Raw genomic sequence first — 49,656 nt, 5'->3', positions numbered from 1 at the left:
TGAATTTCTAGTTAGCACCTATTAAGACTTCAAAATTAAAATAGTTTTAAACAAGTCTATCAACAAGTGCCCACACAGATTGTCTGATACATTGTTAAAGAGCAAAAAATAACGACGCACTGTAAAACTAAATTTCTTCACAACAGCGCGTCGTTGTGTGCGGCGTATTATAGGCATTTTTTAACACCACGCAAGTGGTTTTTGTAAAAATTTTGAAAAAAATGAGCTTTTGATTAAAAGTATAGCGGATCGCGTAAAATTTATCGGGATTTTGACGATTTATCCAACGCATTAATACCACTAATACGTTGTGCAAACTGCTTAACTTTTTCCCAATCGGTATATTCGATCTCTTTTGTTGTATCTGTCTCACCACCGGTGATTTTCATAATAAATTGGATCATCAGCCGATCAAACCATTTATAACGTGGGTATAATAATGCGCCTGCAAATACGGCAGCGAATTCGGGTTGCCATGTTGTGCGTTGCAAAAATTTGCGTACATACACATTGGTTTCCGGATTATCTTTTCCGGCTTTGCGTGCAGTTAAATTAACACCAAAAAACGCTGATTTTTTGTGTGTCAAACGAACAAGGTTACGCACGATAAAACGATCAAGCGTTTTATTAAAATGACCATAGCGTATAGAAGCACCTATAATCACTCGCTCAAAGGGTTGAATATCATAGTCTTCTCGTAATTCATCAACCACGACCTCACCCTCTAAAAGTGCGGTCAAAAATTCAGAGATTTTTTTAGTTTGCCCATCATGGCTCGAATAAAGAATTAATGTTTTCATTAAGCCTTCCAAAATGCAGGGGTAAATAAAGCTAATAGGGTAAAAATTTCCAGACGTCCACATACCATTGCAATCGTCAAAATCCATTTCGCGCTATCAGGAATCGCTATCATATTACTGCTCACAGAGCCCAATGCCGGTCCGAGATTATTCAAGCAGGCAAGTACCGCATTGAATGCATCAAAGGGGGCTACGCCACAAGCAATTACACCGAGTAAACAAACGAGAAAAACCAAAAGATAGGCAGAAAAAAATGCCCAAATACCGCCTATAACGCGTTCATCCAATACGTTTTTTCCCCATTTTATGGGATAGACCAGATTAGGGTGAACAACACGCTTTAGTTCCCGCTTTCCTTGTAAATAAAGCACCAATACCCGTGCTACACGCAAACCGCCCCCCACAGAACCTGCGCAACCGCCCATAAAAGAGGCGAGGATCAATAATACCGGTACAAAAGAGGGCCAAACGGTAAAATCGGACGTCGTGTATCCCGTTGTGGTAGAAATTGAAACAGCCTGAAACAGGACTTGTTCAAAATCTCGCCAAGAGGATGAAAAATAACTGTGGCTCCACATCACGAAAGTGCATAGTGCCACTAAAATAATTTGCGTACTGATAAAAAAGCGGAATTCGGGATCCCGCAAATAAATTTTGACAAAATTTTCACGTCCAATCGTTGAAAATGCACGGAAATGTAAGCCGAAATTACAGGCAGAGATCAATAAAAACAAGATGGTAATGCCATTAATCAACGGACTATTGAAATAGCCCATACTGGCATCGTGAGTTGAAAAGCCCCCAATGGATACCGTGGAAAAACTGTGTGTCAATGCGTCAAAAGGATCCATTCCTGCCAGCCAATACGCTAACGTGCAAGAAATTGTTAATGAAAGATAAATCACCCATAACATTTTGGCGGTTTCTGCAATCCTTGGTCGGATTTTTTGTTCTTTCATCGGCCCGGACATTTCTGCCCGATAAAGCTGCATCCCCCCAATCCCTAAGAGTGGAATAATGGCGATCGCCAAAACAATAATTCCCATCCCCCCCAACCATTGTAAAAATTGGCGATAAAATAAAATCGCTTTAGGCAAATTATCCAATCCTGTCATTACCGTTGCACCGGTTGTGGTTAAACCAGAGAATGCTTCAAACACGGCGGACGCTAAAGTTAAATGAGGGGCATCAAATAATAAAAGCGGTAATGTTGCCAAACCGCCCAAAACAAACCAAAAAGCGACCACGATCAAAAAGCCGTCACGTGAACGTAATTCTTGCTTGTGGTGATGACAAGGCCACCATAGTAGTGCGCCAACAGCTAAACTCAACACGAAAGCCTGCATAAACGCTTTTCCGCCACCATCGCCATAAATCAAAGCAACGAATGCTGGAATCAGCATCGTGCCGGAAAAGCACATAACAAGGATGCCGATAATTCGAATTATAGATAAAATATGCACAATTATTCGCCTGTATCCAAAGGTTGGATCATCAATTTTCCTGCTGATTTTTCGATTAATTCCGCAGAAAAAGGCTCAACCATTTTTTTGCTGATACCTAAAATTAAATGAATTTTCACCTGAAAGTCCTGCGACAAAATCGCTATTTGATATTTTTCGCAAAGCAACTGTACCCAACCCCATTGCCCATAATCACAATCCAAACGAAAAGAGACACGCTCTACTTTAATCTCTGTCTCTAAAAGTTTTAACGCTTGTTGAACGCCGCTGCTATAAGCGCGTACAAGCCCTCCGGTACCGAGTAATACGCCTCCAAAATAGCGGACAACCACTGCACTAAGCTCTCCCACACCACTTCCTTGTAGGGCATTTAGCATCGGTTTTCCTGCTGTACCTGCCGGCTCGCCATCGTCAGAAAAACCGAATTGGAGCGAATCTGCCGGATTGCCTGCCACGGTCGCCCAACAATGGTGTCGGGCTTGGGGGTGAGTCTGTTTTATCTTCATCCAGAAGGCTCTAGCCTCCGATAAACCTTCCGTATGTTGTAAATAGGTAATGAAGCGGCTTTTTTTAATTTCTTCTTCAAAAACAACCGCACTTTTAGGAATAGGATATTCCGCCATGATATTTATTCAGCTAATTTCAATGCCGCTAGTCTATCACTGATGGTAGGGATTTGTCGAAATTTCCCGGCAAGTGGTATCATACGCATTATTTTTTAGAAAGAGAAATCAATGTCTGAAATTACAATCACTCAAACGCTTGATACCTTGGGATTGCGTTGCCCGGAACCTGTGATGTTAGTGCGTAAAACGATTCGCCATTTAAATGATGGAGATGTATTGTTAATCCTTGCCGATGATCCCGCCACCACCCGCGATATTCCAAGTTTTTGTCAATTTATGGAACACACCCTATTACAAAGTGAAGTAGAAGTGTCTCCATTTAAATATTGGGTAAAGAAAGGAAAATAGACTATTATCATAACCTCCCCGTCGCTTCCCCCCTTAAGTGGTGGTGTGTGTGGTGGGGGCAAAATAAAAACAGCGGTACTGATACAAGCGCAACATTATCTACTGTTTATCCAACAAATAATACTGCGCGTTTGTTTTAGCTATTACCACCAGCCTAATAGTTTCATCCAAAGCCCACCTACGATAAACCAGATAAGCAATGAGAAAATAGAGGCAATAAAGCTGACACTCCACCATTGACCGGTTGTGTTATAACCCGAACCGAATAATGCAGGCCCCGGCCCACCGGCATATTGAGTTAAACTCATAGAAAGCGTAGAAGTGTATCCTAAACCAATCGCCGCGATCATCGGTGGCGTTCCCACTGCAATCGCAGCAGCTAAAAAGGCTAAATACATGGCTGAAATGTGCGCCATAGCAGAAGCGAAAAAATAACGGGTATAAAAGTACACCAATACAAGAATCGTAAATGCTATAGGCCAATCAAATACGCCAACATAATTGGAAATATGATTTGAAATCCAACTGATCGTGCCATATTTATTCAGAGCATTTGCCATCATCACCAACACTGCAAACCAAAACATGGTATCCCAAGCAATGGTTTCCGAAACGATGTTTTTCCAACTCATAATATTGGTTAATAAGAGGATCAATAGCCCTATAAAGGCTGATGTTGTTGCGGAAATACCAAACATCAGATCGCCAACCGTCCAAAGTATGAGTAATAACACAAAATCAAGGGCAAGAATGATTTCTGCAACGGACATAGGCCCCATCGCTTTTAATTCATTTTTTGCCATTTCAGCCATTTTAGGGGTATCTTTCAGTTCCGGTGGATAGAACAAATAGACCAAATAGGGTAAGAGGATTAAGCTCACAATGCTCGGTACAATCGCCCCGATAAACCAAGTCATCCAAGTAATTTCAACGCCTTGTCCTTTGGCTAATTCTGCAATTAACGGGTTGCCTGCCATTGCCGTTAAAAACATCGTGCAAACAATGGTATCAATCTGTGAAACCGCAATGGCTAAAAATGCACCGGCACGGCGTGCCGTCGGCCCCGGTTTGGAATCATAGGCATCGGCAATAGATTGCATAATTGGATACATAATACCACCGCCACGAGCAGAGGCTGAAGGTATCCCTGGGCCGATAACAAGATCCGCTAATGCCATACCATAAGCTACCCCCATCATACGCTTACCGAATTTTGCAACAAAATAAAGGGCAATACGTTTTCCTAGGCCTGTTTTAATGACCGCACGGGATAAAAACATCGCAATACCGATTAACCAAATCGTCGCATTTGAAAAACCGGATAACATTGCCACTTCGTCTTTACCCGCTTTGATTGGGGTGAGGCCGGTCAATCCACTAATGACTAACGCCACTAAAGTAGCAGCCCCCATCGGCATTGCTTTGGCAATGATGGCCACAATTGTTGCAACAAATAGGGCAAGCATTCCCCAAGCACGAGGGGTTAAGCCTTCAGGTGTTGGGATCAAATAAATTCCTACACCCACTAAAATTGAAAGTAACAACCCTTGCCATTGGAAGCCTAATTTTACTTCTACGGCAGAAGGCATTTTTACATCTGACATATTTGCTTTCTCCAAATAACAAAAAATGAGTAAGGAACCCCTTACTCATTTGATATTATGCCTGTGAAAGTAAAATGAAAATTTGTTCTAAAACAAAAATGCAGTGGAAAATCCCTGCATTTTTTTATGTTTTTATCTTAAAGAGCATTTAAGACTTGCCGTTCTAATCCTTATAGCGGTCAAAATTCACATAGTTCTGTTGTTTAAACTCAGCCTTTAACAAGGGTTCTAATTGCCACCAATTCAGCGTTAAATCCGGCTCGCCTGCGGCATAAGGGGCGATGGCATAGGCACTATAAATAAAATGCACCCCTTCAGAATCCATATAAATATTATCAGAGACATTAAAATCGGCTTTTGGTGTAAAGGTATCTTCATCTTTGATGGTACCTTGTTGTGTATAATTTTCCCACAATAGCGCTTTTACCTTTGGTAAAGCGTTTTCATCAAATAAATCATTGAGTTTTAAGATTTTGTGAGAGGTGAGGTCTATCGTCAAATAGCGGGTATTCCCCATGCCATGAGCGCCGCCGGTGAAATCGTAAGTCCCAATGGAAAAGGTGGCTAATTTTTCTTTCTGCCCAATAAAATCTACCCAGCTGCGTGTTTCAAAAGCAAAACTTGGCTCTTCTAACATGGCTTGGCGGGTTTCCTCAAAGCCTTTTTGATAATATTGAATTAACTGCTCTCGGGTTGGCACATGTTTTCCATCTCGAGTGAGCGCATCCCACAACAAGGTATTTAGCCAATCAAGATTCGTTTTTAACGTAGAAATGGAATAGTCGATTTTGCCTTCTTCCAGCCAATACTCTTCCCCTTGAGGTTTGGGGAATTTAAGTGTTTCTGATTTTTTAAACACCACGTCTTCCTCAGCAAAAATTGCCGGGATCATCGTTGAGAGGCGTGATTTCTCTGCCGTTAATTCTGCTTTTAATTGGGTATTTTCAGCGTTGAGTTGGCTGATAGTTTGATTCAGTTGCTCAATTTTTGCTTGCGCTTCTTTATCTTGACAACCAGTGGTGAACAGCGCGGTTAAAATAGCGAGTGAAATCAATGTTTTTTTCATATTTTCTCCTTATAAATCAAATACATTCTTATCACGTAAAATGTGATCATTACCTTTACGGCGTAAAAATCCGGTACGATCAAAATATTCCATGAGTTGCACGGTAAGCTTGCGACCAAAATTCAAGCGGTCACGCACTTCATTGACGGAAACTTTCCCTCCTTTTTCGGCAATCTGCTTAATAAGACGCGCATAAGCATAAATAGTTTCAGTTAAAAAGAAACGATCTTTAATAATCGGCGTCAAATAACCCAGTTTACCGGCTTTATACATAAAATTACGCATCGTACTCTCCTCGAACCCCAACGCATTCGCCATATCACGCACCCAAATCGCTTGCCCGTTAGCTTTTTCAAATTCAGTCAATACGGCTTGCCATTGCCCTTGTTCTTGCTCGGTAAAACGAATTTTATGTTCGGGTAAATGCAACCAACCACGCGTTTGTTGAAGTTTGCCGTTCTCTAACATCTCATCGATAACGTGATAGATCAGATTTTCCGGCTGATTAAGTGCAGCCATACGATAAAGACGTGCTTTGCTTACACCTAATTGATCGTTATGTTGTTCGTGATAGGTGGAAAGTGCGGTTAAAATTTGCTGTATTTTTTCTGTTTGATAATCGCCATTAAAGCACCAATCTTGATAACGCATCGCCCCTTGTTGTGCCAATGCCTCATCTAATTGCGCCTCGCTAATTTGTTCTTCCCACATTAACTGATTGGCCGAGGCGGCACCATGTTGCAACCTAAGGGCAATGCGTTGTGTTGCGTTTTCCGCTAAGGTTAAATTTGTCAAGAAATTCAACCGCCCCTGCGTTCGCTTATGGCGTTTGGGTGAATGAATTTCCAGTACACGAGCCCCTGCCACAAGGGTTTTCGCATCGCCACTGCGTAAAATCAGTTTATCGCCAAAGGCTAGAAAGAGTGGGGAATCTAAAATAATCTCCGCCAAAGTGCGGTCATTTGGTGCGGCATTTTTATTTTGTAATAGGGTCAGTTTACCTGTCGTGCGGTTGGCTGCGTGATAAATATGTACAGGCTGACTTTCATTTAATGAGGTTTGTGCCCAAATTTGCACGCTAATGCGATCTGTTGGAAAGAGTGGGGCATTTTGTAATAACCAATCGCCCCGTTTTATCGCTATGCGATCTAAATCCACATTGAGGTTGAGCGCCAGACGTTGCCCCGCTATTCCCTGTTTGCTTGGCGTATTTTGTGCATGAATGGCTTTCACCCGCACTTTTTGCCCTCTGGAAAGGAAAAGTTCCTCTTCGACCTTCACCACACCGGTAAACGCCGTGCCGGTAACCACGGTGCCAGCCCCTTTAACGCTAAAAACCCGATCAATGGCATAACGGAAGGGTTTTGGGGTGTCTGCCCATTTTGGAAGCTGTTGCAAATAATCACGCAATTGTGCAATGCCTTGTCCGGTTTCTGCTGAGGTGATGAAATATTTTGCTTGGCTTAAAAAAGGATAATTTTGTTTAATTTGGTGAATTAATGTGTCGATTTGATCGGAATTCGTTCGATCTGCTTTGGTGATCACCACCATAATTTCATGGAACTGTAACTGGCGTAAAATCGCTAAATGTTCTTTGGTTTGTGCGGCAATGCCTTCATCTGCTGCGACAATGAGCATGGCATAATGAACACCGCCTAAGCCTGCCAGCATATTTGAAAGGAATTTCTCATGCCCCGGCACATCAATAAAACCCAATGTTTCCTTGCCCTCACCGAGAGGCAGATAGGCATAGCCCAGATCAATCGTCATTCCTCGTTTTTTTTCTTCCGGCAAATGCGCAGTATGGGTGCCGGTTAGTGCTTTAAGTAACGCCGTTTTGCCGTGATCCACATGGCCTGATGTGACAATAATCATAATTCATCCACCACTTGTAATAACATTTCTATTGTTGCCACACTGCGAACATCCAACCAAAGTTTGCCGTTTTCCATTCGTCCGATAATCGGTTGAGAGAGGGTTTTGAAGCGTTCGGCAAGTGCGGTCAGTTTGCTATTTGTTTTTTCCGCAATTGTGACGGCAAGGGAAGGGAGGCGTGCCATGGGTTGTGAACCGCTGCCGATCTGCGCCTGAGCTTCTTCAATTTGAATGTCAAACTGTGCATTTAATCGTTTTTCCAACCGCACTTTAAGGCGTTGTGCTTTATCTTGTAATTCATCAAGCGATTGGGTGAGTAAATATAATGTAGGCAGATTCTCCGTTAATTTTTCTGGATTTAAATATAAGCGTAATGTGGCTTCCAAGCCCGCGAGGGTGACTTTATCGCAACGTAACACCCGTTTTAGCGGGTGCGCTTGCAATTGTGCGATCCATTGTTTTTTCCCCACAATAATCCCTGCCTGCACACCCCCTAATAATTTATCACCGGAGAAACTGATTAAATCCACTCCTTGGGCGAGTTTTTCCTGTACGGTGGGTTCTTGGGGTAAACCATATTGGGCTAAATTAATGAGCGCCCCACTGCCAAGATCGGTCACCACCGGCACATTCATTTCTCGCCCAAGTGCTACTAATTCTTGTTCCGAAACCGATGAGGTAAAACCTAAAATTTGATAATTACTGCTATGTACTTTCATTAACAAGGCGGTATTTTCATTGATGGCTTGACGATAATCTTTTAAATGGGTTCGGTTGGTTGTGCCCACTTCTACCAAATGGCAACCTGCCTGAGCCATAATATCCGGAATACGAAATGCGCCACCAATTTCAATCAACTCACCGCGCGAAATCACCACTTCCTTGCCTTGTGCGAAGGTCGCTAACATTAAAAGCACGGCTGCCGCATTGTTATTTACCACACAAGCCGCCTCAGCCCCGGTTAAACGGGATAAAAGCGCACTGATATGGTGATCACGATGCCCTCGTCTGCCTTCCTCTAAATCATACTCCAATGCCACATTGCCCTGCATCGCAGACAATGCGGCTTGCTGTGCGGCTTGAGACCATATTGCACGGCCCAAATTGGTGTGTAATATCGTGCCGGTCAGATTATGTACGGTTTTTATTTGCACCGTATTTTGCTGAGTTAGACGAGAGCGAAGGGTGGCAAAAGTGCGGTCAATACCGTTGAGATATTCAGGTAGTTGATGATTTTTTTGAATAGATTGACGTGCTTGCATTAATACTTCTCGACACATCGCTACCACAGCGGAATGCCCAAACTCGGCAATAAGCTGTTCACCTTGTGGCATTTTGATAAGTTTATCAACGGCAGGCAGCTGTTGAAAAAGTGCGGTCATTTTTGAATCCGTTTAAAATAACGTTGAATTGGCGGCTAATTTACGCTAAAGTACCGCCAATTTCAACCTTGGAAGGTCGTCATCTCCGGTGAGGTGGCAGGACTTCAAATCCTGTTGAGGACGCCAGCGTTCTCGGGTGGGTTCGACTCCCATGACTTTCCGCCAATAATCTCAAAAATCCCCTAATTTCAACCGCACTTTTCCTTATTTTTGTGAACTATGTCAAAGTTTTTTTATAGGAAAAAAACTAATATATTTACTATGTTTTCAATTTTTTGAGGAGTAATTATGACAAGTTCGGAACTCATGTTTGAGGGGTTCAATTTAATGTTTGCTGGAATGGGGTTTGTTATCTTTTTTCTATTCCTTCTTATTTATGCGATTAAGTTTTCTTCAAGCATCATCAATCAATTCTTTCCAGAAAAAACACCGACAACACAAACTACTCCATCATCTACGATGCCCATCTCCGATAACGATGCGGAACGGTTACGTCCGATTATTGTGGCGGCTATCGCACATCACCGTCGCCAACAAGGTTTAAAATAACAGATTCATTTTATAGGCTAAGGAAGAGGTATTTTATGACTGCTCAACATAAAAAAATTGCAATTACCGATGTGGTATTACGCGATGCCCATCAATCACTTTTCGCTACCCGCATGCGCCTTGAAGATATGCTTCCCATTGCGTCGGCATTGGACGATATCGGTTATTGGTCGTTAGAAGCATGGGGTGGGGCAACTTTTGATAGTTGCATTCGTTTTTTAGGTGAAGATCCTTGGGTGCGTTTGCGTGAATTGAAAAAAGCCTTACCCAAAACCCCATTACAAATGTTGTTACGCGGACAAAATCTGTTGGGTTACCGCCATTATGCCGATGATGTAGTGGATCGCTTTGTTGAACGTGCCGTTACCAACGGTATGAGTGTATTTCGTGTGTTTGATGCGATGAATGACCCTCGCAATATGCAGCAAGCATTGAAAGCGGTTCGTAAACAAGGCGGCCATGCACAAGGCACCTTAAGTTATACCACAAGTCCTGTTCATACTTTAGAAACATGGTTGGATACCACAGAACAACTTTTAGAAATCGGTATTGATTCTCTGGTGATTAAAGATATGTCCGGCATTTTAACGCCGATGTCCGCCTATGAATTGGTCAGTGAAATCAAAAAACGTTACGATATCCTCCTTCATTTACATTGCCACTCCACCACCGGTATGGCCGAAATGGCGTTACTAAAAGGCGTTGAAGCGGGCGCTGACGGTATTGATACTTCTATTTCTTCCATGAGCGGCACTTATGGGCATCCGGCTACTGAAGCCTTGGTTGCCACGTTACAAGGTACTGGGTATGACACTGGTCTAGATATTCTGAAACTGGAAAAAATTGCAGATTATTTCCGCACCGTGCGTAAAAAATATGCGAAATTTGAAGGGCAATTAAAAGGTGTAGATAGTCGTATTTTAGTAGCGCAAGTGCCAGGTGGGATGCTCACTAACCTTGAAAGCCAACTCAAACAACAAAATGCGTCTGACAAACTCGACCAAGTATTACAAGAAATTCCACGTGTTCGCGAAGATCTCGGCTTTATTCCGCTTGTTACCCCAACCTCACAAATTGTCGGTACACAGGCGGTGATTAACGTATTAATGGGTGAGCGTTATAAAACTATCGCAAAAGAAACCGCAGGCATTTTAAAAGGGGAATATGGTCGCACTCCGGCTGCGGTAAATAGCGAATTACAAGCTCGTGTATTAGAGGGCGCACAACCCATTATCGACCGTCCGGCTGACCACCTTGCGCCAGAAATGGACAAACTCACCGCTGAAGTGAAACAGCTTGCGAAAGAGAAAGGCATTGCACTTTCTGAAAATGAAATTGATGATGTGCTAATTGTGGCATTGTTCCCACAAGTCGGTCTGAAATTTTTAGAAAACCGTGGCAATCCCGATGCCTTTGAACCTGCTCCAACAGCGGATCAAGCCATTGAAAAAACAGCAGAAAAAACCGCACTTTCCAACAGTAAATCCGCTGGAACAGCGATTTATACCGTGGAATTAGAGGGTAAAGCCTTTGTTGTGAAAGTCAGTGAGGGTGGGGAGGTGACAAATATCGCACCAACTGCACCTGCAGTGCAAACAACAGCTTCTGCTACACCAACATCATCTGCTGAAGGCGAGCCTGTTACTGCCCCAATGTCAGGGAATATTTGGAAAGTGGTGGTAACAGAAGGGCAAACTGTCGCAGAAGGCGATGTATTACTCGTGCTTGAGGCGATGAAAATGGAAACGGAAATTCGAGCGGTGAAAGGTGGGGTTGTCCGAAATATTGCGGTAAAAGCGGGCGATAGCGTCACCGTAGGTGATACCTTAATGACCATCGTATAAGTAGTAGGTGGGAAAGATGGACAGTATTATTGCATTATTTAAAGGTATGGGGATTATGCATCTGGAATGGGGGCAAGCCGTGATGATCGGTGTCAGCTTGCTTCTGCTTTGGTTGGCGATCTCCAAAAAATTTGAACCGTTGTTATTATTGCCTATCGGGTTTGGCGGGCTGTTGTCCAACATTCCCGAAGCCGGAATTGCGATGACCGCATTGGATAATCTTATCCATTCCGGTACGGCACAGCAACTTGCGATCATTGCAACAAAACTTAATACCGTAGCCGATCCGGCTGCGATCAAGGAAGCACTCAATAGTGCGTTACCATCGCAGATTGCAGAATTGGAAACCTTGGCCGGTGATATGGGATATAGCGCAGGTATTCTCGCTTTATTCTATAAAGTAGCCATTGGTTATGGTGTGGCACCGCTTGTCATATTTATGGGCGTAGGTGCAATGACGGACTTCGGTCCGCTTCTTGCCAACCCAAGAACCTTGTTGTTAGGTGCGGCGGCTCAATTTGGTATTTTCACCACCGTGCTAGGCGCATTGGCATTAAACTGGCTTGGTATCATTTCCTTCACTCTCCCACAAGCGGCAGCCATTGGGATTATTGGTGGTGCAGACGGCCCGACAGCGATTTATCTAACCAGTAAACTCGCCCCTGAATTGCTTGGTGCGATTGCCGTAGCAGCTTATTCTTATATGGCGCTTGTCCCGTTAATTCAACCGCCGATTATAAAAGCTCTCACCACAGAGGAAGAGCGGAAAATCCGTATGGTACAACTTCGTCCTGTCAGCCAACGTGAAAAAGTATTGTTTCCAATCATCCTCTTGTTGTTGGTTGCCCTCATTTTACCGGATGCCGCACCGTTGTTGGGGATGTTCTGTTTTGGTAACTTAATGCGGGTCAGTGGCGTGGTGGATCGGTTAAGCGATACCACACAAAATGCTTTAATCAACATTACCACTATTGTTCTAGGCTTATCTGTTGGGGCGAAATTGGTGGCAGATAAATTCCTCCAACCACAAACTTTGGGTATTTTGTTACTCGGTGTCGTCGCCTTTAGTATCGGCACAGCAAGTGGAATATTAATGGCAAAATTGATGAACAAATTCAGCAAAAGCAAAATCAATCCACTTATTGGCTCCGCCGGTGTTTCTGCCGTTCCTATGGCAGCGAGGGTGTCCAATAAAGTGGGGTTAGAAGCGGATCATCAAAACTTTTTACTGATGCACGCCATGGGGCCGAATGTGGCAGGCGTGATTGGTTCGGCTATCGCCGCCGGTGTGATGTTGAAATATATTGCCGGAATGTAATGTAAAAAAAGTGCGGTCATAAATTCTTTTGAAAATATGACCGCACTTTTTATTTGTAAGAACAAGTAAGATTTATTTCTTTTCACCGATTGGCAATACCGTTCTGCCATAGGATTCGTTTAAGACTTCCGCTGCGGCTAAATAGAAGGCGCAAAGTGCTGTGATTAACCCTAAATATCCTCCGATATTCACAATCGCATGGTTGCCTGTGGCATCACCAATGGCTAATGCGTAAAAGGTTAAAGTGAGAAAGAAAAAAATCGCTTGCAATGCACGCGGTTTCGGGAACGTTGCTAAGAACATCATTAATGTGAAGGTTCCCCAACAGCCCAAATACCATCCTACAAATTGCGCGGAGGTTTCACCCTTAAAGAACGCAACAAATAACGCCCAAGACCACCAAAATGCACCATAGCTGATAAATGCAGTAAATCCAAAGGTGTTGCCTTTTTTAAATTCAAACATTCCGGCAATCATTTGAGCCGTACCGCCGAAAGCGAATGCCATACCTAATACCAAACCGAGGTTTGAACTATCAAACACGCCTGCGTTGATTAAACATAATAACCAAGTCGTTAATGCAAAACCACATAATCCAAGAGGACCCGGATTCGCTAAACCTTCTTTCGCTGACATAAATTTTTTCCCCTTAACAATTTTGAGTATGAAAGCCGTGCATTATGGCGAAATCCACTTCGGAAATAAAGACTAAAACGAAAAAAAATCTGCCCGAAATTGAGGGGATTGATCAAGATCAGATTTTTATTAAATAGTGTTTTAATGTGATCGAGATCACAGAAATGAAGGCGTATAATCCTTTTTAGTTAAACTTTAAAAAAATATTAGGAGAAAACTATGAGTAATGCAGTTGAAAATGCAATCAGCCCGGCTCAAGCAGAGGTAAATGCACTGGTAGAAAAAGGTTTGGTTGCACTTGAAGAGTTTAGAAAACTGGATCAAGAACAAATCAACTATATTGTGGCGAAGGCTTCCGTTGCGGCCTTGGATCAACACGGTGTGCTTGCTATGCATGCCTATGAAGAAACCGGTCGCGGTGTATTTGAAGATAAAGCCACCAAAAACCTGTTTGCCTGTGAATATGTGGTAAACAATATGCGCAACTTAAAAACCGTGGGCGTAATCAGTGAAGATGATGTCACAGGGATTACCGAAATTGCCGATCCTGTCGGTGTGATTTGTGGGATTACACCAACTACCAACCCAACTTCAACGGCAATTTTTAAATCATTAATCGCTTTAAAAACCCGTAACCCAATCGTATTTGCTTTCCACCCGTCCGCACAACAATCTTCCGCTCACGCAGCACGCATTGTTTATGAAGCGGCAGTGGCGGCAGGCGCACCGAAAAACTGTATTCAATGGATCGAAACGCCATCAATGGAAGGCACAGCAGCCTTAATGAAACACCCCGGCATCGCCACTATTTTAGCTACAGGCGGTAACGCCATGGTGGAAGCCGCCTATTCTTGCGGCAAACCGGCACTTGGCGTAGGGGCGGGCAACGTACCGGCTTATGTGGAAAAATCCGCCAATTTAAAACAAGCGGTGCATGATATTGTGATGTCAAAATCCTTTGATAACGGAATGGTTTGTGCATCCGAACAAGCCGCCATTGTTGATGAAGAAATTTATGCCGACTTTGTGAAAGAGATGCAATCTTACGGCGTGTATTTAGTCAATAAAAAAGAAAAAGCCATGTTGGAAGAATTGATGTTTGGCGTGAAAGCGGACAGTAAAAATTGTGCCGGTGCAAAACTCAATGCCAACGTTGTAGGTAAACCTGCCACTTGGATTGCAGAACAAGCGGGATTCAAAGTGCCGCCACGCACCAATATTTTATTGGCTGAATGTAAAGAAGTGGGTGAAAAAGAACCTTTAACCCGTGAAAAATTATCGCCGGTACTCGCCTTAGTGAAAGCGACTTCAACAGAAGACGGCTTAAATAAAGCAGAACAAATGGTGGAGTTCCACGGCTTAGGACATTCTGCCGCAATCCATACCAACAATGCCGAATTGGCAAAAGAATTTGGTGAACGGGTCAAGGCCATTCGTGTGATTTGGAATTCCCCTTCCACCTTCGGCGGAATCGGTGATGTGTATAACTCTTTCCTTCCTTCCCTAACACTTGGTTGCGGTTCTTACGGAAAGAACTCTGTAGGCAACAACGTAAGTGCGGTCAATTTAATCAATATAAAACGCGTGGGAAGACGGAGAAATAATATGCAATGGTTTAAAGTGCCTTCAAAAATTTACTTTGAGCGGGATTCAATTCAATATTTACAATCAATGAAAGGCATGGAACGTGTGGTGATCGTCACTGACCGCACCATGGTGGATCTTGGCTTTGTCGAGAAAATTGCCGAACAAATTACCGCGCGCGGCAACCACGTCACCTACCAACTCTTTGCGGATGTTGAACCGGATCCATCCATCGAAACCGTACGTCGTGGTACGGAATTATTACGTAGCTACCAGCCGGACACCATCATAGCCCTTGGTGGCGGTTCAGCGATGGATGCGGCAAAAGTGATGTGGTTATTCTATGAGCAACCTGAAGTGGATTTCCGTGATCTCGTACAAAAATTTATGGATATTCGCAAACGTGCTTTCAAATTCCCACAATTAGGACGTAAAGCCCGCTTTATCGGCATCCCGACAACCTCAGGTACAGGTTCTGAAGTGACCCCGTTTGCGGTAATTACCGAAGGCGATAAAAAATATCCAATCGCCGACTATTCCTTAACGCCGACCGTAGCCATTGTGGATCCGGCACTGGTGATGACCGTTCCGGCTCATGTTGCGGCGGATACCGGTTTAGATGTGCTAACCCACGCAACAGAAGCCTATGTTTCCGTGTTAGCGAATGATTTCACTGACGGTTTGGCATTACAAGCCATCAAATTGGTGTTCGAAAACCTAGAACGCTCCGTGAAAGAAAAAGATCCGGAAGCTCGGGAAAAAATGCACAACGCATCCACTATGGCGGGGATGGCATTTGCCAATGCTTTCTTAGGAATGAATCACTCCTTGGCGCACAAAATCGGCGGACGTTTCCACACACCACACGGACGCACCAATGCGATTTTAATGCCGCACGTGATTCGTTATAACGGCACCCGTCCGGAAAAAACCGCCACTTGGCCGAAATATAACTACTACAAAGCAGATGTGAAATATCAAGATATTGCCCGTATGCTCGGTTTACCTTGTGCCACACCGGAAGAAGGGGTGAAATCCTTCGCTCAGGCCTGCTATGATTTGGCGGAACGCTGTGGCATCAAAATGTCCTTTAAAGCCCAAGGCTTGGACGAAAAAGCCTGGATGGATGCCCGCCGTGATGTCGCCTTGCTCGCCTTTGAAGACCAATGTTCTCCGGCGAACCCACGCTTGCCGTTAGTGGCGGATATGGAGGTGATTTTAACACGTGCCTATCATGGCTATAATCCTGAAGATTATTAAGCGTTAAAACCCAGCGAAAAATAACCGCACTTTAATCTGCCCCTCTGTCTCCGGAAAGGGGCAGATTTTTTATCAGATTATTTTCGTAGAATATCGACAAATGAACATTTCCACACTTATCAGCCAAATCAAGCAACGTTATCACACCCAAGCAGAATATCCGTGGGCAAAATTTCCTGATTATGCAGTATTCCGTCATCAAAATAATCGTAAGTGGTTTGCCGTTTTAATGGAAGTGCGTGCCGACAAAATTGGTATTGAGGGGGAAGAAAAAATCGCTATTCTAAACGTGAAAGCCAATCCCGAAGAAATCGGTTCGCTTCGAATGATAAAAGGCGTTTATCCCGCTTATCATATGAATAAAGAACATTGGCTCAGCCTTCATCTTGCGGAAATTGATGAGAAATTGTTGTTTGAATTACTGGACGAAAGTTTTTCTTTAACCATAAAAAAAGCCGCCACAAGGGCGTTGATATGAAATCCCATTGTGACGGCGATAATTCAAAAAGTGCGGTTATTTTGACGTTAATTTTTCCGGATTTAACCGGCTAATTTCATCACAATCACACCAGAAACGATAAGTAAAGCACCCAGCCACCTCCCTATGGTGGAGGCATCGCCTAAAAACATCACTCCCACCACGAATGCCCCTAACGCCCCGATGCCTGTCCATACCGCATAAGCCGTCCCCATCGGAATATGTCTTTGGGCTAAAAAGAGCAATGTCCCACTCCCCGCCATAAATAAAATGGCAATCAATACCCCTTGCCAACGCCAGCCTTCTTGTTGGGCTAATTTCAGCCCTAACGGCCAACCGATTTCCATTAATCCTGCTGTGATTAAATAAATCCACGCCATACTGTTACCTCATGTTGTTTCCGAAAATTAAAGCTGCGAATTATAAAGGATTGAAAAAAACTCGCAAATCTAACCGCACTTTCCTTTTTTCAATCCCTGCATAGCCTTACATTCCGCTTCACTGTGCTGCCCCTCCGTGGCGATGGATTGTAAAAAATGCTTAATTTCCAAAAGTTGGGCGATTTTTTCTTCCACTCGGGTGAGTTGGTTTAGCACCATTTGATCAGCGTGGTAGTGACTCTCCTCACCAAATTTCAAGCGGTTAAGTTCGCGAATATCTTCAAGAGAAAAACCCAACATGCGGCAATTTTTGATGAAGTTTAGCTGTGCCGCACTTTCTTCATCATATTGGCGATAACCGTTCGCCGCCCGTTTAGGTTCGGGCAAAATTCCTTGTTTTTCGTAATAACGAATGGTTTCTAAATGGATTCCTGTGCGTTTACTCAACTCATTGATTTTCATCATTTTCTCCAAATATCAAGCGGGACAGGATTTTCGCAAAATATCATGTTTAATGAGAATGGTGCGCAACAGAAACCGACGCAGAAGGATCGCGTAATGCTTTTATTGCCTGTATCACTACCGATAAACCGCTGCGTAATACCAACAAGCTAAAAATCCCACTCGCCACCACATCGACCCATTGCCAATGGAGCAACCAGGCACTTAATCCCGCCACAATCGCCACTACCGAGCCAAACAGATCCGCCAACACGTGAAAATAAGCCGCACGAATATTGAGATTTTCGTGATCGCTTTTGAGCATAATCCATGCCACCAAAACGTTCACCACAAACCCTACTGATGCCACGCCCAACATCGGCAATGCCAACATTTCTGTTGGCGTTTGCCAGCGTTCCCAGGCTTCAAGTAAAATCCAAAGCGCCACACCAACCAAGGATACGCCGTTCAATAAGGCGAATATTTTTTGCCATTTCAGGCTTAAAAATAATGCAATTAACGCCAAGAAAAGCGACAGGCTATCATTTGCCATATGCCCTGCATCCGCTATTAATGCCAGACTATGAAAAAAATAACCGCCCAAAAATTCCACCACCATATATCCGCTGATAATGGCAAAACTGAGTCCCAAAATCCGCTTGTCTTTTGGAGTGTGGGCATGATGATGTTCATGACGAATATTGCTCATTTCTCTTTCCTTTTGAATTAAATTGATAACGTATGCCAGTGTAAAGTCTGTAGCGCATACGGAGTCAAGGACATTTTAGCAAAATGAAAAACTCATGGAAAAATAACCGCACTTTTGACGGCGTTCCAAATTGAGGCATTTTTTGAGATCTCTTATAATGAGCAATTTTTCAATTAATCGGAAACAAAATGAACGCAGAACAACAATCTTTCAGCCTTTTGGTGCTACTTCTCAGCATGGTGTTAATCGTGCCGTTCTTTAAACGTGTGGGGCTGGGTTCAGTGCTGGGCTATTTGGCTGCCGGGCTTTTAATCGGACCGTTCGGCTTGAAATTTTTCAACGACTTCAAAGCTATTTTACAAATTGCCGAACTAGGCGTAGTGATTTTTCTGTTCGTCATTGGCTTGGAAATGAAACCCTCTCAACTTTGGCAACTCCGTAAACAAATTTTCGGACTGGGTTTATTACAAGTGCTGACTTGCTGTGGGCTGATTACCTTAGCCGGACATTTTGCCCTCGGTTGAGCATGGCAAACCAGCTTTATTATTGCCTCCGGCTTTGTGCTGACTTCCACGGCAATTGTCATGGCGATCCTCAGCGAACGGGGTGAAACAAATAGCGTGCGCGGACGAAAAATCGTATCTATTCTGCTATTGGAAGATTTAATGATTGTCCCCTTACTCGCAATCGTATCTTTCCTTTCTCCACTCCAAACGGGCAGCGAAACCGCAACCCCCATTTGGTTCAAATTACTAGCAACTGTCGGGGCGGTAGCGGCGCTTATTGTGGCGGGCATCTGGCTTTTGAATCCGCTTTTCCGATTATTGGCGCAAACAAAATTACGGGAAATTATGACTGCCGCCGCATTATTGGTAGTAGTTAGCGCCGGAATGTTAATGGAAAGTGTCGGGCTTTCAACCGCAATGGGAGCCTTTATTGCAGGCGTTTTGCTTTCCAATTCAAGCTTTCGCCACCAACTTGAGGCAGATCTTGAACCTTTCCGCGGCTTGCTTTTGGGACTATTCTTTCTAGGCGTGGGAATGTCACTGAATGTACCTTTGGTGCTCAATAATTTCTGGCATATTTTCCTTAGCGTATTAGTGTTGATGATGGCAAACGGCATTGGCATTTTCTTCATCGCAAAACTGACAAAAAGCTCATTGGAGGAAGCCCTTGATCGTGCCTTTGTGATGGCATTGGGTGGCGAATTTGCCTTTGTATTATTTTCCGCCGCAGCAAACCAACAAGTCATTTCAGACCAAGCACAAGCCAACGGTACGGCAATTATTGTGCTTTCAATGGTGCTCAGCCCAATTTTAATTTTGGGCTATAAATTCGTCATTTTACCCCGTTTAAGAAAAGAGGAAACGGCACAACCCAATGATGAAATTAACGATCAACTGCCGATTATTCTTATTGGACTGGGGCGAATGGGACAAATTGTACGCGAATTGCTTGTGATGTCGGGGTATCAAGTAACCGTGATTGATAAAAATATTCAAATGGTGGAGGGAATGGCAACTTTTAATGTAAAAAGCTATTACGGTGATGCAACCCGCCCCGAATTGCTCGCCACCGCCGGCATTGAGCAAGCTGCCCTGCTCATCGTTGCAATTGATTCGGTGGAAAATACCAATTTAATTGTGGAAAATGCACGACGTTTAAACGCTTCCGTGCCAATTATCGTGCGAACCTTTGACCGCCGCCACAGCCTAACACTCTTTGAAAAAACCGAAATTCAAGTACGGGAAACCTTTGATTCTGCGCTGAGAATAGGCAAACAAGCACTATTAAAAATGGGCTTGGATGAAGAAAAAGTGGAAAAAATCGGGCAACTCTATTTTAATAAAGACCATCATAACCTTTGCCAAATGGCTGAAGTTTATGATCCCAATATTTCCGGCTTTAAAAACCAACCCTTAAAACAAATGGCGATTGAACAGGATCAGGAACTAACCCGATTAATTCAGGAAATTGTTAATCGGGAAGCCTAAGGCTTTCCCAATAGGCAAAAAAACGGCAAGGAAAACCTGCCGTTTTTATTTTTTTAACTCGATCAAATCGCTGTTTTATTAAAGACGAAAATCAGATTTCCAACCCAATGCACGTTTGATTTTTTCACTGGATAAGCGGGCATCGTCATCAGCGGCATTAAAGATAGCGGATTCGGTAGCATTCAACGCCAACACTGCGGCATGGGCTGCGGCATCTTTATGCACGGAAGGGGCAAAATCCACCGCTGCATCAAAACCGGTGCCTTCACCGTATAACCAACCGTAACGCAATACCACACCCACAAAAGCCTCATCTTTGGTGATCTGTTGTTCAAGGCTATACACGCCTTTTGAGGTTTCACCGTAAACCGGATCGGCGAAATTAAGCAATGGCGATTCTTCGGTGAACGGTAAGTTTTCGGAGGGTTCATAAACCAGTGTAATACTTTGTGCGATGATTTTTTTCACCCCTGCCGCTTTCGCCGCGCTCACTAAATTTCGCGTTCCTTCATCACGAATACGGGCGTTGCGTGCCAATGAGGCTTCCATTTGATCCGCTGCCAAGCCATCAGGTAAATCCGTCAGCTCGTGAAACACCACATCCGGGCGAATAGAGAGCATTTGTTGGGTTAAAGTTTCCGCATCAAACACATCCACAATCACGGATTTAACGCCCATTTTTGTTAAGATTTCCGCCTTTGCCGCAGTACGGGTTGTGCCGTAAACTTCAAAGCCTTTCTCTAGTAAGATTTTGCACAATGCTTGACCAATCAGCCCACTTGCCCCGGCAACAAACATTTTTTGTGTCATTTTGTTTTCCTTATTACATTAAAAAAAGGGAGGGATTATATAGCAGATTCACACTTTCGCAACGAAAAGTGCGGTCACAAAAAACAATGTTTTTTGAACGTTGGCACTGCCAACGACTCCACTGCTCCGAAAAAGCTAACAAAAGGAGCGAACAAATCACATCGGCGATTTGTGAATAATTTTGCCGGAGTTTTTGAGATGAATCCGCTCCCACTTTCCTTATTTTGTCTGCGCAAACAACCATTCTCGAATCGGCTCAATACTGTATGCAATGCGCCAGGTATTACGATGTCCGCTTGCCCCGGCACGGCTGTCCGTTTCACGAAATACGCTATCTTTGGCGAAAACCGTATAGTTTATCGGACTTTTTTCCGCCATTAATGCATCATAGGCAAAGCGATATTGATCCGCATTCCAAGTGCCGTTCCATTCAGCCCGACTAATTTTTGCACCAGCTTTTTCCAAGCGTTCGGTAATCCCATTAAAACTTGGAAATGCGCCGCTATCATCAACCGCTGCCATAAACCAAATTTTATTTTTTGCCAGCGGGGACACGCTTTCCGCATCCCATTTTCCCGCCACCAAGTAACTTGCGGTGAAGAAATCGGGATATTTCACACTCATTGCTGTTGCCAACATACAACCGCCCGATTGCCCGGTGACATAAATGCGTTTCGGATCAATGTTTTCTTCTTTAATGAGCTTTTGCACCAAGTGAATGGTAGTTTCAAGCATATCGGACGTGTGCCAATCATCATCTGCGACAATCTCGTTAAATTGTGGCGCCAAAACATAGCATGGACGTTTTGCCTGTTCGGCAGGATCCGCCCAAATGACCGCACCCAAGCCTTGAAAAAGGGCGACTTCCGTCTGATCGCTGGTCGCCCCTGCATCGTGCATAAACAATACCAAAGGCAGCGGTTGGTGTTGATTTTGCGGTTTAAAAAAATTATAGGGCAACCGTTTTCCCGTTTGCCCATCATAAAATTCACCCTGTTGGAAATCATCCACAATCAGGTTTTTCACTCCTTGGGTTTGCAGTGTTTTTCCTTCTACCGTTACTGTGGCTTTTGCCGCTTTATAGCGAATAATACTGCTCATGGTATCGCCGGCAACCCAATGGGGTTTAGCCGCTCCCGGTGTTGGCTCTGCGGCGGTGGCATTTGGCATGTTCACCTTTTCCTGTAACCCACTCCCCTCTTCATCGGGCATCAGCTGTACGATAACAAATTTGCCTTTTTCGCTTTCCGTCAGATCCGCCGATTGGCTCACAAACACATTTTTCACGGTTCTGTCCGCTACGCTAAAATTTTTCGCCGACACATCTGCGGACGTTAATTCATCGCTAAATTCCACGGCAACCGCCACCATCTGCACGCCATCACCAAAAACCTGTGTAATTGCCGTTGCATTGATAGGCGTATTGCCCGCAGCCAAAACAAAACCGGACATACTCACCACACAAGCCACACCGGCACTCATTAATAAAAATTCTCTACGGGTTTGCATACTAACCTCTACCATTTTTAAGTAAGTTTTAGTCCCTATAAAGACAATAACATAACGAAAAAGTGCGGTCTTTTTCATCAAAATTTCCTTTTAAACGGAGAATAGAACGACAAGCCCATACCACTATTTGTACAATTGATTGGTTGAAAACACCGTAGAGATTTTGAATAAATCATACCCATTGAAACTATCCCTGATTTCAACGCAATCTAACTGGGGAAAATTACCCATTTCCCCCGTAATTTTACGCCTTCAAACAAGCCACAAAATGCGTTCCGTTTTCTGTACTAAATGCCGGTTTTTGTGTTGCACAACCCTCATCGGCAAGAGGGCATCTTGTGCGGAAAACACAGCCGGACGGCGGATTTATCGGGGAAGGAAGATCCCCCTCTAAGAGCTGGATGTTTTTATTTCGTTCCAATTGAGGATCCGGAATAGGCACAGCAGACATCAGCGCTTTGGTGTAAGGGTGCTTGGTGTGATGATACACCTCATCATCGCTGCCTAATTCCATGGCGTTGCCTAAATACATCACCAACACTCGGTCGGAAATATGTTTTACCACGGCAAGATCATGGGCAATAAAAATGAGTGATAGGCCCATTTCTGCTTGTAAAGATTTCAATAAATTTACCACTTGGGCTTGAATGGACACATCCAATGCGGAAACCGGTTCATCACAAATAATCATTTTAGGCTCAATAATTAATGCACGGGCAATACCGATACGTTGGCATTGTCCACCGGAGAACTCATGGGGATAGCGATTGATCAAATTGGGCAATAAGCCGACTTTTAACATCATTGCCTGCACTTTTTCTTTCACCTGTTCTGCGTTCAAGTGAGGTTGATAAATTTTAAGGGGTTCTGCAATAATTTCGCCGATATTCATTCGAGGGTTGAGCGAGGCCAGGGGATCTTGGAAAATCATTTGAATGTCTTTACGGGTATCACGCCATTGTTTTGGTGATTGGTTTCGTAAATCTTTACCTAACCAAATAATTTCCCCTTCATTGGCTTCCACTAAACCAATGATGGCACGGGCAAGGGTGGATTTCCCGCAGCCTGATTCGCCCACCACGCCTAGGGTTTCGCCGGCATAAAGTTGAAAAGACACATTGTTCACCGCTTTTAAGGTTTGCGGTTTGGCAAAAAACAGGGCTTTATCATTTTTGATTTTGAAGGATACGCCCAGATTTTTTACCTCTAATAATAAATTTTTCGCTTTCATCATAGGATTCGTCCCTCAAACTGTGTGGCAGGAAGCCAGCAATTTCGCAAATGCCCTTCGGAAAGTGCGGTCAATTTTGGCGCTGTTTTACATTGTTCACCGGCATAATGACAACGGGGCGAAAACGGGCAGCCTGCCGGTAAATGGAGCAAGTTAGGCGGATTTCCCGGTATGGTGACGAGGCTGTCATGTTTGCCATCAAGACGAGGAATTGCCTCCATTAATCCGAGGGAATAAGGATGAGTGGGGTGATAGAAAATTTGTTCTGCCGTGCCATATTCCATGGTGCGGCCGGCATACATCACCAGCACCTGATCGCAAATACCGGCGACTACTCCAAGATCGTGGGTGATCATAATAATTGCGGTATTAAATTCCTGTTTGAGTTCGTTCAGTAAAGTCATAATTTGCGCCTGAACGGTGACATCAAGGGCGGTGGTGGGTTCATCGGCAATGAGTAATTTCGGGCGACAAAGCAATGCCATGGCAATCATCACTCGTTGACGCATCCCTCCTGAAAATTCGTGGGGGTACATTCCCATGCGTTTTTTGGCTTCAGGCATTTTTACCGCATCTAACATTTTCACCGATTCATCAAATGCCGTTTTTTTGTCATAACCTTTGTGCAACATCAATACTTCCATTAATTGCTCACCAATTTTCATATAGGGATTTAATGAGGTCATCGGGTCTTGGAAAATCATGGCGATTTGTTCTGCTCGGATACTGTTTAGTTGCGCAGTGGGTAAATTGACTAATTGCGTACCGTTAAATAGGGCAGAGCCGGAAACCTTGCCATTCGGTGCAAGTAAGCCCATTAAAGCAAAAGCGGTTTGGGATTTACCGGAACCGGATTCCCCCACAATACCGAGGGTTTGCCCTGCATCTAAGGTAAAATTCAGATCATTGACGGCAGTCACAATACCATCGGGCGTGTGGAAATTGACATAGAGGTTTTGCACGTCTAATAAGTGCGCTTGATTTTGTTGTTGTTTTTCCATAAACCGCTCCTAGCGATCTTTCGGGTCTAAGGCATCACGCAAGCCATCACCGATAAAGTTAAAACAAAATAGGGTTAAACAAAGGAAGAAAGCCGGAAAAATTAAAAGCCAAGGTGCGACTTCCATTTGGGCAGCGCCATCGCTGAGTAATGCGCCCCAGCTACTCATGGGTTCTTGTGTGCCCAATCCTAAAAAACTCAAAAAGGATTCAAATAAAATCAATCCCGGCACTTCTAGAGAGGCGTAGACGGCCACTAAGCCCAGTACATTGGGAATGATGTGTTTGAGGATGATTTGACGGCGTGGCACACCGCAAACGATAGCGGCTTCTACAAATTCTTTGTTTTTGAGACTGAGGGTTTGCCCCCGCACAATCCGTGCCAAGCCTAACCAGGCAATGGCACCGATGGCCACAAAAATAAGAAAAATGTTTTGTCCGAAAAGGGTGACCAGCAAAATGACAAAAAACATAAAAGGAAAGGAACTGAGAATTTCTAAGAAACGCATCATCACCATATCCACTTTACCGCCGAAATAGCCGGAAATCGCGCCATAAATGGTGCCAATCATCACTGAAATTAAGGCACCGGCAATGCCGACCATAAGCGAAATTCGCCCGCCGATCGCCACCCGAACAAGTAAATCACGTCCGGAGGAATCTGTGCCGAAGAAATGCAGTCCCTCAGAAGTGGGGGCAACGCCCATCATATTCCAATCCGTATCTTCATAAGTAAAGGGAAAGAAGAACGGAGCAAAGGTAATAAATAGCACAATCATCAGTAATAACATTAAACTGACAACAGCGGCTTTGTTGCGGAAGAAACGGCGTTTTGCATCTTGCCAGAGGCTGCGCCCCTCAAGTTGCATTTCCTCCATTCGTTCGGCGAGTTGTTCGACAAATTCAGTATTTTTTTGATTAATCGGTTGGGTCATTGCACTCTCCTAATAACGAATTTTCGGGTCAATGACCGCATATAAAATATCTACAATCATATTAAATAAAATGGTGAGCGTACCCACAAGAATGGTTAAACTTAATACTAAAGAATAATCACGGTTTAGCGCCCCATTGACAAATAATTTCCCCATGCCGGGTAAGCCGAATACACTTTCAATGACCATAGAGCCTGTGATAATGCCTACGAAAGCCGGACCGAGATAGGTGATGACAGGCAAAAGTGCCGGGCGAAGGGCGTGTTTTAAAATAATTCGGCGGGTAGAAAGCCCTTTGGCTTTGGCTGTGCGAATAAAATTGGAATGAAGTACCTCGATCATTGAACCCCGCATAATCCGTGCGATGCCTGCTACATAGCCAATAGTGAGTGAAGCGACTGGTAAAATTAAATAAGGTAATGCCCCTTCATTCCACCCCCCGGCAGGTAACCAACCTAACCAAATGGCAAAAAATAAAACAAGAAGTGGGGCAAAGACAAAGCTGGGCATAATCACCCCCGTCATGGACATACTCATTAAAATATAATCCCATCGGCTATTTTGTTTTAATGCGGCAAGAGTACCGGCAGAAATGCCGAGGGTGAGGGCAAATAAAAAAGCAATGCAGCCTAATTTGAGCGAAACAGGAAAAGCGGCACCGATTAAATCATTCACCGATTGATCTTTATATTTAAAGGAAGGGCCAAAATCCCCTTTGGAAAGATTTTCTAAATACAATAGATACTGTTTGTGTAAGGGTTCATTGAGGTGATATTTCGCTTCGATATTCGCCATCACTTCAGGTGGATAAGCCCGCTCTGAGGTGAAAGGGCTGCCCGGTGCTAAGCGCATCAGAAAAAACGAAAAGGTAATTAAAATAAACAACGTGGGAATGGCTTCCAGCACCCGTTTAAGGATAAATTTGAACATGGTTACTCCAACCCTAAAATATCACGGCGATATTTTCTTTTTTGCTTTGTGAGGCAAGGATTTGATAAAAATAAAAGTGCGGTCAAAAAAACGAATGTTTTTCTAACCGCACTTTTTATTAATGCTTAATGATATAGAGATCACGCAAGAAAATATGGTCTTGCGGATCTTGTGCCGTATAACCGCCCACATAAGGTTTCACTAAGCGTGGGTTTACATAATTGAAAACCGGTACAAGGGCAAAATCTTGCGCTAAAATCGCTTCCGCTTTGGCATAGGCTTCCGCACGCCCTGCTGCATCGGTAGCAAGGTAGGAATCTGCCATTGCCTTATCATATTCGGCACTGGCATATTTTGCCGTGTTGTTGCTAGAGGTGGATAAGAAATAGTTACCAAAAGTAGTGGCTTGGTTGTAATCCGCACTCCAACCGGCACGGGCTACATCATAACGACCGGCACGACGGCTATCAATATAGGTTTTCCATTCTTGGTTTTCTAATTTCACCTCAATTAAGCCTTTGGTATTGGCTTTCCACATAGAGGCAGCGGCAATCGCCACTTTTTTATGGTTTTCATTGGTGTTGTAAAGAATGGTGAATTTTAATGGGTTGGCTTTGCTAAATCCTGCTTCTTCCAATAATTTAATGGCTTGTTCATTACGTTTTGCCATTGGCTCTTGGGAATAGGCAGGTTGGCTAATCCGCTCACCCTCCGAAATATAAGTTGGGGTGAACACATAAGTCGGGGTTTGCCCTTGTGCCATCACTTTATCGGTAATTACCGTACGATCTAAGGCATAGTTTAAGGCTTGGCGTACACGTTTGTCATTGAACGGTGGTTTGCTATTGTTGATCTCATACATATAAGTCGCCAAAGTACGAGCGGTAAACACCTGATCCGGCAATTCTTTTTTCAACTTAGCAAATTGCTCCGGTGGGAGTGAGTAGCTGGTGATATCCAAATCTCCGGCACGGTAACGGGAAACATCGGTACTGGCATTTTCAATGGCTAGGAAAGTGGCGGTATTGATGACGGTTTCTTTATCATTCCAATACAGTGGATTGCGTTCAAATTCAATTTTTTCATTGATAACGTGATCTTTTAATTTATACGCCCCATTGCCTACGATATTTTCTTTTTTCACCCAAGCATCACCGAATTTTTCAATGATTTTTTGAGGCACGGGGAGCAAAGATTGGTGGGTCGTTAGCCCAACCGCATAAGGCACAGGGTTGGCGGAATAAACGACAAAGGTATAATCGTCTTTGGCTTCCACGCCTAATTCTTCCGGTTTTTTCTTACCGTCAATAATATCCTGCGCATTTGCCACTTGCATGTAATCTAAGAAACTGGCGTAAGGGGAGGCGGTGTTAGGGTTTACTAAACGTTGCCAAGAATAGACAAAATCCTGTGCTGTAATAGGATCACCGTTTGACCATTTGGCGTCTTTGCGAAGGTGGAATGTCCAGGTTTTATAATCAGGCGAACTTTCCCAACGTTCTGCCACACCCGGTATTAATTCCCCTTTTGAATTGGTGCTCACTAAACCTTCAAATAATTGATAAGCTACTTGCGACTCCGGCACCCCTTCGGTTTTATGGGGATCGAAACTTTGTGGTTCTGCACCGTTATTAATCACAATATTTTGCACTGGTGCAAGTTCTGTGCCGTTAGGCACTTGCGCGGCATAAAGACTGCCGGACAGCGCTAAAGTGAGGGTGGAAAAGAGAAATTGGCGGAATAGATTAGCTTGCATAGATACTCCTTTTTAGTGAATTATGTTGAAATCATCGTTATAAAAATAATTAGGTTCAATGATTTATCTTAAATTCTTAGGTTTGTAAAGGCTTTATTCCCTAATAACCGTGATGTTGATCACAGTTCTGATAAAAAGCAAAAATTACTCTTCTTTTTTACCAAAACTTTATAGATAAAATTCTGTAATACTTATACTTGTAGAGCTTTTAATATACCCAATACAGCTTGTTTTTTAGCTGGAGTAATTTTTCTAAAATAGGTCAATACTTGTTGCTCTTCTGGAGAGAGAGTATTTTCAGTGAAGTGAATAATTCCATATCGTAACCACTCAGGAGAAGTATGAAGCAGTTTAGCGAGGGTGTCGATTTTGTCATCGGTTGGAATAGAAACACCGATCAACCAATTATGCACTGTTTGTGGAGTAATCGGTTTATTAGGGTGGCGTAAATTAAATTTTGTCGCAATTGATGAAAGAGATAATCCTGCGAATCCTGCATCTTCTAACGACTGTTTTAATCTTAGGCTAAATTCAAATTTTGCATTTCTACTTTCCATCACTGTATTCTGAATAGCTATTTCTTAGTTTGCTCAAGTTAAATTTGAAATCTTCAAACTAAATTTGATATTAGGTGTTTTTTAGCTATAATAAAGCCGTTGTATTTAGTAACTAGGAGGTTTTATGTGGGCTTATCTTGTAGGCTTTGGCGTTTATTTTATAGCATTAATACTGGCTATATTTTTATCTGGTATTCTCGCAGGCATCGTTTCATTTACTTTAGGCTGGGAAAAACATGATGGAGATGAGGTTCAATTATATGCTGAATATTTCAGAACATTTCGACTAAGAGGAACTTTACAGTATTTACTCGCTTTTAATGCAACTTATGCAATTATTTCTTACATAGATCCTGAAGCAAATCCATTGTATGTACTTGTACCTTTATTAATTTTAAGTTTAATAAATGATTACCAACGTTTAGGAGATTCTCCAAATTTAAGCGTTAATTATATGAGAGCGGGGGAGATGCATGGCACTGTATTCGCAGCCATTATTTTGTTTATTCAATATTTCACTCTAGGTTTTTATCATTTCTAATCTTGTACAAGAAACATTAAAAATGTAAAAATTATTGGTTAGATTACGATTTCTTGCTATCACTACAAATTCGATTTGTGTTATCGTTATGAGCATTAATCAAAACAGGAGAAGACAATGACAACTCAATTAGATTCACTTCGTAGCATGACTGTCGTGGTTGCAGATACCGGCGATATTGAAGCGATTAAAAAATATCAACCTCAAGATGCGACAACCAATCCTTCTTTAATTTTAAGCGCTTCGGCATTGCCACAATATGCTCCACTTATCGATGAGGCGATCAGCTATGCTAAGGCGCAAAGCAGTGATAAAGCACAACAACTGATTGATGCAGAAGATAAATTAGCAGTAAACATTGGTTTAGAAATTTTAAAAATCGTCCCGGGACGCATTTCCACCGAAGTGGATGCCCGTCTTTCTTACAATACACAAGCAACCGTTGAAAAAGCCCGTAAGCTTATTGCTCTTTATAATGCAGCAGGCATTTCAAACGATCGTATTTTGATTAAAATTGCTTCTACATGGCAGGGTATTCGTGCGGCAGAAATTCTTGAAAAAGAAGGCATTAACTGTAATCTCACCTTATTATTCTCAGAAGCACAAGCCCGTGCCTGTGCTGAAGCCGGGGTCTATTTAATTTCACCTTTCGTTGGTCGTATCCTAGATTGGTACAAAGCCAATAGTGATAAAAAAGACTATGCACCGGCGGAAGATCCGGGTGTGATTTCCGTTACCAAAATTTACAACTACTATAAAGAATATGGCTACAATACGGTGGTGATGGGAGCAAGCTTCCGTAATGTGGGGGAAATTACCGAGTTAGCAGGTTGTGATCGTTTAACCATTGCGCCAGCGCTGCTTAAAGAATTACAAGAAAATTCAACCGCACTTGTGCGTAAATTGGAATACAAAGGTGAAGTGAAAGCGAAACCACAACCACTGACTGAAGCGGAATTCTACTGGCAACATAATAGCGATGCCATGGCAGTTGAAAAATTGGCTGAGGGCATTCGTAAGTTCGCTATCGACCAAGAAAAATTAGAAGCGATGCTTGCAGCGAAATTATAATTTAGGCTGATTTTATCTGTATCTGCGGTCGTTATTGAATAAGTAACGACCGTTCTTTTTTTGAACGACAATTGAATTAAATCTTGACGGAATAAATAAATTGGTAAAAAATTTGTACCCTGTTTTACCTTGACGTATCTTTCATTCATTATTCACAATAAGCGAATAGTCACGTTCTCACGGTAAAATTTCGTGCTGTGCTTTTATGATATAAAAAGTGCGGCTAATATTTTCAACATTTTCGGAGCAAAATATGACAGGTATTTTCACTCAAACTCCGCCAAACCGCCGCCGTTATGGGGTGGCAATTTTTGTCGGTATCATCGCAGGGATTATTTCTTCCTTCGTAAAATGGGGGGCTGAACACCCATTCCCACCACGTAGCCCAATTGATTTCTTCGCAGCCGCTTGCAATGTGGATATCAGCGGTTTAACCCAAGAACAAGTATTGCAAGTTTGTTCACGTGCATTTTTAAATCCACCACACGTTTTCTTACGTGATTATTTAGGTATCGACCCAACAGAAGCAGTCTTTACTTTTGCCGATCATGGTTTTAACTGGATTGGTGTGACTCACATCACCTTCTCATTGGTCTTTGCTATCGGTTACTGCTTAGTGGCAGAGCGCTTTCCTAAAATCAAGTTCTGGCAAGGTATCGGTGCAGGTATCATCGCAAATATCTGTGTGCATTACATCACCTTCCCAATGTTAGGTTTAACGCCTCCGGTGGCAGAATGGCCGCTCTATGAACACATTTCCGAATTAGTCGGTCATATTTTCTGGTTCTGGACCATTGAAATTATCCGCCGTGATCTGCGTAATCGCATTACGGGACAACCGGATCCTGAAGTGCCTTTAAAAGAGGCGACCGAATAAAGAAAAAAGTGCGGTAAAAAATTGATTTAACCGCACTTTTTGTATCAAAAGATTAATGTTGATGTTGATCCCGCTCCCACAGTTCTGCGTATTTCACAAAGGTGGAATGTGCAGAAAGTACAGCGAGCAGAAAACCTTGTTTTCCATCTAAAAAACCGGCCTTTAAAAGATACATTTTTACAAAACACCCTATGGCGTGGCTTATGCCTTGCCAGAGTGTGGCTTTTTTCCCTTTCGCTTGGCGTTGGTCTGCCCAGGCTTTGGCATAACCGGCAGATTTCACCAAATAATGGTGAATACTTTTATAGGTGAAATGTTGCAAATCCCCTTTTAATTTCTCCACTCGGGTATGGTTTGGATAAATAACTTTTTCATGGACTAACGAATCATCATAGCCGGCGTAATCGGTGCGATAGAGGCGAACCACATAATCGGGATACCAACCGGAATGGCGAATTTCCCGCCCAAAGACTTCACTTACCCTTGGGAGTTTAAAGACGGTATTTTCTGCATTTTGTGCCACCGCCTGTTGAATGGATTTCCGCAATTCAGGGGTGACCCGTTCATCGGCATCTAACCAAAGGACATAGTCGGAAGTGACATACTGTTGGGCGATTTGGCGTTGTTTACCAAATCCTTGCCAATGGGTGTTTTCATAGAATTTTGCCCCATAGCTTGAGGCGATAATTTTCGTATTATCTGTGCTACCGGAATCTAAAATGATAATTTCATCAACCCAATCTTTTACCGTGTCTAGACATAATGCAAGATCTTTTTCTTCGTTTTTCACAATCATCGCAACGCTAATTGTTGGCATATTTTGATCCTTTTTTTGCTATACTACTGAAAATTTTTTCCAGTATAACCGAATTTAATTTATGTGGCGTTTTTTTTATACCATCTTGATGTATTTGAGCCAGCCATTGCTATTATTCTTTATGTGGATACGGGGCTTTAAAGCACCGAATTATCGTAAAAGAATAAGTGAACGCTACGGTTTTTATGCTAACTTGGCTCGCCCAAAAACAAATGGGGTGATGATTCATGCGGCCTCTGTCGGTGAAGTCATTGCTACCACACCGTTGGTTCGCCGTATTCAACAACATTATCCTGATTTACCTATCACGTTCACCACCGTAACCCCAACAGGGTCGGATCGGGTGAAAGAAGCTTTTGGGGATACTGTGACGCATTGTTATTTACCCAATGATCTTCCCTTTGCGATCAACCGTTTTATTGATTTTATCCAACCCAAACTTTGTATCGTGCTTGAAACGGAGCTTTGGCCAAACTTAATCAAACAATTGCATCAACGTAATATTCCCTTTATTGTTGCCAATGCCCGTTTATCCGCCCGTTCCGCTAAGCGCTATGGCAAAGTGCGATTTCTTTTACAAGAAATGTGGTCGCAAATTAGTTTGGTTGCCCCCCAAGATAAAATTAGTGAAAAACGTTTTATTGAGTTAGGTTACCCAAAAGAAAAAATTCACCTGACCGGTAATATTAAATATGATTTAACCCTCAGCCACGGTTTGCTTGAGAAAGTTCAACAACTCCATGAACAATGGGTGAAAGAGCGCCAAATTTGGGTTGCCGCAAGCACACATGAGGGCGAAGAAGAAATAATTCTACAAGCACATCGCCGATTGCTGAAAAAATATCCTCATTTACTTTTATTGCTCATACCACGCCATCCTGAGCGTTTTGATTTAGTCGCTAGGTTAATTGAAAAAGAAAAATTCCCATTTATTCGCCGTTCTTCCGGTGAATTGCCAAATGCGAACACACAAGTGATTTTGGGCGATACCATGGGGGAAATGATGTTGATGTACGGTATTTCCGATATTGCTTTTGTAGGGGGGAGCCTTGTAAAACACGGTGGGCACAATCCTCTTGAACCATTAGCATTTAAAATTCCGGTTATTAGTGGCAGATACACCTTTAATTTCACCGAAGTATTTAGAACACTACTTGAGGTACAAGGCGTGTTTGAAGTTAATTCAACCGCTGGAGCATTAGAGCGGGCAGTGGAAACATTACTCATCTCAAAAAAAGCCCGTTTGCGTTTAGGTTATGCCGGTTATGAAATATTAGTGGAAAATAAAGGGGCATTATCCCGTTTATTTGATTTATTAACGCCTTATTTGGAGCGTAAAGTATGACAACGGTGATTTATCCCGGTACTTTTGACCCCATCACGAATGGGCATTTGGATATTATTGAGCGAAGTGCGGTCATTTTTCCCAACGTTTTGGTGGCAGTGGCAGAAAGCCCAAGTAAAAAGCCGTTGTTTTCTTTGGAAGAACGGGTGGAACTTGCCCGACAATCCGTTTCGCATCTCGAAAATGTTGAAGTCTTTGGTTTTTCCGATTTACTGGCAAATGTGATTAAGGCTCATAATGTAACGGCAATTATCCGAGGGGTGCGAACCACTACCGATTTTGAATACGAACTCCAACTTGCCGCCCTTAATCGCCTCCTCACAAATGGCGTGGAAAGTCTTTTCTTCCCCCCTACTGAGAAATGGGCATTTGTGTCTTCCACTATCGTGCGTGAAATTTATTTACATAGTGGTGATGTGGCAGCACTTGTGCCAACAACAGTCTTTAACGCCTTACAAACACGATGCCCCAAATAGCCTTCATTTTAACCGCACTTTTTACCTTATCCGGTTTTGGTACCGTGGTGAAATGGATTGATCCTTCAGCGGATTATACCATTTATGCCATTGTCGCCTATGATTTGGAAATGGCGCAAAAATGGGGATTACCTATTTTGGATTTGCCGCTTTCCTTTTTACTCGATACCGTTTTATTGCCCTCTGTATGGACGCAATGACTATGATGAAACTCAATCCCCAACAACAACACGCCGTGGACTATGTGACCGGCCCTTGCTTGGTGCTTGCCGGTGCAGGTTCCGGCAAAACCCGTGTGATTATCAACAAAATTGCGCACTTGATCGCAAAGTGCGGTTATTCTCCGAAACAAATTGCCGCCGTGACCTTCACCAATAAGGCCGCCCGAGAAATGAAAGAGCGGGTGGCGCATTCCATCGGAAAGGAACAATCGAAAGGGCTGACGGTCTCCACCTTTCACACCCTCGGTTTTGATATTATCAAACGGGAATATAAGGCATTGGGCTTTAAAGCCAATATGACCTTGTTTGATGAACACGATCAATTGGCTTTATTAAAAGAACTCACCGCCGATGTGCTAAAAGAAGACAAAGATCTGCTGCGTGAACTCATTTCGGTGATATCCAACTGGAAAAACGACTTGGTTTCGCCCAAGCAAGCCTATGCTTTAGCACGGGATGCAAAATATCAAACCTTTGCCAAATGTTATGAACGCTATGCGACCCAAATCCGTGCTTACAATGCCTTGGATTTTGATGATTTGATTATGCTCCCCACTTTATTATTCAAACAAAATGAAGAAGTGCGGTCAAAATGGCAACAAAAAATTCGCTATTTGCTGGTGGATGAATATCAAGATACCAATACCAGCCAATATGAGTTAATCAAACTGCTCGTGGGGGAACGAGCCTGTTTTACCGTGGTGGGGGATGATGACCAATCCATTTATTCTTGGCGTGGGGCAAGACCTGAAAATATGGTGCGTTTGCGTGATGATTTTCCTCATTTACAAGTGATTAAATTAGAACAAAATTATCGTTCCACCCAGCGTATTTTACATTGTGCCAACATCTTGATTGATAATAATGAGCACGTGTTCGACAAAAAATTGTTTTCCAATCTTGGCGAAGGAGAAAAACTGCTGGTGATTGAGGCAAAGAATGAAGAACACGAAGCTGAACGCATTGTCGCCGAGTTGATCGCTCATCGTTTTAGTCGTAAGACAAAATATAAGGATTACGCCATTTTGTATCGAGGCAATCATCAATCCCGTTTATTGGAAAAAGTGCTGATGCAAAACCGTATACCCTATAAAATTTCCGGTGGCACCTCTTTTTTCTCCCGAGCAGAAATCAAAGATATGATGGCCTATTTGCGTTTAGTAGTAAACCAAGATGACGATGCGGCATTTTTACGCATTGTGAATACCCCCAAACGTGAGATTGGCACGGCAACCTTGCAAAAACTGGGTGAGCTTGCCCAAGAAAAGCAGATTAGCCTGTTTGAAGCCATTTTCGAATTTGAGCTTATTCAACGGGTTACCCCAAAAGCCTATGATGCGCTACAAAAATTCGGACGTTGGATGGTGGCATTAAATGATGAAGTGCAACGTTCAGAGCCGGAACGTGCCATTCGTGCCATGCTTTCTGCGATCCATTATGAAGAATATTTATATGAATATGCCACCACCCCGAAAGCGGCAGAAATGCAAAGTAAAAATGTTGCGACGCTATTTGATTGGGTGGCAGATATGCTTAAAGGCGATGAAGTGAGCGAACCGATGAATCTTAATCAAGTGGTCGCCCGTTTAACCTTGCGTGATATGTTGGAGCGGGGGGAAGAGGATGAAGAAAGCGATCAAGTGCAATTGATGACCTTACACGCCTCAAAAGGCTTAGAATTTCCCTATGTGTATTTAATCGGAATGGAAGAAGGCATTTTGCCGCATCAAACCAGTATGGATGAAGATAATGTGGAGGAAGAGCGACGTTTGGCCTATGTGGGGATTACCCGAGCGCAAAAAGAACTGACCTTTTCTCTTTGCCGTGAACGCCGTCAATATGGTGATCTGATCCGCCCGGAACCGAGCCGATTTTTAGCTGAATTACCGAATGATGATGTGCTTTGGGAACGGGATAAACCTCAGCTCACCGCAGAACAAAAACAGCAGCAGACACAAAGCCAGTTAGACCGTTTGCGTGCGATTTTGAATAGTTAATATGACGGGTAAAATGCGGTTGAAAATCTTTCAGAATTTTAACCGCACTTTATTTATGCAATATGAAGAGAAAATACTCAAATAATCCGGCTTTTTCAAAAAAGGGTTTGACATATTTTCAAAAAAACGTATTATACCGCCCACGCACTGATTGTGGTGAGATGGCCGAGTAGGCTGAAGGCGCTCCCCTGCTAAGGGAGTATGGGGTCAAAAACTCCATCGAGGGTTCGAATCCCTCTCTCACCGCCATTTTTGCGATTTTATTTATTCTGCACCCGTAGCTCAGCTGGATAGAGTACTCGGCTACGAACCGAGCGGTCAGAGGTTCGAATCCTCTCGGGTGCGCCATTTTGAAACGGCTCTATCTTCTAAAATGGTTAAGAATAGTTAAAATATCACTACGCACCCGTAGCTCAGCTGGATAGAGTACTCGGCTACGAACCGAGCGGTCAAAGGTTCGAATCCTTTCGGGTGCGCCATTTCTCCTTATCCCAATTATTCTTTTCAGTTTCCTGAATTATTGATGAAAATTCCAATATCAAAGAGTTTTGAGATTTTATCTGCCTTCGCGATCGTCAATACTTTTCAACAAATAATTCCCGTAAACATCCGCTAAACTCCGAAAACCAACATTCGTAATTTTATAAGGAAAAGTGTGATTATAAACCACATTATCATGATGATGACCATGAAAAATATGTTTCACACCCATTTTTTCTGCTAACTCATTAATAACCTGAAACCCCATCGGATGGGGTTTCGGTGCCTCATGGCAAATTAAAATATCTGCTCGGCGATTTTCAAGGATTTCAATATCGGAGGGAAAAATCGAGGTACGATGACGTAGCGGCACACCGCCACGCCAAATTTTTTCTTGTGGACTGTATTGGCAATAATGAATGGGGTCAAAAAACATAGGACGGTTTGGCGGCATCCAAATTTGACCACGGAATACGCCACCTAATCCGGCAATGCGGACACCTTGAACTTCTTCTACACGATTATGTAAATTGCGATGTTTCCATTCTGTTCCCCAAATGGCATCAAAGGCGGCAATCGTTTTACTGTCGTGGTTACCGTGAATAAACCAAATATCACAATATTGTGCTAATTTTTCTAATTCATCAGGTGAAGAAAGTTGCAAATCGCCCAAAATAATCAGAGCAACATTGTCGTTTTCTTGCACGAAAGGGTAGAGATGTTTATAGCTTCCGTGGGGATCACCTGCAAATAGCATCATGTTATTTACTCTTTAAGGTTTTTGGACCGTTTTGTAAATTATCCAATTCTTCTTCATTTAATATTTTTTCAATCACCGATTTCACTTGATTGTAACGCTCTAAATAGCTTGGTGATTCAATTTCAATGTAAGGCACTTTGTATTTATCTAACAATTTTTTTAGCAGTTGTTGGAATTGTTGACGTTGTTTTTGAGAGCCTAAACTACGCAAACCGTCATCCACCCACTTGGTGTTGTTTTTTAGCAAAATGGTGACATCAAAGGGGTATTCTTTGATCATAGAATCAAGGAAGGGGTGGGCTTTTCCTTCGTACTGAATACAAAATGCTTGCGTGGTAATAAAATCCGTATCAATAAAGGCGATTTTATGTGCGTGGCGAACCGCATAATCAATGTAACGCTGGTGTCCCAATGCCATTTGCGGATAGTCTGAATACTGCATAGCTTGCTCATCACCGCCCAGTTTTTCAAACACGAACTCACGCCCATATTCCCAGGCAGATGTGGTGTTAAATACCGCAGCAAGTTTATTCACTAGCACACTTTTACCGCTACTTTCACCGCCTAAAATTGCCACAGTTTTGGCAAAAAACGGGCGAACTTCTTTCGGAATAAATTTCCAATATTGGAAAGGTGTCGTGCGAATTTTAGTTGCCGAAACATTGAAAAAAGTGCGGTCAGGATCCACCAAAGAAACTTCCAAATCTAAATATTTCTCATAAGGGGCTTTATCTTGCGGTTCACTACTGAAAACCACGGAAGGCTCAAATGCTTTTTCTTTAAACAGATTTTTTACCGCATCACTCCAAGCCTGCCAGCCGTTAGGATAACTCGGAATACCGTCCTCAATTAAATGATGGATAAAAATCTGATTTTTTTGATATTTGAAGATTTGTTGCATCCAGCGTAAACGATCCTGCACTGTCGGCATCCGTTTCATTTTGCTGTCATAAAAGAGCTTCAAATCACGTTCTGTATCACTACACACAATCACGTGTAATTCATCGACTTTACTAAACGCCTCATAAATCATATTAATATGACCGGTATGAACAGGATAAAATTTCCCAAAAATAACGCCAACTTTTTTTTCTTGGATTGCAGACATGGATCACCTTCCCATCGCATAAAGATTAACTAGGCGTATTGTAGGCGAAATGAAAATTTTTTTCACGTTCTGATTTTTTACAGGCTGATTTTCGGCTATACTGAACCGGCATTCTCAGGGCAGGGTGAAATTCCCTACCGGCGGTAAAGCCCGCGAGCACTTAAAAGTACAGTCAATTTTAACCGCACTTTTAGGGTTAGCAGATTTGGTGAAATTCCAAAGCCGACAGTATAGTCTGGATGAAAGAGAATAAAGCGGATTGGATCTCCAAGCCGTTCTTTTTATTTGCATTTCTCAGCCCTGATTCTGGTTAATTTTAAGTTAAAAAATAAAGGAAATTACGATGAATCAGTCCATTTTATTCCCATTCGGAGCAACCGCCGAAGAACGTGTTCTCAACGCTATCCAAGCATTCAAAAACGGCAATGGTGTATTGGTATTAGATGATGAAAATCGCGAAAACGAAGGGGATTTAATCTTCCCTGCGGAAACCATCACCACCGAACAAATGGCGAAATTAATCCGTTACGGCAGTGGTATTGTGTGTTTATGTCTCACGGACGAACGTTGCCGACAGCTTGATTTACCTCCGATGGTGGAAAACAACAGCAGTGTAAACAAAACCGCCTTTACGGTGACCATTGAAGCGGCACAAGGCGTATCCACCGGGGTTTCCGCCGCTGATCGGGTGACCACAATAAAAGCGGCAGTGGCAGATAATGCCAAACCGAGCGATTTACACCGTCCCGGTCATATTTTCCCGCTTCGTGCGGTAAATGACGGCGTGTTAGCCCGCCGTGGGCATACAGAAGCCTCTGTGGATTTAGCCCGCCTTGCTGGCTTTAAACCAGCAGGGGTGATTTGTGAAATCACCAATGATGACGGCAGCATGGCTCGTGCCCCGGAAATTATTGAATTTGCTCAAAAATTTGGTTATGTCGTGTTGACGATAGAGGATTTAGTGGAATATCGCTTGGCAAATCAAGTTTAGTTAAAAAGGACAAGTGCGCCCAAAAATAACTACTCATACATGGGCGCCATAAATCTTTTGTTATTTTTAGAAGGAGAACACATTGAATTTATTACTTTTAACCTTTGGACAAAAACAAGAAAATCATTATCAAGCGGTTTTCTGCATTCTCACGTTTTTGAAAGATAGCCAAATTAAAAATATCATCATGATTACCGATTATCCGGAGTTTTACCGCTTTCTGGGTGATAAAGTCAGGATTATATCCATTGATGAAAACACATTAGCAGATTGGAAAGGGAAAAATGATTTCTTTTGGCGTATAAAAATCAAAGCGTTAGAATTAGCCATTCATCAATATCCTAATGAACACTTGCTCTATGTCGATTCCGACACCTTTTTAGCCTCAAATTTACAGAATATTGCACAGAAATTGGATAAGCATATTGGGTTAATGCATACCTTTGAGTATCAATTATCGGCTAAAAACCAGGGTGAAACAGTAAAAAGGATGTATTCTACCCTGAAAAACAAAGCATTTTTTGATGTTGTCATTAATGAACAGAGTGAAATGTGGAATGCCGGCGTTATTGCCTTGCCAAAAACATCGGCGAAAAAAATCATTATGCTTTCTTTAGCACTTTGCGATGCCATTTGCGAAACACCCTGTCCCTGCCGTTTGGTCGAGCAATTTTCGTTTTCTTTAGCGTTGAATCATTTGACCGAATTACACCCTTGCGATGATGTTATAGGTCACTATTGGGGAAATAAATCTGAATGGAATCAATTGATTAACCAATTTTTTGTGAATGCATTATTAAAACAAAAAACGCTTGCGCAATGTGTGGAGGAATTAAATGAATTCAATTGGCGTAGTCTGCCGTTAGAAAAGAAATTACGTTCGACTAATTCAAAACTAAAACGGTTGATTGATAAACTGTTTCCACACAAGCACATTAAATATTTGGCATAAGGTTGTAGAGGAAAATGCAGTCAAAATTGACCGCACTTTTATTGATTATAAGGAAATTTCAGTATCACTTGGTTATAAAAACTACCGTTTATCATTGTTTTGTGTAAATGATATTTTCGATAAGCATTAAATACAACTGGATTGGGTGGAATTGGATTCGCCCAAAAATCACTTAAGTTGCCTTGGTATGTTAACCCTTCAACATGATAATTTGCTCTTCCCAGTGTCATAACCGGCATATTATGATGCAGAGCGGAAATACCACTTGTACTATTGATAGTTACCATCCCTTTCCCATAGCGGAGTAATACAGGTAATGGTACATCGTGAATATAGAAAATTCTTCCTTTCAGCTGTGGATAATGTTGCTCAAAGGTGTCAATGATATGGCGATAATCAATCAACCCTCTATCCATAGGATGATGCTTCACAATTAAATTCAAATCATAAGGGGCGTTTTCTGCAAAAGATTGTAGTACCGTTTTCAGAAATTTCTCGACACTACCATAATCACAATGCACTTTTACTTGAGTATCATCATAAACCTGCAGTGGTATAACGAAAAATTTTCCTAGTTTTCCCCTGCTGACCTGCTTTGCAAAAGTACGATCTCGCAAATAGTAACATACTCGCTTTATCGCTGATTTTATCCATAATTTAATATAATACTTGAGGTTTAAAATACGGTGGTGTTGATATTTGGGATAATTTGAACGTTTGAGGTATGCACAAACATAATAAATAATCGCCCGTTTTGCGATTGGCAAAAACCCTTTTGCAAGTTTTAAAGGCAGTGGCGGTTCGGGCAAATTTTTTGCTTGCTCAAGGAAAAACCTTGCCTCTCTTGGTAATGTTGAAAAGGCATTTACACCAGTTTTTTCCAGAGTGACATAGTTCGGACGAAAATAACCCTCTTCAAATACCCAAAAATCCACTCCTAGCGTTGCGGCTACTTTTTTACCAATTTTGTGATATTTTCGGTTATCGCCAAAACAAACAATGGAATCTATCCTATTTTCCTGACAGAAGCGAATTAATGTCGGATAAAATTGATTTACTGAATCGGTATAAGCCAGGGTGTTTTTAATTGAAGCAGGATAAAAATGCTCATCCCCACCATTAAAATTGATTTTATAGACTGTTTTTCCGATTGATTGTAGCCAGACAGACAAGTCTGTAAAAAAAGTGCCGATTGGACCTTGCAACAGCAAGATCTTTTGGGATTTTTGAACTAATTCATCTAAATTATGTGGAATCATTGTGGTAAACCATAGAGATTATAAACCGTTATTTTATTATTGATTAAACGAAGTTTGAATTATCTTTACCAATCTTTGCCAAATATCATCTTGATTTAAGAATGGATATTCTTTGACTAATTTATTGGTTAATATGCCATCATTATCTAATACGCTACGAATAATGCGATCAGCATAATGATCCGGCATATCAATGATTTCTTTTATGGAATTTCTAGCTTTCTCATGATTGCGTAAATAAAACGATTCTTGTCTCATATATTGAGAAATTGTTTTTTCTACAATTCGGGCAAAATAACATATATGTTCGGTTAAATCGGGATATTGCCAAATATATTCCGCTTGTTGGCTATCTGTTAAATGAAAGTTAGATGAAATACCGTCAGGATATATTTTATTTTCAGTAGTGAAGTAATACTTACCTTCTAATTCTTTCATTAATGGTTTAGAAATATGCTCTAAAATCTGGGCGTAAGCATTTTTTTCTGCACTGTTTTCAATAATTACGCCTGAAATAGGCAAAATGATCGGAGCATCAATTGCTTTTGCTCGGCGTAATAAATCATTAAATAAGAATCGATGAATACGCCCATTGCCATCTGAAAGTGGGTGAATATAAACAAATGCAAAGGCAACCGCCGCACTACGCATAATTGCAGATTGCCCCTCTGTTTTTTCCCAAAATAAGGTTACACCTTGTAATTTTTCTGAAAGAGAAGTAAAAGGAGGGGCAATATAATGCACCACATTTTGAAAACGAATTGTACTGCCTACAAATACAGGGGATTGGCGAAGTCCAAATTGTGAGATGACCTGTTGCTCACCTAATAATTCTTGCTGTAAAAAGGCAAGATTTTTGAGGGGAAATACCAATTTGCCTGTAAAATTTTCCATCACATTGGCAAAACGTTGAATTCGGTTATTTTGATTTCCTTCCCCTTCTATTTGGAAACTTGAACGACTTTCCCCAAGGGTAAACCAAACTGTAGAGCGTAATATAAATTCTTCGCCTATTTCACTCTTTAAATGGTTTAATAAATTTCGGACATCTAATTCAGCCGCACAATTAAAACGATCATTTTTTACAAGTGTCGGGCAAAAATAGCGGTTACCTGCGAGATTATTATTGATTCGCCAGCGAGGATTTTTTTCAACCGCACTTTTTGAAGCCGTAACCAAAAGTTTATCATTCACCGCATCAATATAATTGCCGCCCAAATTAGGAGGTAGGATTAATTGTTCCTCTGTAAAAAACTCATAAAAAAATGCACTTCGGCGAGCATATTGCCCCGTAGGTTCGGAATTAACCCACCGTTGAATGATGTTTTTCTCTATTTTGGTAAAAAGCTGTCCTAAAAGTGCAAAGTGAGGAATTTCATTTTTAAGATGAAATTGCAAGTGGGCAATTATATTGTTTTTCGGGCGTTGGCTTTCAGGGTAAAACTCTGTTCTAAAACCCGTTTCTACCTCTTTTTCTGTTAAACGTCTGCCTGCAATGGCACTAATAACGGGTAAGCGAAAAGCAAGCTTCAAATTCATCTGTTGAACTAACCAAGCACCACCAATCACATCAAGAGTTTCGTTTTCCATACCATTCTGTATAAAATCAATTAAAAACGCCCCATTTTGCCCAAAAACGATTTTGTTTGCAAAAAAACAATTATAAATTCTATATTTTGTGTGAAATTAATTATGTTTTACCTTTTTTTCATAAATTCTATTTTTAATGCAGTGATCAAATGCCTTAATTTTTCCCATTGTTTAGCGAACCAATTCCGATGAATACCGTTATGTTTCAGGGATTTATGCTGTTGTTTGAGGAAATAAACTGCAGATAAGGCATCTGTAAAGGTTCTTGTTTGCGGATTGATATATTGTGGATAATAAATCAAAGTGCCGGCAATTAGCTCTGGCAAAGTAAGCTTCTTTGTGCGGCGGGGAAGTGATAATTTGTCTTCCGTTAGTCCCCAACCGGCATAAAACGGTAAACCATAGCAATGCACTTTTTTACCCCGTAATAGTGCTTCAAAGCCAGCCAAAGAAGTCATTGTATGTAATTCATCAACGGCTTGAATGCAATCTAGAACGTTTTCATTATTGGCTATTTGGTCGGCAAATTTAATCGCTTGTTCGTGGGGAATCTGTCCCACTCGGTTGCCACTCACCACATCGGGGTGTGGTTTATAGACAATATACGCTTGTGGATTTGCCGCTCGCACAGCTTGTAATAACCCAAGATTAGTGAAAATATCAGGTGAACCGGTGCGGATAGAGGCGTCATCTTCCACTTGTCCCACCACTAAAATTTTAGTTTTATTCGTTTGTGGCAAGCAAAATTTACTGCTACCTACATTATATTTGCCGATATGTTGCGTCATCAATACCTGCTGCAGCTGAGCGGCTTGGGCTAAATCGCCTTCGCTAAAGGCTTGAGTTTGCAAAATTTGCTCAAGGCGAGAAGGGCTTTGAGCATTGAAATAAATACCCAAATCATCACAGACGAGGGAAAGCGGTGCGACCAAATTAGAGCCTAAACCCACTGAGCGAATAAAACCATCTTCCATCCGCAACACCGCAATGTCGTGTTGGTTAGCATAGTCCAAAGCTGTCGCGTTGCCTGTTCCCCACACTAACAAGCGGTCAGATTTTTCCCATTTTTTACCATTAAGTTTTGCTATGTTAGAAACAAAATGGAGCTTGCAACTGGGCAAGTTGAAAAATGGGCGAATCACCGCACGTTTCCATAGGGATATTCCTACACAATAAAGATGACCACGCAAACGATTATTCAATTCCTTCATTCGTGTAAGATAATCGATCACATCAAAAATTGTGCCGGCTTGTCCCGTATTTGGATTGATATATCGACTATATTGAAAATACGCAACATAAAACAACTGTAAAACTGACCGCACTTTTCGGCGTTTACTTTGAGCGAGGGCTTTCGCCTGAGGGTGACGATCTTCGGTTACGCCCCAGCCTGCAAACCACGGCACACCAAACGTGACTACCTTTTTTCCTGCCAGCAATGCCTCAAAGCCCATTTGCGAGGTCACACAATAGACTTTTTCGACCTGTGCAATGAGAGAAAGCGGATTCACATCTTCTGCTAAAATTTGCACATTATCTGGCAAATTTTCTTGTAAGGTGAGATAGCCCTTTTTCTTACCGGAAAGCACATCAGGGTGCGTTTTTACGACAATAATTGAATGCGGATTTTCTGCAATTGCGGCTTGTAACATTGCTTGAAAATGTGAATCATCAGCTTGACCGCACTTCACCGCCATATCACCAAAGGTTTGATCTACCACCAAGACGGCAGGTTTTGTAAAACTACCTGAAAAATCGAGCGCTTGATTATACTTTGACAAACGAGCTTGCAAGATCAAATCCCGTGCTTGTTTTGCCTCTTGCGGTGGCTTGACATCTTGTGCCAACAGCAACAGCTCAAGCTGAGAAGGGGAGCGGGTATCGTAATAAATCCCCACATTATCATAAACCAATGAAAGTGGCGGATAACCTTCCACCCCAAGCCCGATGGAACGGAGAAAACCGTCTTCTAATAATGCCCAAAGTTGTTGATAACGAAGGGAAAGTTTTTTGGCTCTTAATCCACTTTCTTTATTGCCCCAGCCAATACGGATACTATGATTTGATTTTAGTCCAATATGAATTTCACCTTGCAAGAATCTAGATAATTGATGGCGATTTTTCCATAAACCAAAATCAAAAGGAGTAATAAGATATTTCGTCACAATAGTCAACGTAAGCCAATAACATCTGCAATTTGTTCCAATCGATGTGCCCAAGTATGATATTGGGCAACATATTTCGCTCCTGCTCTAGCTCGTTCTAAATCTTGAGCGGATGGACTGAATTTTAAACGATTAAATAGTTCTGTCATTTCTTCTTCATTATGAACAATATGACAATATTCTTTAAATAAAGCATTTACAGCTAATGATGGATTTGTTACCGCAATACCACCACATGCAAGAATTTCGATTAATCTTCGGGAAAACATTGTAGGAGAATCCACTACTGTATTTACATTTAAAGAAACTAAATAATCTTTATAGATTTTTGCTGTGTCAGGGTAATTCAATGCATGGTAAACATTCATTCCCTCTAAATTAGGGTAACGATAATTTTGCGATTTTCTCTTTGAATTTCGATCAAATACATCCAATCCTAACCCACTATTTAGTGCAGTATTGAATAAACTATTTTGCCACTCTCTTCTAATGTCGTGAATATGATGACTATAACTGCCAACAAAGTTTGCTTTATTGTATTTAAAGTTAAATCCTGTAAAAGAATGAAACTTAGGTTGAACTGCAAACATTAACGTATGGATAGAAGCATTTTCCCCCATAACGGCTTTGTATTTTGGAATACAGTTTTCATCTACGGTAAAAACGTGATCAAAATACTTGGCAGAATCAATAAAACGCTCAAAATGAATACAGTCTTCTTTATTCCAAAAGACCGTTGGAATGCCTTTTTCTTTAGCCCTTTCAACTAAATGCACTAATTTTTGATTATTGCGTTTAGGGTGAGCGGGATAAGATGCAATTTTATATTTCCAACGGTTTCGATAGCCTTGCCAAGAGGATTCAACAAGTAGGATCGGATTATTGGTTTTATTTAACAAAAACCATGATTCTTTTATCTTAGTGTTATTCTCTAAATTTAACGAATGGCTTGTAAGAGAATCACTGATTAAATAAATTTTAAAAATCATTATTCATCCATATCTATATATTTTTTAAATAAGTTCAAAGATTCTGAAATATTATATATTATGGAATGTTTAGAACTTGGATGTACTTCTAAATAAAACTTTTGACGAATTCCGTGTAATTTCCTTAAAAATGGGAATCCTTGTTCACTAAAATAATTTAATCCTTCTAGTTGATTGTAAGTCAGAAAGAATAGCGTATCAGTCTTTTCATTAAATATATTTGATAAATCATTATAGGGACTATTCTGATTTACAATCGCATATTCTATACAATCTTGCATAGAAACATCATCAACCTTTCCATGTTGAATATAGGTAGAACCAAGTAGCTTAGTTTGAGGTACGTTTGCATATACAGCGGCCACATGATTGAGATAGCCATGCAAAATAGCAGCATATCCTCCCATACTACTTCCCCAAAAGAAAACCTTATCAGTTTCATATTTTTCTTTTAAGATTTCCAATAGATCTTTGATTGCATCGATCCAAAAAAGATCCCCTTTTTCCCCAAGATACCAGCTACCTTTTCCTTCAAGGCCAAAAGTATCCATTAAGGCAATCACATTTAAGTTTTTATCCTTAAATTTAGCAGGTGTTTTATTAAATCCTGCTCCATGAAATATAACTAGAATTGGACGGCCAGGTCTGTTGGTTTCTGTTGAGTAGTAGGTAATTTTCCTACTTCCTTTAATAAACGTATTTTCCACATTAGTTTCCTAGAATTTCTTTATTCAACGCATTGAAGATCGAGTTTTTACCATATTTTTTGATAATAAAATCTCTATTTGATGCAATCACTTTTTTATTATCTTTTCCAACATATTTAGTTATATAAGAAACGGCTTGTTCTTGTGAAGACACTATCCAAGAATCCTGATAAATACTTGTTGCCTCACTCCAGTTCCATATAACAGGAATTGATCCAGATAGAACTCCATCAGCTAATGCATAGTGGAAAGATTCAAAATCACTAGGAGATAAAATAAAGTCAATATCTTTATACCACAAGGCAACATCATTTCCCCAATGACTGAAGATTACTTTTGATTCTAAACCTTTCTCTTTGATTTTATTATAAACTTCGTAGTAGTAATCTAATTCTTGGATTCTGCTTGCTCCTTTCATAAATTCAAGATTTTCAGGTCTATGTCCTTTAATACGAAGTTCTGTGTCAATACCCCTATTATTAAGTTCGATAAGTAAATCTACTGCCCGATCAAATCTTTTTCTTTGAGGTACTATTCCAACCATACCTAAAGTAATAGGTCTTTTTTCAGATTTTTTATTTTTAATACCATTATACTCGTCATCTAGTACAAAATTAGGAATAACAATGGTTTTTTCTTTAGAAATACCGAATAGTTTTATATATTCGCCTCTAACATTTTCAGATACAAAGATAATTTTTGTAATATTATCAAAGTTAATTTGTTTACCAAATTTTCTAGCTCTCTCATTAATCTCTTGTAAATGAACTCGAATATATAATGGTTTGCTATCAGGGTTGTTTTTAGAAAAATAAACTGCGTTAGCCAATCCCCATTCACAGAAAATAATATCTGCTTTTGAATAATTCTCTTTAGATGATGCTAAATCTGTTGCTGTTCCCCATTCCCAAACATCACGAATTACATTAAATCCATTTGATTTCAAATATGAGATATAAGGGTCAATAAATTTGAAATCGTGCCCTGCAAAGCAAATTATTTTTGAATTATTGGTATCTTTCTCTGTATTTAAAGGTGGATAATAAGAAAGTCTTTCTGCCACATTAGAGATAGAATGCTTAACCTTAAGTTTATTTACTAAACTCGTTAAATCAAATAATTTATTTGATGATATAATTTGATAGAAAGATTCTTTATCTTTTACATAGAATGGATAATTTTCTCCTAATTCATTAATGTGAATCTTGCTTGGGTAGCAAATAACTTTTTGTCCTATTGCAACAGCTTCTAATAATTTAGTTGAAACCTCTAATGTTGCATTTTCAAACTTTGCGGGACGATATGCCCAAACGTAATCCATTTTCTTCAATAAATCAATACACTGTTCACGATTGAATGTAGTATAATGTTCAGCATTAGCCTCTTTTAATAACTTTAGAATTTTAGATACAAATGGCTTTCTTTGTTCACCTGGTGCTGAGATTTTATTGGCTGCAATAAATAGTTTTACTTTTGTTTTGTTATTTTTATTAAACTCAATAACCCAAGATAAAAGTTCTTCACACCCCCAGTCAGGCATTATTTTTCCTGCATATCCTATTTTTATTTCTCCTGCTTTTGAAACTGAAATTATCTTTTCTGATTGTTTAAACATAGCATCAGGTAATGAAGGTGGCAAATAAGTAAAGTTAGAATGAGAATATCCAAGTAATGAAAATAATTTTTCTTTAATTTCTTTAGTTTGAATCAACATTAAATGAGAATGTAAGGCAATATTTTTTACTAATTGCTCTTTAATGTTAGAAATATGAATTTGTCCATTATTTACTTCATAAAAATCAGTAAGGTATGAAATAGTACGATATTTAAATATACGATCTGAAACTAATTCATTAGCAGCAATAATTCCTCTTACTAAAACCCCTCTTAACCTAGGATGAACAAAATCAATTTTTCTAATGACTTCTAATGCTTGTTGCTCATTGATTTCTATATTATTTGAATAATCAGAAGGTTGAATAATAGTTACATTATCTTTATTAATTATATTAGAGATAATAATCTCACTTCGTAAATTTTCTTTTAGAAGTAGTATAACTTTATGATTAGTTGCTAAAATATCTACTATAGAAGCCATCCAAATAGAAGAACCATCTGCAATATTAGGTGAAATATTTGCATATACAATATAGGTATTATAATTTATAATAGGTTCTAACTTATTAATAATATTTCTACCATCTATTATGAAGGTATTAGGTGCAC

42 protein-coding genes, 4 tRNA genes, 2 pseudogenes and 1 riboswitch are annotated in these 49,656 nt (G+C 41.4%); of the genes and pseudogenes, 20 read left to right on the top strand and 28 right to left on the bottom strand.

Annotation, left to right across the window (positions count from 1 at the left end):
* Positions 1-260: 260 nt before the first annotated feature.
* Genes hemG through BKK52_RS02910 form a run of 3 tightly spaced genes read right to left on the bottom strand, consistent with a single transcriptional unit; the run spans position 261 to position 2,886 of the window.
* Complete coding sequence (hemG, locus tag BKK52_RS02920; protein ID WP_077421103.1) at positions 261-800, bottom strand: menaquinone-dependent protoporphyrinogen IX dehydrogenase; 540 nt, start codon at positions 798-800, stop codon at positions 261-263.
* Positions 800-2,263 (bottom strand): TrkH family potassium uptake protein, encoded by a 1,464-nt coding sequence (locus BKK52_RS02915; protein ID WP_077474602.1) that lies wholly within the window; start codon positions 2,261-2,263, stop codon positions 800-802. Before BKK52_RS02915 ends, hemG begins: the two co-directional genes overlap by 1 nt.
* A 2-nt stretch (positions 2,264-2,265) precedes the next feature.
* Entirely contained in the window at positions 2,266-2,886 is a 621-nt protein-coding gene (locus BKK52_RS02910; protein ID WP_077474603.1) for a YigZ family protein, read from the bottom strand.
* 111 nt (positions 2,887-2,997) lie between these two features.
* Here BKK52_RS02910 and tusA point away from each other — a divergent pair, with 111 nt between their 5' ends.
* The gene (gene tusA, locus BKK52_RS02905; protein WP_077421105.1) at positions 2,998-3,237 is read left to right on the top strand and encodes a sulfurtransferase TusA; all 240 of its coding nucleotides are present in this window, start codon (positions 2,998-3,000) and stop codon (positions 3,235-3,237) included.
* A gap of 143 nt (positions 3,238-3,380) precedes the next feature.
* Here the strand turns inward: tusA and BKK52_RS02900 are convergent, their stop codons facing one another.
* The 4 genes from BKK52_RS02900 to selA all read right to left on the bottom strand — a co-directional run bounded on the left by BKK52_RS02900 (position 3,381) and on the right by selA (position 9,164).
* Positions 3,381-4,841: a DASS family sodium-coupled anion symporter gene (locus tag BKK52_RS02900; protein ID WP_077477836.1), complete on the bottom strand. Its 1,461-nt coding sequence runs from the start codon at positions 4,839-4,841 to the stop codon at positions 3,381-3,383.
* A 163-nt stretch (positions 4,842-5,004) separates the two neighbouring features.
* Positions 5,005-5,907 carry a DUF3298 domain-containing protein gene (locus BKK52_RS02895; protein ID WP_077477835.1) on the bottom strand — a complete coding sequence of 301 codons (903 nt, stop codon included), beginning with the start codon at positions 5,905-5,907 and terminating at the stop codon, positions 5,005-5,007.
* 9 nt (positions 5,908-5,916) lie between these two features.
* Entirely contained in the window at positions 5,917-7,782 is a 1,866-nt protein-coding gene (selB, locus tag BKK52_RS02890; protein WP_077477834.1) for a selenocysteine-specific translation elongation factor, read from the bottom strand.
* Positions 7,779-9,164 (bottom strand): L-seryl-tRNA(Sec) selenium transferase, encoded by a 1,386-nt coding sequence (gene selA, locus BKK52_RS02885; protein WP_077421109.1) that lies wholly within the window; start codon positions 9,162-9,164, stop codon positions 7,779-7,781. Before selA ends, selB begins: the two co-directional genes overlap by 4 nt.
* A 70-nt stretch (positions 9,165-9,234) precedes the next feature.
* On the opposite strand from selA, the gene BKK52_RS02880 reads away from it, so the two are divergent.
* From BKK52_RS02880 to BKK52_RS02865, 4 genes are all read left to right on the top strand, one after another.
* Positions 9,235-9,329, top strand: a tRNA-Sec gene (locus tag BKK52_RS02880).
* A 123-nt stretch (positions 9,330-9,452) separates the two neighbouring features.
* Positions 9,453-9,713 (top strand): oxaloacetate decarboxylase subunit gamma, encoded by a 261-nt coding sequence (locus BKK52_RS02875; protein ID WP_077421110.1) that lies wholly within the window; start codon positions 9,453-9,455, stop codon positions 9,711-9,713.
* Positions 9,714-9,748: 35 nt separating this feature from the next.
* Positions 9,749-11,557: a sodium-extruding oxaloacetate decarboxylase subunit alpha gene (gene oadA / locus BKK52_RS02870; RefSeq protein WP_077477832.1), complete on the top strand. Its 1,809-nt coding sequence runs from the start codon at positions 9,749-9,751 to the stop codon at positions 11,555-11,557.
* A gap of 16 nt (positions 11,558-11,573) precedes the next feature.
* Positions 11,574-12,875 carry a sodium ion-translocating decarboxylase subunit beta gene (locus BKK52_RS02865; RefSeq protein ID WP_077477830.1) on the top strand — a complete coding sequence of 434 codons (1,302 nt, stop codon included), beginning with the start codon at positions 11,574-11,576 and terminating at the stop codon, positions 12,873-12,875.
* A 72-nt stretch (positions 12,876-12,947) separates the two neighbouring features.
* On the opposite strand, the gene BKK52_RS02860 is transcribed toward BKK52_RS02865, so the two are convergent.
* Positions 12,948-13,511 carry an acetate uptake transporter gene (locus BKK52_RS02860; protein ID WP_077421113.1) on the bottom strand — a complete coding sequence of 188 codons (564 nt, stop codon included), beginning with the start codon at positions 13,509-13,511 and terminating at the stop codon, positions 12,948-12,950.
* Between the two features lie 219 nt (positions 13,512-13,730).
* Between BKK52_RS02860 and adhE the strand changes: the two genes are divergently transcribed.
* Both adhE and BKK52_RS02850 read left to right on the top strand, forming a co-directional pair.
* The gene (gene adhE, locus BKK52_RS02855; protein WP_077421114.1) at positions 13,731-16,355 is read left to right on the top strand and encodes a bifunctional acetaldehyde-CoA/alcohol dehydrogenase; all 2,625 of its coding nucleotides are present in this window, start codon (positions 13,731-13,733) and stop codon (positions 16,353-16,355) included.
* Positions 16,356-16,455: 100 nt separating this feature from the next.
* The gene (locus BKK52_RS02850) at positions 16,456-16,833 is read left to right on the top strand and encodes an MmcQ/YjbR family DNA-binding protein (RefSeq protein ID WP_077421115.1); all 378 of its coding nucleotides are present in this window, start codon (positions 16,456-16,458) and stop codon (positions 16,831-16,833) included.
* A 62-nt stretch (positions 16,834-16,895) separates the two neighbouring features.
* On the opposite strand, the gene BKK52_RS02845 is transcribed toward BKK52_RS02850, so the two are convergent.
* The 3 genes from BKK52_RS02845 to BKK52_RS02835 form a co-directional block, all read right to left on the bottom strand.
* Positions 16,896-17,213: a DMT family transporter gene (locus tag BKK52_RS02845; protein WP_077421116.1), complete on the bottom strand. Its 318-nt coding sequence runs from the start codon at positions 17,211-17,213 to the stop codon at positions 16,896-16,898.
* A gap of 69 nt (positions 17,214-17,282) precedes the next feature.
* Positions 17,283-17,675 carry a MerR family transcriptional regulator gene (locus BKK52_RS02840; RefSeq protein ID WP_077477828.1) on the bottom strand — a complete coding sequence of 131 codons (393 nt, stop codon included), beginning with the start codon at positions 17,673-17,675 and terminating at the stop codon, positions 17,283-17,285.
* A 49-nt stretch (positions 17,676-17,724) separates the two neighbouring features.
* On the bottom strand, positions 17,725-18,363 hold the full coding sequence (locus BKK52_RS02835) for a cation diffusion facilitator family transporter (protein ID WP_077421118.1): 639 nt from the start codon (positions 18,361-18,363) through the stop codon (positions 17,725-17,727).
* A gap of 188 nt (positions 18,364-18,551) precedes the next feature.
* Here BKK52_RS02835 and BKK52_RS02830 point away from each other — a divergent pair.
* A pseudogene (locus tag BKK52_RS02830) lies at positions 18,552-20,357 on the top strand (monovalent cation:proton antiporter-2 (CPA2) family protein).
* 78 nt (positions 20,358-20,435) lie between these two features.
* Here BKK52_RS02830 and BKK52_RS02825 read toward each other — a convergent pair.
* From BKK52_RS02825 to BKK52_RS02785, 8 genes are all read right to left on the bottom strand, one after another.
* Positions 20,436-21,167 carry an NAD-dependent epimerase/dehydratase family protein gene (locus BKK52_RS02825; protein ID WP_077421120.1) on the bottom strand — a complete coding sequence of 244 codons (732 nt, stop codon included), beginning with the start codon at positions 21,165-21,167 and terminating at the stop codon, positions 20,436-20,438.
* Between the two features lie 219 nt (positions 21,168-21,386).
* A complete protein-coding gene (locus BKK52_RS02815) occupies positions 21,387-22,754 on the bottom strand; it encodes a prolyl oligopeptidase family serine peptidase (RefSeq protein WP_242650084.1) in 1,368 nt (455 codons plus the stop codon).
* Between the two features lie 166 nt (positions 22,755-22,920).
* Complete coding sequence (gene oppF, locus BKK52_RS02810) at positions 22,921-23,910, bottom strand: murein tripeptide/oligopeptide ABC transporter ATP binding protein OppF (RefSeq protein ID WP_077474614.1); 990 nt, start codon at positions 23,908-23,910, stop codon at positions 22,921-22,923.
* Entirely contained in the window at positions 23,907-24,908 is a 1,002-nt protein-coding gene (oppD, locus tag BKK52_RS02805; RefSeq protein WP_077477826.1) for an ABC transporter ATP-binding protein, read from the bottom strand. The genes oppF and oppD overlap by 4 nt, the downstream gene beginning before the upstream one ends.
* A gap of 9 nt (positions 24,909-24,917) precedes the next feature.
* The gene (gene oppC, locus BKK52_RS02800; protein ID WP_077477824.1) at positions 24,918-25,841 is read right to left on the bottom strand and encodes an oligopeptide ABC transporter permease OppC; all 924 of its coding nucleotides are present in this window, start codon (positions 25,839-25,841) and stop codon (positions 24,918-24,920) included.
* Between the two features lie 9 nt (positions 25,842-25,850).
* Positions 25,851-26,771: an oligopeptide ABC transporter permease OppB gene (gene oppB, locus BKK52_RS02795; protein WP_077417707.1), complete on the bottom strand. Its 921-nt coding sequence runs from the start codon at positions 26,769-26,771 to the stop codon at positions 25,851-25,853.
* Between the two features lie 118 nt (positions 26,772-26,889).
* The gene (locus tag BKK52_RS02790) at positions 26,890-28,527 is read right to left on the bottom strand and encodes an ABC transporter substrate-binding protein (protein ID WP_077477822.1); all 1,638 of its coding nucleotides are present in this window, start codon (positions 28,525-28,527) and stop codon (positions 26,890-26,892) included.
* Positions 28,528-28,718: 191 nt separating this feature from the next.
* Positions 28,719-29,084, bottom strand: coding sequence for a transcriptional regulator (locus tag BKK52_RS02785; RefSeq protein WP_077477820.1), 366 nt, complete (start codon positions 29,082-29,084; stop codon positions 28,719-28,721).
* A 124-nt stretch (positions 29,085-29,208) separates the two neighbouring features.
* On the opposite strand from BKK52_RS02785, the gene BKK52_RS02780 reads away from it, so the two are divergent.
* The 3 genes from BKK52_RS02780 to BKK52_RS02770 all read left to right on the top strand — a co-directional run bounded on the left by BKK52_RS02780 (position 29,209) and on the right by BKK52_RS02770 (position 31,573).
* Complete coding sequence (locus tag BKK52_RS02780) at positions 29,209-29,625, top strand: hypothetical protein (protein WP_077477818.1); 417 nt, start codon at positions 29,209-29,211, stop codon at positions 29,623-29,625.
* 117 nt (positions 29,626-29,742) lie between these two features.
* Positions 29,743-30,696, top strand: coding sequence for a transaldolase (gene tal, locus BKK52_RS02775; protein ID WP_077477816.1), 954 nt, complete (start codon positions 29,743-29,745; stop codon positions 30,694-30,696).
* Between the two features lie 253 nt (positions 30,697-30,949).
* On the top strand, positions 30,950-31,573 hold the full coding sequence (locus BKK52_RS02770; protein ID WP_077421127.1) for a YagU family protein: 624 nt from the start codon (positions 30,950-30,952) through the stop codon (positions 31,571-31,573).
* A 52-nt stretch (positions 31,574-31,625) separates the two neighbouring features.
* Here the strand turns inward: BKK52_RS02770 and BKK52_RS02765 are convergent, their stop codons facing one another.
* Positions 31,626-32,390 carry a glycosyltransferase family 2 protein gene (locus BKK52_RS02765; RefSeq protein WP_077421128.1) on the bottom strand — a complete coding sequence of 255 codons (765 nt, stop codon included), beginning with the start codon at positions 32,388-32,390 and terminating at the stop codon, positions 31,626-31,628.
* A 61-nt stretch (positions 32,391-32,451) separates the two neighbouring features.
* Here BKK52_RS02765 and waaA point away from each other — a divergent pair, with 61 nt between their 5' ends.
* The 7 genes from waaA to BKK52_RS02730 all read left to right on the top strand — a co-directional run bounded on the left by waaA (position 32,452) and on the right by BKK52_RS02730 (position 36,908).
* Positions 32,452-33,735 carry a lipid IV(A) 3-deoxy-D-manno-octulosonic acid transferase gene (gene waaA, locus BKK52_RS02760; protein ID WP_077421129.1) on the top strand — a complete coding sequence of 428 codons (1,284 nt, stop codon included), beginning with the start codon at positions 32,452-32,454 and terminating at the stop codon, positions 33,733-33,735.
* Positions 33,732-34,211, top strand: a complete 480-nt coding sequence (gene coaD, locus BKK52_RS02755) for a pantetheine-phosphate adenylyltransferase (protein ID WP_077421130.1) — start codon at positions 33,732-33,734, stop codon at positions 34,209-34,211. The genes waaA and coaD overlap by 4 nt, the downstream gene beginning before the upstream one ends.
* The gene (locus tag BKK52_RS02750; RefSeq protein WP_077421131.1) at positions 34,199-34,411 is read left to right on the top strand and encodes a YceK/YidQ family lipoprotein; all 213 of its coding nucleotides are present in this window, start codon (positions 34,199-34,201) and stop codon (positions 34,409-34,411) included. The genes coaD and BKK52_RS02750 overlap by 13 nt, the downstream gene beginning before the upstream one ends.
* Before the next feature lie 5 nt (positions 34,412-34,416).
* Positions 34,417-36,429, top strand: coding sequence for a DNA helicase Rep (rep, locus tag BKK52_RS02745; protein ID WP_077474624.1), 2,013 nt, complete (start codon positions 34,417-34,419; stop codon positions 36,427-36,429).
* 155 nt (positions 36,430-36,584) lie between these two features.
* Positions 36,585-36,678: transfer RNA gene (locus tag BKK52_RS02740), tRNA-Ser, on the top strand.
* Between the two features lie 22 nt (positions 36,679-36,700).
* Positions 36,701-36,777 (top strand) — tRNA-Arg (locus BKK52_RS02735).
* Between the two features lie 54 nt (positions 36,778-36,831).
* Positions 36,832-36,908, top strand: a tRNA-Arg gene (locus BKK52_RS02730).
* Positions 36,909-36,985: 77 nt separating this feature from the next.
* Here the strand turns inward: BKK52_RS02730 and BKK52_RS02725 are convergent.
* Together BKK52_RS02725 and nadR are read right to left on the bottom strand one after the other, a co-directional pair.
* Positions 36,986-37,669: a metallophosphoesterase family protein gene (locus BKK52_RS02725; protein WP_077474618.1), complete on the bottom strand. Its 684-nt coding sequence runs from the start codon at positions 37,667-37,669 to the stop codon at positions 36,986-36,988.
* 1 nt (position 37,670) lies between these two features.
* Positions 37,671-38,889 (bottom strand): annotated as a pseudogene (gene nadR, locus BKK52_RS02720) (multifunctional transcriptional regulator/nicotinamide-nucleotide adenylyltransferase/ribosylnicotinamide kinase NadR).
* Positions 38,884-39,032: riboswitch (FMN riboswitch) on the top strand. (Overlaps the previous pseudogene by 6 nt.)
* A gap of 88 nt (positions 39,033-39,120) precedes the next feature.
* On the opposite strand from nadR, the gene ribB reads away from it, so the two are divergent.
* The gene (ribB, locus tag BKK52_RS02715) at positions 39,121-39,768 is read left to right on the top strand and encodes a 3,4-dihydroxy-2-butanone-4-phosphate synthase (RefSeq protein WP_077477814.1); all 648 of its coding nucleotides are present in this window, start codon (positions 39,121-39,123) and stop codon (positions 39,766-39,768) included.
* Positions 39,769-39,850: 82 nt separating this feature from the next.
* Positions 39,851-40,720 carry a hypothetical protein gene (locus BKK52_RS02710; protein ID WP_077421135.1) on the top strand — a complete coding sequence of 290 codons (870 nt, stop codon included), beginning with the start codon at positions 39,851-39,853 and terminating at the stop codon, positions 40,718-40,720.
* 38 nt (positions 40,721-40,758) lie between these two features.
* On the opposite strand, the gene BKK52_RS02705 is transcribed toward BKK52_RS02710, so the two are convergent.
* The 6 genes from BKK52_RS02705 to BKK52_RS13490 all read right to left on the bottom strand — a co-directional run.
* Entirely contained in the window at positions 40,759-41,979 is a 1,221-nt protein-coding gene (locus BKK52_RS02705; protein WP_077421136.1) for a capsule biosynthesis protein, read from the bottom strand.
* A 36-nt stretch (positions 41,980-42,015) separates the two neighbouring features.
* Positions 42,016-43,569 carry a Fic family protein gene (locus BKK52_RS02700; RefSeq protein ID WP_077477812.1) on the bottom strand — a complete coding sequence of 518 codons (1,554 nt, stop codon included), beginning with the start codon at positions 43,567-43,569 and terminating at the stop codon, positions 42,016-42,018.
* Between the two features lie 107 nt (positions 43,570-43,676).
* A complete protein-coding gene (locus BKK52_RS02695) occupies positions 43,677-45,734 on the bottom strand; it encodes a capsular polysaccharide biosynthesis protein (protein WP_077477838.1) in 2,058 nt (685 codons plus the stop codon).
* Between the two features lie 5 nt (positions 45,735-45,739).
* Positions 45,740-46,723, bottom strand: coding sequence for a CgeB family protein (locus BKK52_RS02690; RefSeq protein ID WP_077477810.1), 984 nt, complete (start codon positions 46,721-46,723; stop codon positions 45,740-45,742).
* A complete protein-coding gene (locus tag BKK52_RS02685) occupies positions 46,723-47,430 on the bottom strand; it encodes an alpha/beta fold hydrolase (protein ID WP_077477808.1) in 708 nt (235 codons plus the stop codon). The genes BKK52_RS02690 and BKK52_RS02685 overlap by 1 nt, the downstream gene beginning before the upstream one ends.
* A gap of 1 nt (position 47,431) precedes the next feature.
* A partial coding sequence (locus BKK52_RS13490) for a glycosyltransferase family 4 protein (protein ID WP_077477806.1) occupies positions 47,432-49,656 on the bottom strand: 2,225 nt, incomplete at its 5' end.

Origin of the sequence: Rodentibacter trehalosifermentans, assembly GCF_002000545.1 — a bacterium.
GTDB lineage: Bacteria > Pseudomonadota > Gammaproteobacteria > Enterobacterales > Pasteurellaceae > Rodentibacter > Rodentibacter trehalosifermentans.
Note: the sequence above shows the minus strand (reverse complement) of the source record. Positions and strands in the feature narration are given on the sequence as shown.

Coding starts and splice junctions, on each gene's coding strand:
- BKK52_RS02860 (WP_077421113.1), bottom strand. CDS start 13,511: ATGTCAGCGAAAGAAGGTTTAGCGAATCCGGGTCCTCTTGGATTATGT.
- selB (WP_077477834.1), bottom strand. CDS start 7,782: ATGATTATTGTCACATCAGGCCATGTGGATCACGGCAAAACGGCGTTA.
- BKK52_RS02910 (WP_077474603.1), bottom strand. CDS start 2,886: ATGGCGGAATATCCTATTCCTAAAAGTGCGGTTGTTTTTGAAGAAGAA.
- oppF (WP_077474614.1), bottom strand. CDS start 23,910: ATGATGAAAGCGAAAAATTTATTATTAGAGGTAAAAAATCTGGGCGTA.
- rep (WP_077474624.1), top strand. CDS start 34,417: ATGAAACTCAATCCCCAACAACAACACGCCGTGGACTATGTGACCGGC.
- BKK52_RS02700 (WP_077477812.1), bottom strand. CDS start 43,569: ATGGAAAACGAAACTCTTGATGTGATTGGTGGTGCTTGGTTAGTTCAA.
- hemG (WP_077421103.1), bottom strand. CDS start 800: ATGAAAACATTAATTCTTTATTCGAGCCATGATGGGCAAACTAAAAAA.
- BKK52_RS02705 (WP_077421136.1), bottom strand. CDS start 41,979: ATGATTCCACATAATTTAGATGAATTAGTTCAAAAATCCCAAAAGATC.
- adhE (WP_077421114.1), top strand. CDS start 13,731: ATGAGTAATGCAGTTGAAAATGCAATCAGCCCGGCTCAAGCAGAGGTA.
- oadA (WP_077477832.1), top strand. CDS start 9,749: ATGACTGCTCAACATAAAAAAATTGCAATTACCGATGTGGTATTACGC.
- BKK52_RS02725 (WP_077474618.1), bottom strand. CDS start 37,669: ATGATGCTATTTGCAGGTGATCCCCACGGAAGCTATAAACATCTCTAC.
- oppB (WP_077417707.1), bottom strand. CDS start 26,771: ATGTTCAAATTTATCCTTAAACGGGTGCTGGAAGCCATTCCCACGTTG.
- BKK52_RS02790 (WP_077477822.1), bottom strand. CDS start 28,527: ATGCAAGCTAATCTATTCCGCCAATTTCTCTTTTCCACCCTCACTTTA.
- BKK52_RS02785 (WP_077477820.1), bottom strand. CDS start 29,084: ATGGAAAGTAGAAATGCAAAATTTGAATTTAGCCTAAGATTAAAACAG.
- BKK52_RS02750 (WP_077421131.1), top strand. CDS start 34,199: ATGCCCCAAATAGCCTTCATTTTAACCGCACTTTTTACCTTATCCGGT.
- waaA (WP_077421129.1), top strand. CDS start 32,452: ATGTGGCGTTTTTTTTATACCATCTTGATGTATTTGAGCCAGCCATTG.
- BKK52_RS02840 (WP_077477828.1), bottom strand. CDS start 17,675: ATGAAAATCAATGAGTTGAGTAAACGCACAGGAATCCATTTAGAAACC.
- ribB (WP_077477814.1), top strand. CDS start 39,121: ATGAATCAGTCCATTTTATTCCCATTCGGAGCAACCGCCGAAGAACGT.
- BKK52_RS02895 (WP_077477835.1), bottom strand. CDS start 5,907: ATGAAAAAAACATTGATTTCACTCGCTATTTTAACCGCGCTGTTCACC.
- BKK52_RS02850 (WP_077421115.1), top strand. CDS start 16,456: ATGAACATTTCCACACTTATCAGCCAAATCAAGCAACGTTATCACACC.
- BKK52_RS02780 (WP_077477818.1), top strand. CDS start 29,209: ATGTGGGCTTATCTTGTAGGCTTTGGCGTTTATTTTATAGCATTAATA.
- tal (WP_077477816.1), top strand. CDS start 29,743: ATGACAACTCAATTAGATTCACTTCGTAGCATGACTGTCGTGGTTGCA.
- BKK52_RS02875 (WP_077421110.1), top strand. CDS start 9,453: ATGACAAGTTCGGAACTCATGTTTGAGGGGTTCAATTTAATGTTTGCT.
- BKK52_RS02815 (WP_242650084.1), bottom strand. CDS start 22,754: ATGAAAAAGACCGCACTTTTTCGTTATGTTATTGTCTTTATAGGGACT.
- BKK52_RS02900 (WP_077477836.1), bottom strand. CDS start 4,841: ATGTCAGATGTAAAAATGCCTTCTGCCGTAGAAGTAAAATTAGGCTTC.
- BKK52_RS02690 (WP_077477810.1), bottom strand. CDS start 46,723: ATGATTTTTAAAATTTATTTAATCAGTGATTCTCTTACAAGCCATTCG.
- BKK52_RS02865 (WP_077477830.1), top strand. CDS start 11,574: ATGGACAGTATTATTGCATTATTTAAAGGTATGGGGATTATGCATCTG.
- BKK52_RS02825 (WP_077421120.1), bottom strand. CDS start 21,167: ATGACACAAAAAATGTTTGTTGCCGGGGCAAGTGGGCTGATTGGTCAA.
- tusA (WP_077421105.1), top strand. CDS start 2,998: ATGTCTGAAATTACAATCACTCAAACGCTTGATACCTTGGGATTGCGT.
- coaD (WP_077421130.1), top strand. CDS start 33,732: ATGACAACGGTGATTTATCCCGGTACTTTTGACCCCATCACGAATGGG.
- BKK52_RS02770 (WP_077421127.1), top strand. CDS start 30,950: ATGACAGGTATTTTCACTCAAACTCCGCCAAACCGCCGCCGTTATGGG.
- BKK52_RS02845 (WP_077421116.1), bottom strand. CDS start 17,213: ATGGCGTGGATTTATTTAATCACAGCAGGATTAATGGAAATCGGTTGG.
- oppD (WP_077477826.1), bottom strand. CDS start 24,908: ATGGAAAAACAACAACAAAATCAAGCGCACTTATTAGACGTGCAAAAC.
- BKK52_RS02765 (WP_077421128.1), bottom strand. CDS start 32,390: ATGCCAACAATTAGCGTTGCGATGATTGTGAAAAACGAAGAAAAAGAT.
- oppC (WP_077477824.1), bottom strand. CDS start 25,841: ATGACCCAACCGATTAATCAAAAAAATACTGAATTTGTCGAACAACTC.
- selA (WP_077421109.1), bottom strand. CDS start 9,164: ATGACCGCACTTTTTCAACAGCTGCCTGCCGTTGATAAACTTATCAAA.
- BKK52_RS02835 (WP_077421118.1), bottom strand. CDS start 18,363: ATGAGCAATATTCGTCATGAACATCATCATGCCCACACTCCAAAAGAC.